Origin of the sequence: Methyloversatilis sp. RAC08 (assembly GCF_001713355.1) — a bacterium.
Taxonomy (GTDB): Bacteria; Pseudomonadota; Gammaproteobacteria; order Burkholderiales; family Rhodocyclaceae; genus Methyloversatilis.
This window is the reverse complement of record NZ_CP016448.1, coordinates 509750-567420: the sequence shown is the minus strand read 5'-3', so window position 1 is coordinate 567420 and position 57671 is coordinate 509750. Positions and strand designations below refer to the sequence as shown.

Genomic DNA, 57671 nt, shown 5'->3' with positions numbered 1-57671 from the left:
GCACATGTTTCTCGTCGAGGTGCCAGCCGCGCGGACGCACCTGGAGCACGGCCACTTCATCGTTCAGCGCGTAGGTCTTGCCGTCCTTCTCGACGCTGATGGTGCGGCGGATGGCGTCGCGCAGATTGATCTGTCCGGTGATCTGGTTGTCCCACGACGGCGAATTCGAATCTTCGAAATCGCTCATGTAGCTGTCGGCGCCGGCATTCAGCGCGTTGATCACCATCTTGCGCTCGGTCGGCCCGGTGATCTCAATGCGTCGGCGCTGGAGCGCCGGGGGCAGCGGTGCAATCTTCCAGTTGCCTTCGCGGATATGCAGCGTGTCGGGCAGGAAGTCCATCGGCATGCCGGCGTCGAGTTCGGCAGCGCGCTTGACACGCGCGGCGAGCGCTTCGCGACGACGAGGCTCGAACTGACGGTGCAGCTTCGCGAGCAGCGCGAGGGCTTCGTGCGTCAGGATTTCGCGGTACTCGGCGCTGACCGGCGCGGTGATGATCACGCCTTCCGGCAGTTCCGCTGTGCGGTCGAGCTTCTGGGTCGATTCAGCAATAGTCATAAGCGTGCGCTCCGATGGCAGTTCGCGAGCCGGTGTGACGTGAGCGGAAGTGCTACGTGCTCCGGACCAGAGGTGGCCGTCCCTCACATCCAGCCGATCAGCGGTGGTGCCGTCGCCGGAAGGATGTGCCGCAGAAGTCGGGTTGCGCCATCTGCAGACGGGAGGACCGAGGTCTAACGTCCGATGCATCAGACCGGCTTGTGCCCGGTGTGAATTGCTGCATCTGCACAAATACTAGACTTTCCTTATGCAATAGTTAAGCTCCGCTTAAGTACATTTATCTTTTACTAAAAGTACAAAATGGACCGCTTCAAAGAGATTGAATCCTTCGTTTCGGTTGCTGCCCAGGGCAGCCTGTCTGCAGTAGCCAAGCTTGAAGGGGTGCAGCCGGCCGTGATCGGAAGGCGAATCGACTCGCTGGAAGAGCGGCTGGGCGTGAAATTGATGCTGCGCACGACCCGCAAGCTCACGCTGACCCATGAGGGCACGGCCTACCTCGAAGATTGCCAGCGCATCCTGAACGAGATGGCCAGCGCCGATGCTGCTGTCGGCGCCGGTGGGGCGCGTGCCACGGGACTGCTGCGCGTCAGCGCACCTGCCGGCTTCGGTCGCCGTCATGTCGCGCCGCTGGTGAAGCGCTTCATGGGCCTCAATCCGGAGGTCAAGATTTCGCTGGATCTGACCGATCGGATGGTCGACCTGGTGAACGAGAACGTGGACTGCGCAGTCCGGATCGGCAGCCTTCCGGATTCCAGCATGATCAGTATCAAATTGGGCGAGACGCGTCGCGTCGTTGTCGCGAGCCCGGAATACCTGCAGCGGTTTGGCAAGCCCGGTCATCCTTACGACCTTCTGCAGCACCGCTGCCTGGGGCTCGGACCGAACCGTGCGCAGTCGCGTGGCTGGAATTTCATGGCTCATGGCGAGCCGCTGACATTGCGCATCACGCATCTGGTCGAATGCAATGACGGGGCCGTGCTGCGCGACTGGGCGGTGAGCGGACTCGGACTGGCCTGGCGTTCGTACTGGGAGGTGCGCGAGGATCTGGCTTCCGGTGCGCTGATGGAGGTGCTGCACGACTTCGCGGCACCGCCGATGGGCATCTTTGCGCTGTTTCCGCAGCGCCGTCATCTGCCGCTGCGTGTCCGGCTGTTCGTGGATCTGCTGAAGCTGACGTATGGCGATCTGGCTTACTGGGAATCCGGCGGGACTCACATGCCCGAATTGCCTCAGTCGGGTGACGAAGAGTAGTCGCGGGTAATCTTCGGTGAAAGCATGCGAAAAAAAAGCCGCCGGATGCAAATCCGGCGGCTTTTTCATTCCGCTTGCGCGGGGGACTAACTCAGTGGAACTGTTCTTCTTCGGTCGAGCCGGTCAGCGCGGTCACCGACGAAGCGCCACCCTGGATCGTGGTGGTCACATCGTCAAAGTAGCCGGTGCCGACTTCCTGCTGGTGCGACACGAAGGTGTAGCCGCGGTCGCGGGCCGCGAATTCCGGCTCCTGCACCTTTTCGACGTAGGCAGACATGCCGCGGGCGACGTAGTCCTGCGCCAGATCGAACATGTGGTACCACATGTTGTGGATGCCGGCGAGCGTGATGAACTGGTACTTGTAGCCCATGGCGCCCAGTTCGCGCTGGAACTTGGCGATGGTCGCATCGTCCAGGTTCTTCTTCCAGTTGAACGACGGCGAGCAGTTGTACGCCAGCAGCTTGCCCGGGAACTTGGCGTGGATCGCATCGGCAAAAGCCTTGGCGAATGCCAGGTCCGGCGTGCCGGTTTCGCACCAGATCAGATCGGCGTAGGGCGCATAGGCCAGACCGCGCGAGATGGCCTGATCCAGACCCTTGTTGGTCTTGTAGAAGCCTTCGGCCGTGCGCTCGCCGGTGACGAAGGGCTTGTCGTTGGCGTCGCAGTCGCTGGTCAGCAGGTCAGCCGCTTCCGCGTCGGTACGGGCCAGAATCAGGGTCGGTACGCCGTAGACGTCGGCAGCCAGACGGGCCGCAATCAGCTTCTGAACGGCTTCCTGCGTCGGCACGAGCACCTTGCCACCCATGTGGCCGCACTTCTTCACGGACGCCAGCTGGTCTTCGAAATGCACGCCACCGGCGCCGGCGCGGATCATCGCCTTCATCAGTTCGTGTGCATTGAGCACGCCGCCGAAACCGGCTTCTGCGTCTGCCACGATGGGCGCGAAGTAGTCGATGTAGCCCTTGTCGCCTTCGTAGATGCCCTTGGCGTGCTGGATTTCATCAGCGCGCTTGAAGCTGTTGTTGATGCGGCTGACGACCGTCGGCACCGAATCAACCGGGTACAGCGACTGGTCCGGGTACATCGCTTCGTACGAATTGTTGTCCGCGGCAACTTGCCAGCCCGACAGGTAGATCGCCTTCACGCCGGCCTTCACCTGCTGCATGGCCTGACCGCCGGTCAGTGCGCCGAGGCAGTTGACGAACGGCTCGTTGTGAACCAGATCCCACAGCTTTTCAGCGCCGCGGCGGGCCAGCGAGTACTCGACCGGGAACGAACCGCGCAGGCGGTAGACGTCGGCTGCGGTGTAGCCGCGCTTGATGCCCTTCCAGCGGGGGTTCTCGTCCCAATCCTTCTGAATCTTGGCGATTTCCTGATCTTTCGTGCTCATTGCTCATCCTCGGAGAAAAAACAAAAAACGGTCGCTCAGCGTGTGCGCGCTGCGCGGCCTGCATCTGAATCTGAAGCGGCTTGACGCCCCTGTCCGGTTGCGTTGTCCGGACATCCTTTCGGCCATCGAGTGCTGGTGCGGGCCGAACCACGAAATCGGCGTTGGCATGAAGTCATGGGTGGTGACATGCAGGCCGGGCATCCGGAAACCGACTGACAGCAGTATCAGGCGACGATCGTGACAAGCGAAGTATAAAGATCCTTGGGCAAAGCAACAAGAGGTCTTCTATAAGATATAAGAAATATTTTTCTTTTTAAAAACAGTTGCTTGGTATTTTAATCGACAACAAGGTGTGAAATAAACCCGGAAAGCGCTCGAATTTTGGTGCGCTGCGATACACGGATTTACTTCAGATCAGTGCGCGCGCACTCACGATGATGCCGTCTCCGTCCGCATACAGATAATGTCCGGGGACGAAGTCGATGCCGCCGAAGCTGACCGTGATGTCGCTCTGGCCTTCATTGCGTTTCACGGTTTTGAGCGGATGGGTGCCGAGCGCCATCACCCCGATGGTCATCTGCGAAATGGCGGCCGAGTCGCGGATGCAGCCATAGACGACGATACCTGCCCAACCGTTTTTCACTGCCAGCGCAGCGATCTGGTCGCCGACCAGCGCCCGGCGCATCGATCCGCCGCCATCGACCACAAGCACCTTGCCGTTGCCAGGTGTCTCGAGTGCCTTGCGCACCAGCCCGTTGTCTTCGAACAGCTTCAAGGTGCTGATCGGACCACCGAAGGCGCTGTGCCCGCCGAAGCTGCGGAACATGGGCGCGCAGATGCGCAGGTCGGCTTCGAATTGGTCGCACAGATCTGCTGTCTGAATCGTCATGCTGTGTCCTTTCCCATTGGAAACACGGTTGAAGTCGGTGCAAGAAAAATGGAGCAAGAAAGCCGGGGCAAAAAAAGAGGCGGCCCGCGGGCCGCCTCTGCTGTAACTCCCGGCACTACGCCGGTGCTACGGCTTCCTCTTCGTCGAATACCAGCTTTACCTTCTTGTCGGCATCGATGTCGATGGTCACCTTGCCGCCATTGGTCAGGCGGCCAAACAGCAACTCGTCGGCCAGTGCCGAGCGGATCGTGTCCTGAATCAGGCGTGCCATCGGGCGCGCACCCATCAGCGGGTCGAATCCGGACTCGGCGAGCCAGGAACGCAGCGTGTCCGAGAAAACCACCTCGACCTTCTTCTCCTGCAGCTGACCTTCCAGTTGCATCAGGAACTTGTCGACCACGCGCAGGATGATTTCGTGATCGAGTGGCTTGAAGGAAATGATGGCATCAAGACGGTTGCGGAACTCTGGCGTAAACAGGCGCTTGATATCGACCATTTCGTCGCCCGGCTTGCGGTCGTCGGTAAAGCCGATCACCGATTTCTGCAGTGTTTCCTGGCCGGCGTTGGTCGTCATGATGATGACCACATTGCGGAAGTCAGCCTGGCGCCCGTTGTTGTCGGTCAGCGTACCGTGGTCCATCACCTGCAGCAGGATGTTGTAGATGTCCGGGTGCGCCTTCTCGATCTCGTCGAGCAGCAGTACGCAATGCGGCTTCTTGGTCACCGCCTCGGTCAGCAGGCCGCCCTGGTCGAAGCCGACATAGCCCGGGGGAGCACCGATCAGCCGGCTGACTGCGTGGCGTTCCATGTATTCGGACATGTCGAAACGCACCAGTTCGATGCCCATGCAGTAGGCCAGCTGACGCGCAACTTCCGTCTTGCCGACGCCGGTCGGGCCGCTGAACAGGAAACTGCCGATCGGCTTCTGCGGATTGCCCAGACCGGATCTCGACATCTTGATCGCGGTCGCCAGTGCGTCGATGGCCTTCTCCTGACCGAACACCACATTCCGCAGATCGCGGTCGAGGTTGCGCAGCGCGGAGCGATCGTCGTTGGACACGTGCTGCGAAGGAACGCGCGCAATCTTCGCGACGATTTCTTCGATCTCGGTCTTGCCGATGACCTTCTTCTGCTTCGACTTGGGCAGCACGCGCTGGGCGGCACCTGCTTCATCGATCACGTCGATCGCCTTGTCGGGCAGGTGACGGTCGTTGATGTACCGGGCCGACAGTTCTGCCGCCGACGACAGTGCCGTCGACGAATACTTGACGCCGTGATGCTGTTCGAAGCGTGATTTCAGGCCCTTCAGGATCGACACGGTTTCCTGGACGCTCGGTTCATTGACGTCGATCTTCTGGAACCGGCGCGATAGGGCGTGATCCTTTTCGAACACGCCGCGGTACTCGGTGTAGGTCGTCGCACCGATGCACTTCAGCTGCCCGGAAGACAGTGCCGGCTTCAACAGGTTGGACGCATCAAGCGTACCGCCGGAGGCTGCGCCTGCACCGATCAGCGTGTGGATCTCGTCGATGAACAGGATCGCGTTCGCGTTGTCGAGCAGCTGCTTCAGCACCGACTTCAGACGCTGTTCGAAGTCGCCGCGGTACTTGGTTCCGGCGAGCAGCGCACCCATGTCGAGCGCATAGATCGTTGCGTCGGCAAGAATGTCGGGAACTCGGCCTTCGATGATGCGGCGCGCGAGACCCTCCGCGATGGCGGTCTTGCCGACGCCGGCTTCGCCCACCAGCAGCGGGTTGTTCTTGCGTCGGCGGCACAGCGTCTGAATGACGCGTTCGAGTTCGTCATCGCGACCGATCAGAGGGTCGATCTTGCCCATCAGCGCCTGTGCGTTCAGGTTCTGCGTGAAGCTGTCGAGCGCACCGCCTGCCTGGCTGCCTTCCGGCTCCTGCTCGGACTGCTCGGCCTCGGGTTTGTTCGCGGCAGCGGGCTGTGCCGACTTGGTGATGCCATGCGAAATGAAATTGACGATATCGAGCCGCGTGACGCCCTGACGCTGCAGGAAGTACACCGCGTGCGAATCCTTCTCGCCGAAGATCGCGACGAGCACGTTGGCGCCGGTGACTTCCTTCTTGCCCGACGACTGTACGTGCAGGATGGCGCGCTGGATCACGCGCTGGAATCCTAGCGTCGGCTGCGTGTCGATTTCTTCGCTGCCATCGACCACGGGCGTGTGCTCGTTGATGAAAGCAGACAACTCCTTGCGCAGGTCGTCAATATTGACGGCACACGCACGTAGCACCTCTGCGGCTGAAGGATTGTCGAGCAGCGCGAGCAGCAGGTGCTCGACCGTGATGAATTCATGGCGCTTCTGCCGTGCTTCGACGAATGCCATGTGAAGACTGACTTCCAACTCCTGCGCGATCATTTCAATTTTCCTCCATGACACACGCCAGCGGATGTTGATGCTGGCGGGCAAAGGTACACACCTGTTCGACCTTGGACGCTGCTACGTCCCTGGGGTAAATGCCGCAAACTCCGGCGCCCTCCGTATGTACCTTGAGCATCACGCGGGTAGCCTGTTCCCTGCTCATGGCAAAAAACCTCTGGAGCACTCCAACCACGAAGTCCATCGGGGTGTAATCGTCATTCAACACCATGACCTTGAAGAGAGGTGGGGGCTCCGCCCTGTTCTTTTCAAGCTCAAGAAGTGTTTCTTCCTGCTTGCGTGTAACCATGGCCTCATTCTAATCACAATCAACCGCTCTGCAACACGGGAATTCTACGGCTTTCAGGGGTCTTTTCCGGGCCGTCGACATCCACCCGATCCGCCCGGCAGGCGCTCATTCCGGACTGAACATGTGACAGGCCTTCATCGCGTAACGGGCTCGTATAGTGGCCATGGTGATGTGCCGTACTGCACAATGGAAACGTCTTGACCGTTCAGGACATCTGGGCTAAATGCCGATTTGTACTTGGTTCAAGCTCTTGCGTGATCGGATTCTCAGTCCGTTGCGGAGTTCCCGCAGGGTCGGTAGTTCCCGGAGTCAGAGCATCAGAACTTGAAGTGCACACACAACGGGGATTTCGGGTCATTCGAGCAGCGGAGAGGAAGACAGCAATGGCAACTGGCACTGTGAAGTGGTTCAACGATTCCAAAGGTTACGGCTTCATCACGCCCGACGACGGCAGCGAAGATCTGTTCGCGCATTTTTCCGCGATTCAGATGGGAGGCTTCAAGACGCTCAAGGAAGGTCAGAAAGTGAGTTTTGAAGTGACGCAAGGCCCGAAAGGCAAACAGGCGGCGAACATCCAGGCGGCTTGATCGCCCGACAGGCAGTACAAAACAAAAAACCCGGTCCAGGACCGGGTTTTTTGTTTTGTACTGCCGCGCACCCGATGCTTCGTTTCGGGCGCGCGGTATGTGCCGGATTACATGCGCGCGATCATTGCACGGCCGAATTCCGAGCAGGACACTTCGTTTGCGCCGTCCATCAGACGGGCAAAGTCGTAAGTCACCTGCCGGTCGCCGATGGCGCGCTCCATTGAAGAGATGATCAGATCAGCCGCTTCGAGCCAGCCCATGTGGCGCAGCATCATCTCTGCGGACAGGATCAGCGAACCCGGATTCACCTTGTCCAGACCCGCGTACTTCGGAGCCGTGCCGTGCGTGGCTTCGAACACGGCGTACTGATCCGAAATGTTGGCGCCCGGCGCAATGCCGATGCCGCCGACCTGTGCTGCCAGCGCGTCGGAAATGTAGTCGCCGTTCAGATTCAGCGTCGCGATCACGTCGTAATCGGCCGGGCGCAGCAGGATCTGCTGCAGGAAGGCGTCGGCGATCGCATCCTTGACGATGATGTCGCGACCGGTCTTCGGGTTCTTGAACTTGCACCACGGGCCGCCATCGATCGGCTCGGCACCGAACTCGTTCTGCGCCAGCCCATAGCCGAAGTCGCGGAAGCCGCCTTCCGTGAACTTCATGATGTTGCCCTTGTGCACGAAGGTGACTGACTTGCGATCGTTGTCCACCGCGTACTGCAACGCCTTGCGGATCAGGCGTTCCGAGCCCTCGCGCGACACCGGCTTGATGCCGATGGCCGATGTTTCCGGGAAGCGGATCTTCTTGACGCCCATTTCGTCGCGCAGGAACTTGATCACCTTACGCGCCCCGTCCGACTCGGCCTGCCACTCGATGCCGGCATAGATGTCTTCAGTATTTTCGCGGAAGATCACCATGTTGATCTGCTCCGGGTGCTTGACCGGGCTCGGCACGCCCTGGAAGTAGCACACCGGGCGCAGGCAGACGTAGAGGTCAAGCTCCTGACGCAGCGCAACGTTCAGCGAGCGGATGCCGCCACCGACCGGCGTCGTCATCGGGCCCTTGATCGACACCACGTATTCCTTCAGCGCTGCCAGCGTGTCTTCGGGCAGCCATACGTCAGGGCCGTACATCCGGGTGGCCTTCTCGCCTGCATACACCTCCATCCAGGTGATCTTGCGCTTGCCGCCGTAGGCCTTCGCCACCGCTGCATCCACGACGTCCTTCATGACCGGCGTGATGTCCACGCCGATGCCGTCGCCTTCGATGAACGGGATGATGGGGTTGTCCGGGACCGGTTTGCCCGCGACGATCTTTGTCCCCTCGGCGGGAATCTTGATGTGAGTTGTACTCATGCCATCCAGCTCCTTGGTGTGTTGTCTGGTTATAGTCCCTGCGGCGGGGTTGCCGCCAGCGGGCCAGCGCGATTATCCCCCAATCGCGATTTGATGCGACACCTGCTGCGACTGCCGGGCGCGATTGTGCGGCGCGGGTGCCCGTCAGGCGGCCTCCCGCAATAGAATCCAGACCTTCACAGACAGGGCGGACAGCACATGAATCTTCCGGCAGGCCAGAACCGGGTCGCCCAGGCCATTGCGCAGGCGCTGATCGACGGCTTCGACAAGCACTATCGCCTTTTCCGCATGGTCAGCGGCAATGCCAAGGAGCGCTTCGAACAGGCGGACTGGCAGGGTCAGCACCGCTGCATCCGCGAGCGCATCCAGTATTACGACGACCGTGTGCGCGAGTGCGTCGATCGGCTGCATAACGAGTTTCATGCCGATTCGCTGGACGACAACACCTGGCAGCAGGCCAAGCTGCTGTACATCGGGCTGCTCGTGAATCACCAGCAGCCCGAACTGGCCGAAACCTTCTTCAATTCGGTCACGACCAAAATCCTGCACCGACAGTATTTCCACAACGACTTCATCTTCGTCCGGCCGGCCATTTCGACCGAACTGATCGAAAGCTCGCCGCCGACCTGGCGCAGTTACTACCCGAACCAGTCAGGCCTGCGGGTGGCGATGAAAACCATCTTCTGCGACTTCGGCTGGAAGCGGCCCTTCACCGACCTCGACCGCGACGTCGATTACGTGATGCGCGCCGTGCAGTCGCATCTGGGCGGCGAATGGCCGCAACGGGAAGCCAACTTCCAGTTGCAGGTGCTCAGTTCGGCCTTCTACCGCAACAAGGCGGCCTATGTGATCGGCAAGGCGATCAACGGCCACCAGGAGTATCCGTTCATGGTGTCGGTGCTGCATGACCGCAAGGGCGGGCTGTTTCTCGACGCCATCCTGCTCGAACCCTGGCGGGTCAGCGTCATGTTCTCGCTGTCGCGTGCCTACTTCATGGCCGACATGCAGGTGCCGTCGGCCAACGTGCATTTCCTGCGCGCGCTGATGCCGAAGAAGCCGCGCTCCGAGATCTACACGATGCTCGGGCTGGGCAAGCAGGGGAAGACGATGTTCTTCCGCGACCTGATCAATCACCTGCGCCACTCGAACGACAACTTCGTCGAGGCACCCGGTATCCGCGGACTGGTCATGCTGGTGTTCATGCTTCCGTCCTACCCTTACGTATTCAAGATCATCAAGGACAAGTTCGGCAGCTCGAAGGACACCGACCGGGCAACGGTGAAGCGCAAGTTCCTGATGGTGAAGCAGGTGGACCGCGTCGGCCGCATGGCTGACACGATCGAGTTTTCCGACATCGCGCTGCCGGCGCATCGCTTCACGCCCGAGTTGCTGGAGCAGCTCGAAGAGCTGGCGCCGTCGATGATCGAACGCGACGGCGACACGCTGGTGATCCGCCACTGCTACATCGAGCGGCGCATGATTCCGCTGAACATCTACCTCGAAACGGCCAGCGAGGAACAGATCGATCATGCGGTGTACGAGTACGGCAATGCAATCCGCGAACTGGCGGTCGCCAACATCTTCCCGGGCGACCTGCTGTGGAAGAACTTCGGCGTCACGCGTTACGGGCGGGTCGTGTTCTACGACTACGACGAAATCGAATTCCTGACCGACTGCAACTTCCGCCGCATACCGCCGCCGCCCAGCTTCGAGCATGAAATGTCGGGCGAGGTCTGGTATTCGGTGGCGCGCAACGACATCTTTCCCGAAGAGTTCGCCACCTTCCTGCTGTCGACGCCCAAGGTGCGCGCCGCTTTCCTGAAGTATCACCGCGACCTGCTCGACGTGAAGTTCTGGCAGGAAACGCAGCAGCGCATCCGCGAAGGTCACATACAGGATTTCTTTCCGTATCCGGAGCAGCTGCGTTTCTCGCGCCGTTTCGGACATGCCGATGTGCCGTCCGGCGTGCCTGCGTGAGCCGTCTGCTGCTGCTGAACAAGCCGTTCGGCGTGATCTGCCAGTTTTCCGCCGACGGTCTGCACCCGACGCTGGCCGACTGGGTTGCCGTACCGGGCGTCTATCCGGCCGGACGGCTGGACACCGACAGCGAAGGCCTGCTGCTGCTGACCGACGACGGCGCGCTACAGCATCGCATCACCGATCCGAAGCACAAGATGGTCAAGCGCTACCGGGTGCAGGTCGAACGGGTGCCGGACGAGGCTGCGCTGGATCGCCTGCGTGCCGGCGTGACGCTGAAGGACGGTCCGACGCGCCCGTGCGCGGTGCGCCGCATCGACGAACCGGCCGGTTTGTGGCCGCGCGACCCGCCGGTGCGCCACCGTGTAGCGGTGCCCACCTGCTGGCTCGAACTCGACATCAGCGAGGGGCGCAACCGCCAGGTTCGCCGGATGACGGCCGCGATCGGCCATCCGACGCTGCGTCTGATCCGTATCGCCATCGGTCCGTGGCAACTTGGCGGCCTGCAACCGGGTCAATGGCAGGAAGCGGAGCACGACAGCCCTGTACCGTCCGCCCTGCGCAAGCCCGTGCGATCAAGCGCAGACTGATGTCGATCAATACTCACCGCATCGATTCCGTCACCATCCATGCCACCTGACCGCCTGCCATGATCCGAAGACTGTTCTGCCTGCTGTGGATTGCACTGAGCGCCGGCACCCAGGCCGCGCCGCCTGCAGTGGATCTGGCGGTCGGCATGTATCGTGTAAAGGTTGAAGTCGCGCGCACGCAGTCGGCGCGCATGACTGGTCTGATGCACCGCACCGAAATGCCGGCCGATGCGGGCATGCTGTTCGTGTTCCCGCAGGTGCAGACGCACTGCATGTGGATGCGCAACACGCTGATTCCGCTCAGCGTCGCCTTCATCGACGCGCAGGGCGTGGTCATCAATATCGCCGACATGACGCCGCACGACGAAACATCGCACTGCGCGACCCGGCCGGCGCGCTACGCGCTGGAAACCAATGCGGGCTGGTTTGCGTCACGCAAGCTGACTGCTGGCGCAAAGGTCGCCGGGCTCGAACGCATTCCCGCACCCGAATGAAGGAGACTTTGATGGATCCGACCCAGCACCGCATCGACTACACCCTCGACAGTCTTGACGAGACGGCCGCATCCGATGATCCGATCGTGCAGTTCCGCAGCTGGTTCGAAGACGCCGGTCGCGTGGTCGAGCGCGATCCGAATGCGATGACGCTGGCCACTGTCGGGGCCGACGGTCGCCCGAGTGCCCGCATCGTGCTGCTGCGCGGCTATGGCGACGACGGCTTCGTCTTCTTCACGAACTACGACAGTCGCAAGGGCGATGAGCTTGCCGGTAATCCGCACGCCAGCCTGCTGCTGTTCTGGGCGGCGCTGGAGCGGCAGATCCGTATCGAAGGCACGGTGAGCCGGGTCAGCGCGGAGGAATCGGACGCCTACTTCTCGCTGCGCCCGCTCGGCAACCGGCTCGGCGCATGGGCGTCACCACAGAGCCGCGAGATACCCAGTCGCGAGTCGCTGGCCGAGCGGGTCCGGCAGTTCGAGGCAAAGTTCGGTGCGGCGCCGCCGCGCCCTGAGAACTGGGGTGGTTACCGCCTGCAGCCCGATGCGATCGAGTTCTGGCAGGGCCGGTCGGATCGTCTGCATGACCGCCTGCTGTACCGGCGCAGCCAGCCTGGAATGGCGTGGTCGCGCGTCAGGCTCGCGCCGTAAGGATATTCCGCGGACAAACCGGCCGTCGTGAAATCTCAGCCCGACTTGCCGAGCGCGGCATGCAGACCGCGGGTGGATGCGTCGGCATCCGCCGGGAGGTTGCCGCCGGCAAGGGCGCGCGCCATCTGCTTGCCGTACTCCACGCCGTACTGATCGAAGCTGTTGATGCCCAGCAGCCAGCCCTGCACGAACACCTTGTGTTCATACATCGCAAGCAGCTGGCCGAGCGTGCGCGGGTTGAATGGCGGCATCAGCAGTGTGGTGCTGGGTTGGTTGCCCGGGCAGGCGACATGCGGTGACAGCCGGGTGGCTTCCTGCTCCGACAGCCCGCTGCGCCGCAGTTCATCAAGCGCCTCGTCGCGCGTCTTGCCGCGCATCAGTGCTGCACTTTGCGCGAGCGCGTTCAGCTGCACCATGCGGGTACGCTCGTCGGGTGCGTGGCGCGGCACGATGAAGTGCATGGGCATCATGCGCGTGCCCTGATAGAACTGCTGGTGATAGGCGTGCTGACCGACTATGCCCGAGCCACCCCACACGATCGGCGCACTCGGCGCCCGGCTCAGCTCCCCGGTCGATGTGCAACGCTTGCCATTGCTTTCCATCTCCAGTTGCTGCAGGTAGGTCGGCAGGCTGCGCAGCAGATGGCTGTAGGGCAGCACGGCAAGTGTTTCCAGCCCCATTCCGCTGGCGTTCCAGAAATCGATCAGGCCCATCATGACAGGCAGGTTGCTGCTCATCGGCGCCTGGGTGAAGTGCTCGTCCATGGAGCGCGCGCCATCAAGCATTTCGCGGAAGGCCGGCATGCCGATCGCGCAGGCCAGCGGCAGCGCGATCGACGACCATACCGAGTAGCGGCCGCCGACCCATTCCGGCAGAAACAGGCAGCGTTCGGCCGGTACCCCGAGTTCCTGCGCCGCCGCAGGACGGTTGGTCACGGCAAACAGATGCTGGCCTACCCCCGCGCTCCCGAGCCCGTCGGCCAGCCACTTCATTGCAACCTTCGCGTTGGCCAGCGTTTCCTGCGTGGTGAAGCTTTTCGACGACAGCACAAACGCGGTGTGCGCCGGTTTGCACTCGCGCAATGCCATGTCGAGCGCCACCGGATCGAGGTTGGCCACCAGCTTGACCACCGGGCCGTCGCACTGCGGTTCGAGTGCTTCCATCGCGAGCCGCGGACCGAGGTCCGAGCCGCCGATGCCCAGATTGATCACGTGAGTGATGGTCTGGCCGGTTGCGCCGAGCAATTCCCGCCGACGGATCAGACCCACCCAGTGTTCGAGCGCGCCGAGGCAGTCGCGCACCAGTTCGGCGTGAGCGCCGTCGCGCGCGCGCAGCGCCATGTGCAGCGCGGCGCGGCGCTCGGTGAAATTCACCTGGTCTCCGGCGGCCAGCGCGCGGATGCCGCGCGGAAGGTCGAGCGCATGCACCAGTTCCATCAGCAGCGACAGGGTTTCGTCGTCGACGCGCTGCTTCGAGTAATCCATCAGCCAGCCGTCGTGCGCCAGCGAATAGCGCGCGAAGCGCTCACTGTCCTGTTCGAAGAAATTCCGCAGGTGCACGCGCGACAGCTGGATCGCCTTGGACCTCAGCGCAGGCCATGCGGATGTCTGCATCAGCAGGTTCATGTGTTCCGCTTTCTTCTCTTCTATCGGTGAATGCGTCGGTTCAGCTTCGCCTGTACAGCATGAATCGCTCGTGCCGGTCGCCCGGTCGCCGGCCTTCCCACACGATCGACCAGCTTGCGTCGAGCACGGGGCGCAGGCCGCCCCGGCCATGGTACGCAAGCAGGGTGTCACATTGTCGGCCGGCTTTGCTCATCGCATTGACCGGCTTCAGACCGGCGAAATAATAGAACGCAGCCCGGTGGCTGTCCTGCAGACCGCTGAACGCAATGCACCCGCCGTTTGCCGGCAACGCCCTTGCGATCTGGCCGGCGACGTCGCGATAGCTGCGACCGTAGTCGATCCACGGCAACCACAGGCTGCTCAGCAGGAACCATATCAGCAATACGCCGCATCCCCAGGTGACCGCTCCGCGCGTCGGCGTTCTGGGGGAGCGCCACAGCATCCACAGCCAGGCCAGCGACACGATGGTGGCGAGAATGAACGGCCCCCACGACAGCGCCATGACGAAACCCGGTTCGAGCTTCGAAAAGGTACGCGCGAAACGTTCAGGCCAGCCGGTCAGCATGGCGACCCAGCCCAGCCAGATGACGAAGCCGAGCAGCGAAAAGGTCATCACGCCGAACCAGTCCAGTGCGTTCGCCGCGCCGCGGCGCAGGGCCGGCAGGCCCGCACTGCCCAGAACGACCAGCGGTGCCAGCAGTGGCAGTGCGCGCTGGTTGCGCACGATGCCATCGCCGCTGACCTGCACGAACAGCAGCACGAACAGCAGCAGCGGCAGCGAGAACACCGGCGACCGCCACTGATGCCGTCGCTTCCACAGCGCCCAGCCGGCCAGCGGCAGTGCCGGCCAGGCAAACCAGGCGAGCACCTTGATCCATTCCGCGGCATCGGCGGCGATCCGGGGGCCGTCGGGAATCAGGCGGTCGACATCGTGCTGCCAGACGCGGGCTGCATGAGCCGGGTCGAGCAGCAGCACCCAACTGGCCGCGAGCAGCGCACCGATCGCCATCGCCAGCGGCAGCGCGACCATGCGTGACGGGGAGCCGGCGACACTGCGCCACACGGGCAGCAGCGGCATCGCCGCTGCTGCAATCAGCAGGATGGCGGCCAGCCACAGCCCGGTACCCAGTCCGGCGATGGCAAGGGCGAGCACCAGTGCGGCACCGCCATGCCAGGGTTTGCGCGCCACCAGCGCCAGCGCCCACATGCCGATGCCGAGCGCTGCCAGCATGGTGGTGGCCGGTTGCGCATCGTGCAGATGCACCACGACGCCGATGTTGGCGAGCGCCAGAAGGGGTGCGATGCGTGCCGCCGGCGGCCCGTAAAGTTCGCGTGCAGCTCCGGCGCTGCCCCAGACCCAAAGCGCAGCGAAGAAGGCGCTGGCCACGCGCGCGCTGTCTGCGAAGCTCGAGCCGAGCCAGCTGCCGATCTGCCCGGTGATGGCCGCCACCCAGTGGAACAGCGGCGGGCTGTCCAGCCAGACCTGTCCGGCCAGCCGCGGCAGCAGCCAGTGGCCTTCGCGCGCGAAGGCCAGCGCGATGCCGATGTGCAATGCGTCGTCGCCCTTCCACGGGTCGCGGCCGAACAGTCCGGTGAACAGGTAGACCAGCACGACAGCCAGGACGAAGGCGGTTTGCGGCGGATCACCGATCAGGAAGTTTCGCGGGGTCTGGCGCAGCAACGGCGGGAGCGTCATCGGAACGATCAGTCAGGGTGGCGGGCGGATTTTAGGGGCAGTCGGGCCGGCCGTGTTTGCCACCATGCGGTGTGCGGGCGCTTGACTGGATCCGGCGTGCGGATCGGGAGGCCTGCTCGAAAAGCGCACCCGGAAATGAAAAAAGGCAGCCATTGGCTGCCTTTCAGCATACGTGCGGCCTGATCAGCTGCGCGGCACGTTGGCGTATTTCTGGCGGAAGCGCTCGACGCGACCTGCGGTGTCGATGATCTTCTGCTTGCCGGTGTAGAACGGGTGGCACTGCGAACACACTTCAACGTGCAGCGGCTTGCCGAGCGTCGAGCGCGTTTCGAAGGTATTGCCGCACGAGCAGGTGACGGCAACGGCAACGTAATTCGGGTGGATATCTTGTTTCATGCCTGTACTTTCACTGATGCAGTGCCGCCGGTCGGCCGCAACTGCTGGACATCGAACCCCGGGTCGGCTGCGCCATGTTCGGCCAATGCAGACGGTGCCCAAGGAGGAAAAACCAGCATTATGGATGGGAATTCATTCCGGTTCAAGCGCTCGAGCACTGGTTGTCCGATCGGCCGGTGCCTCGGGCGTGACGGTGACGCACACCTCGATGGTGTGCTCGCCACCGCCGAGGATGACACCGCGCATCGGTGTGACGTCGCTGAAGTCACGACCCCAGCCGACGGTGATGTGCTGATCGTCAGGCTGCACGCAGTTGGTCGGGTCGAAGTCGATCCAGCCGGTGCCCGGACAGAACACGGACACCCAGGCGTGCGATGCGTCGGCACCGATGAGCCGCGGCTTGCCCGGTGGCGGGCGGGTCAGCAGATAGCCGCTGACATAGCGCGCCGGCAGACCGAGTGCGCGCAGGCAACCGATCATGAAATGCGCAAAGTCCTGACACACGCCGCGCCTTTCCTTCAGCAGCGTTTCCAGCGGCGTGCTGACCGTCGTCGCTTCCGGATCGAATTCGAAGTCGCGGTGAATCCGTTGCATCAGCGCGCTGGCCGCCTCGAACAGCGGCCGGCCCCGATGAAAATCGAGCCTCCCATAGCGGGCGAGGACGGCCAGAGGTTCGATGTGCGGGCTGGCATACAGGAACTGGCAAGGTTCGAGCAGCGGTGCCGGACCGACCTGATGCAGGCGATCCCGCACTCGTTCCCACGAAGGTGACGCCGGACTGTCGGCCGCTTCGCGACCGGTCACTTCGACGGTTGAATCGGCCACCACGACCAGTTCGTCGTGTGCGGCGCTGACCGTGAAACTGTCCACCAGATTGCCGAAGTAGTCCCGCCGGGCGCGCCTCTCGGTGGGCACCGGATCAATGTCGACGGCGTGCTCGAGCGTGATCTGGCGTGGTGTCTCGCGCGGCGTCAGATGCAGCATCTGGCGCGACAGCGACACCGGACGCGCGTAGGCGTAGCGCGTTTCGTGCAGCACGTTGTAGCGGAGGCGCGCCATGATCAGCTGTTGCTGCCCGGCCACGGCGTCGCCGCGTGGCTGAAGAAGCGGCGCCCGAGCTGTTCCGACAGGGTGTAGGCCGCCGTACCCAGCGCTTCGAGGACCGCGAGCAGGCGTGGCGAGCCGGCGCGGAAATCGGTGTCGGCACGCAGCGCGAGCATGTCGGCCACGGCATCCGACAGCGCCGCCGATTCGATGGTGCCGAAATGCGCGGCCAGGCGCGCCAGATAGTCGGTCAGCCCGAGTGCCTGATAGGCGATGGAACGCGGATTGGTTTCGTCGGCGACCAGCAGGTCGATGACCGGCAGCCACTGCGGCCGCGTCATGTAGCGCGAGCGATAGGTGATCGTGCTGTCGGCCAGTTCGAGCAACCAGTCGGGCGTGTCTCCGCCATCGGCAAGCGCCTCGCGCAGCACCCGGCTCATGAACTGCAGACGTTCGATGCGCCGGCCGACCGACAGGAAGCGCCAGCCCTGGTCGCGCGTCATCCCGTCGAGCGCAAAGCCGGACAACGTCATCATCGCCAGCACGCTGCGGTCCAGTCGCTCGAGCACTTCGCCCAGTTCGGTCGGTACGTCGGTCAGGTCATCGGCCAGCCGGCTGATGATGCGCCAGTTGTCGATCGACAGCCGTTCGCGCAGGCTGAAGGCCACATTCGACAGCTGATGCAGGCCGGATGCCAGCGATCCGGGCTGCGCGGCATCGAGTGCTGCCGCGCGCAGCGCCGCCTCGAGCTCGCCGATCGACGCGTCTTCGAGTTCTTTCGGCAGGATGCCCATCTGCTGGCACAGCCGGGTCAGCGCATGGTCCGCGATGTCGCCATGTTCGATGTGCTGTGCAATCAGTGCGCGCAACAGGCGCGCCGTGTTGTCGCAGCGTTCGCAGTAGCGGCCGAACCAGAACAGATTCTCGACCACGCGACTGGACAGCTTGGTGCCCGCACGCACCAGCTCCGACGGACCGACCGACCGGCGCAGCAGGCTGAAGGTATTCACCGTGCCGTGGGTCAGCACCCAGGTGTCCTTGCTCGACCCGCCGCGCTGCATCGCGATCACGCGTGCGTCGCGTTCCGAGGCGACGCGGGTCAGGCCGCCCGGCATCACGACGTAGCCGTCCGGCGACGCACAGGCAAACACGCGCAGACCGACCGCACGTGCGGCGAGCCGGCGCGGATGCTGGGTGTCCCAGACCGGGGCCTGCGACAGCTGCACCAGCTCCTGCGCAACGTAGTGGTGCGGTCGCGCGCGCATGCGGGCGATCAGCGCGGCGCGTTCGCGCTTGTCCAGATCCTGGCCGAAAACCGACTGGATGCGCAACTGCGGAAAGGCGGGCTTGATCACCAGCTTGTCCAGCTTTTCGATCGCGTCCTCGAGCGCCGCTTCCTCACCGCACCACCAGGTGGCGAGCGACGGCATGGCCAGCTCCTCGCCCAGCAGGCGCCGGCACAGACGTGGCAGAAAACCGAGCAGGGCGCCCGATTCGAGCAGGTTGGAGCCGAGCGAATTGGCAATCAGCACATTGCCCTGACGGGCCGCTTCGACCAGACCCGGTACGCCGATCGCCGATTCGCCATCAAGCTCCAGCGGGTCGCAGAAGTCATCGTCGAGCCGTCGCAGGATCACGTGCACCCGACGCAGGCCGGACAGGTTCTTCAGCCAGACGCAGCCGTCGCGCACCATCAGGTCGGAGCCCTCGACCAGCGGAAAACCCAGGTAGCGCGCCAGGTAGGCGTGCTCGAAATAGGTTTCGTTGTACGGCCCCGGCGTCAGCAGCACGATCAGCGGCGGACCATCGCTCTGCGGCGCGTGCTGTGCCAGCGTGTCGCGCAGCGTGGCGAAGAAGCTCGCCAGGTGCTCGACGCGCAGGTCGCGGAACTGTTCCGAAAAGATGCGTGAAATGACGAGGCGGTTTTCCAGCGAATAGCCGGCGCCCGACGGCGCCTGCGTGCGGTCGTTCAGCACCCACCAGCGGCCATCCGGCGAGCGCGCCAGATCGGCGGCGTACAGGTGCAGGTGGATGTTACCCGGCACCGCCATGCCGTGACACGGCCGCAGGAATCCCGAGTGGCCGTAGATCAGCGCCGGCGGCAGCAGCCCTTCTTCCAGCATCTGCTGCGGACCGTACACGTCGAGCAGGATGCGGTTCAGCAATTCGGCGCGCTGCGCGATGGCGCCGGATATCTGCTCCCACTCGTCCGGCGGGATGATCAGCGGCAGGGCGTCAAGCTCCCACGGCCGTTCGACGCCGCGCGGGTCGGCATACACGTTGTACGTGACGCCGTTCTCGCGGATCTGCCGGCGCATGGAGCTGAGCCGTTCCTGCATCTGTTCCGGACGGGCGCGCACGAGTGTGTCGAACAGGCTGCGCCAGTGCGGACGAAGGGCCCACGGTCCGGACAGCAGTTCGTCGTAGCGCGTCTCGGTTTGCGGGTAGTGGGCGAGCAGTTGGCGGGGCATGGGCAGAGCGCGTGTGCGTGCGCGGCAGTCATCACTCGCCGTCGCACTTATTCTGTTTCAATCGCACCCTAGCACAGAGCGTGTGCGCACCGCCTTCGGTGAAGGCCGGCAGGATCGGCGCATCGCCTTTCGCGTCCGGTGCCGGTGCGCCGCAAACGCCGGTCACGATTCGATGTCGACACCAGAGAAAGACCGGATATCACAGGAACGGGAGATTGCAAAAGTGCGTGACATTGCAGTGGTGGGCGCCGGCATGGCCGGTTGCACGCTGGCGCGCCGGCTGGTCGACGCCGGCCTGAACGTGCAGGTGTTCGACAAGGGACGCGCAGCCGGCGGACGCATGGCAACGCGGCGTGCCGACCGGCTTCAGTTCGACCACGGTGTGCAGTACATGACGGTGCGCGGCGAGGCCATGGCGGCGCAGCTTGCCGACTGGCGGCGAGCCGGCGTCGCGGCTGCGTGGGCGCCGGTCGGCCTGGACACATCTCCGCGCTGGGTCGGCGTGCCCGGCATGAATGCCATTGCGCCTCGCATGTTGTGGGGCGCCGAGGTGCATATGGAAACCGCGATCACCGGCTTCGGTCGCGATCATCTTGGCTGGTGGCTGGAAACCGCGCAAGGCCGCCTGCCGGCGTGCTTCGATGCAGTGCTGGTGACGCTGCCCGCACCGCAGGCCGCGGTGCTGTTCGGGCGTTGTACAGACGTCGACGTCGCAGCCTTTGCCGACGCAATGCCATGCATTCGGTATGCACCGTGCTGGGCCCTGATGCTTTCGTTCGACACGCGACTCGATGCGGCCGATTGCCTGCGCCCGGCAGCGGGTGGCGTGCTCGGCTGGGCGGCGCGCGACAGCAGCAAACCCCAGCGCGACGGTGCGCCCGACTGCTGGGTGATCCACGCGGCTCCGACATGGTCGCAACAGCACCTTGAACTGACCGTCGAGCAGATCCAGCCACTGCTGCTCGAAGCCTTCCTGTCGGCGGTCGGGGCGACCACGGCACCATCACTGTGCCGTGCGCATCGATGGCGTTTTGCAAGGGTGGTGGAGGCGTTGGGACGTGAATGCGTGTGGGACGCGGACAGCAAGTTAGGCTATGCGTCCGACGGTTGCCTCGGTGAACGGGTCGAGGACGCCTTCGACAGTGCCAATGCGCTGGCCGACCGGGTGTTGCAGGGCGGTGGTCCAGCCCCCAAGGCTGAAGGCGGATAAAGTGTCCTATGCAAGTCCATGTGTTTAAAGAAAAAACAGGATGTCCAGATTCTGGACAACGGGGCAAATGTTTCCTCCGCGCGCTCTAAAGTGCGCTGACGTCCTCCCGTAAGTCCGCTTCGTACCTGGCAACAGCGCCTCGTACCGGGACTTACAGGGAGACAGAAAATGAAGCTTTTCGGACGCAGGTCAGTTGCCGGGCAGGGCGGCGTCAACACCATGCAGACTCGGGTCGCGGAGCTTGAGTCCCGGCTTGCCGCGGTCGTCGGTTCGCCATCCTTCATCAGCGGTTACGTGGCGCCCGATGTCGATATCGAGCAGGTGGCGCGCAGCGTGCGCGCGCGTTTCCCGGGCGTCGCGCTGACCTTGAGCACGACGGCGGGCGAACTGTGCAGCACGGGCAACGGATCGCTCTACTGCGATGCGACCGATGGTCGAGACCGTGTCGTGCTGCAGTGCTTCGATCGCAGCGTGATCGGCGAAGCGCGGGTGGTCGCCATTCCGCTGTCCAGCGAAGACCTTCGAAGGAGCGTTCAGGTGATGGATTACCGCGAGCGCATCGATCGTCTGGTGCGCAGCATCCAGGCCACGCAGGTCGATCTCGACATCGACCACCGCGACACCTTCGCCTACGTGCTGTTCGACGGACTGTCGAATTCCGAATCCTTCTTCATGGAGGCGCTGTACGAGTCCGGGCGCTTTCCCTGCCTGTTCGTCGGCGGCTCGGCCGGCGGCAAACTGGATTTCCGCGATACCTGGCTGCACGACGGCTCGCGCCGGCTCAACAACCATGTGCTGGTCGCTTTCCTGAAGATGGCGCCGCAAGTGCGGTTCGGCGTGTTCAAGAGCCAGAATTTCGAGCCGGCCGGCACCCGCTTCCAGATCTTCAGTGCCTCGGTCGAGCGCCGCCAGGTCAACCTGGTGATCAATGACGAAGGGCGCGTGGTGTCTCTGATCGAGGCGCTGTGCAAGACCTTCGGCTGCGACCGCCAACTGCTGTCGGCCAGGCTCGACAGCCATTCGTTCGCCATCCGGGTCAATAACGAGCTGTTCGTGCGCTCGGTGGCACGGCTCGATTTCGACAATGACCGTGTCGATTTCTATTGCGACGTGGCGCCTGGCGAAGAACTGGTGCTGGTGCGCCGCACCCCCTTCGCCAGCACGACCGAACGCGATTACCGCGCCTTCATGGCGAACAAGCCGGGCGAACCGCTGGCCGGCATGTTCAACGACTGCGTGCTGCGCCGCCTCTACAACAGCGCAGAGCTGGCAGGGCTGGCGCGAATCTTCGGCGGCGGCAACATCGCCGGCTTTTCGACCTTCGGCGAAATCCTCGGCCTGAACCTGAACCAGACGCTGACCGCCGTGTTCTTCTTCCGCACGCAGCCGGCCGACACCTTCCGCGACGAATACGTGGACAACTTCGTCTCCCACTACGGCGAGTTCAAGGCCTTCTTCCTGCGCCGGCACAACGCCAAGCTGGCCGGCATGTCGCGCGTGATGGTGCAGCAGATTTCCGACTACCGTTCCGGCAACTTCGGCAGCCGGCTCGATCCGGCAAATGTCGATGTCAGCATGGTGCCGGTGGTGCGCGACCTCAACCAACTGGGCGAAATCATGCTCGCCGCCGAACAGACACGCGACGCAACGGCCCGGCAGCTCGAATCCTGTTCGACCGATCTGTATGCGTCGGTCGGCGATCTGACCACCCGGCTGTCGGATCAGCAGGGGGTGATCAGGCAGGCGGTGGAAACGGTGGACACCCTGGCCGGACAGGCGAGCGAAGTCGGCAGCAGCGCGCGCGACCTGTCGCAGGCCAGCGAGCGCATCCAGCGCGTGGTCGAAATGATCCAGCAGATCGCCGACCAGACCAACCTGCTGGCGCTCAACGCGGCGATCGAGGCGGCACGAGCCGGCGAAGCCGGCCGCGGCTTCGCGGTGGTGGCCGACGAGGTGCGCATGCTGGCCGAGAAGTCGCGCAACAGCGCGGGCGACATCGGCAAGGACATTTCCGCGCTGGCGCTCGAGATCGTGCGGGTGGCGCAGATGATCGAAAACCAGTCGAAGGCGGTGTCGAGCCTGACCGGAGTGCTGGAAACGATAGAGTCCTACAGCACCGGAACCGCGACCGTGGCCGGACACACGCGGGGCGTGGCCGATGTGCTGCAGGGGCTGACCGGTGCGCAGACGTCGATCCGTGCGTGAGCGGCGCGACGCGGAACGCCGGCCCCACGAATGAACCTGAAAACCTCAGTGGGTTCGTCCGTCCCGACCTGCGGTGTGGTGGCGGGGCTTCGTAGGTTGGGGTGAGCGCAGCGATGCCCAACATCGTCTGTTGCGCCCGCACGGTGCCTTCTTTTTGGGGTGTCGTTGGGCATCGCTGCGCTCACCCCAACCTACCGGCAGTGCGGTCCTCTCGCCTTGCCGGACACCCTGCAACTCTGCACGCAATGCCGATCGACCGAGGTTTTCAGGATCAAGAAAGCGACCGCCCTACGTTGTGCGGGACGGTCGCCTTGGGGGTGAATGCCGGAAGGTGCGCGACCGTTTCGGGGCCGGCACGTCGACTCAGTGGGGTGCCATCAGTGCAGCGCCTGTTCCAGGTGTTTCACCAGTTCGCGCAATTCCTTCGACGTCAAATGCAGCCTGCTTGCGGCATCGCCGACCGACTGCACGCTGGCGGTGGTCTGTTCGACAGAACCCGAAATGCGCTCCATGCTGGATGCCACCTCGTGCGACGCGAGCGACTGCTGGCGCAGCATCTGCGTGATTTCTTCCGAGTAATTGGCCGCTTCGCGGCTGGCGTCCCAGATGGCCTGCAGGCCGGTGCTGCTGGCTTCGATGTCGCCGGTCGAGCGGGCGACCTCACCGGCCGTCGCGCTCATGGTGTCGACGGCGGAACTGGCCAGCTGGATGATGTCGGTCACGGCCAGTGCGATGTCCTTGGTGCTGGTACGCGTGCGTTCAGCCAGTTTGCGCACCTCGTCGGCGACCACCGCAAAGCCGCGGCCCTGTTCGCCGGCGCGTGCCGCCTCGATCGCGGCATTGAGCGCCAGCAGATTGGTCTGTTCGGCAATGTCGTTGATCACCTGCGACACGGCGCTGATCTTCTCGACCGAGGCATTCACTTCGGAAATGCGCGTCTGCGACTGGGTCACCACGCCGACGACGCGATGGCTGCTGGCAATGCCCGCCTCCATCGTCTGCATGGCGTCGTGGGCGCTGGCTTCGGTACGCCGCACGGCTTCGAGGCTGCGGTCGGTATTGCTCGACACCTCGTTGATCGACACGCTCATTTCTTCCATCGCCGCGGCGACCTGCATGACGTTTTCGCCCTGGGCGCCGGTCGAGGTGACGAGTGCGCGCATCGCGTTGTCGAGTTCCTGCGACCGTTCATCGACCTCGCGTGCGCTGATCAGCACGTCGGCGAACATCGCGCGCAGATGGATGCGCATCACTTCCATGCCGACGAACAGTTCGCGCAACGGTCCTTTCGGTGCATCGATCCGGGTTGCCAGCTTGCCTTCGTCGAGTGCAACGATGGTCGCCTGCAAGGTGTTCAGCCGTGACACGACGCCACTGCTCAGATACCACGCGCCGCCCAGTGCGGTCACCGCCGCAAGCGCCGCCATCAGCATGCCCCACAGGCCGCCCAGTGCAGCGCCACCGATAGCCAGCAGACTGCTGATGCCGGCGCTGAGCCAGATGCGGGCGGCGAGACCGAGCTTTTCCTTGTGACGGGGGGTGGTCGGGAATTTCGCGCTCTTTTCGCGCACCGCGCGGTACAGCGCTTCCGCGCTGGCCACCTCTTCGCGCTTCGGAATGTTGCGCACCGACTGGTAGCCGACGGTACGGCCGTCCAGCGTCATCGGCGTGACGAAAGCCTCGACCCAGTAGTGATCGCCATTCCTTGCGCGGTTCTTCACCAGGCCGCGCCATGGCTGGCCGGCCTTGACCGTGGCCCACATATCCTCGAACGCTTCCGGCGGCATGTCAGGATGACGCACCACATTGTGGCTCTCGCCGATCAGCTCTTCCCGGGTGAAGCCGCTGATGGCGACAAATGATTCATTGGCGTAGGTGATGCGGCCCTTCAGATCGGTCTTGGTGACGATCGGCTTTCCGGGTTCAAGGAAAACTTCTTTCTGACTGACCGGCATATTTATCTTCACGACTTCTCTCCTTAGTGTGAACCTCGGCTGTGCCGGAACCCCGGATGCTGACTCTCCGTGTCGTTGCTCCGCACATTTTTTGCCGCTGTGTGAATTACGGCTCGCACGAAGCAATCTGCAGAAAACCTTTCCGGCCCACATGAAAGGTTGATCCAGATCACCCCGGAGCGAAGAACCGTGCGGGTGCGATTGCGGATGCGAGTTCATTCTCGACAGGCATCGGGTCGCCGCACAGTCGAGCCGTGAGAACTTCGGCGCCCAGTGGCGACCACACCAGTCCGCGCGAACCCAGCCCGGTGAAGGCGTACAGACCGGGCTGGCCGGGCAGGGCGCCGATCAGCGGCATGCGGTCGGGCGTGGCGGTGCGGAAAGCGACCCGACCGGTGAGCTTGCGCACGTCGGGCATCAGCACCGTGTCCGGCAGCAGCCGCTCTAGCCGTGCCAGATTGCCGGCATGGCTGTCGCCGCGCACGCTGACGTCTTCGTCGCCGACGTCGAAGCTGGCGCCCAGGTTCAGGTCGCCATCCGGTGTCGGGCACAGATAACCGTCGCAGCACAACGTGACATGCAGCTGCGGCAGCAGCGCGCGCGGCAGGCGGGTGACCTGGCCGCGGATGCGGATCAGCGGCAGCGCCAGCGGCGACAGCGCAGCCGCGTCCGACGCATTGGCCAGCACCACCGCGTCGGCGCTGACCAGCGTGCGATCGCCGGCGCTGACCTGCCAGGTGGCACCGTCGTGTGCAAGACCGATGGCCTCGCTCGAAAACAGCCGGGTCAGCGCGTCGCCGGCGCGTTCCAGATTGGCTTCGCACAGGCTGGGCGGATTGACCCACGCGCCGCGCGGAAACCACCAGCCGCCGCGCGGAACCGTGTAGCCGACGCGCCGCGTCATTTCCCAGTCGGACAGGTGACGGACGAGCGCATCCGGAAGGGCGTGCGACGCCCACAGCGCGTGCTGCATCTGTTCCTGTTCGGCATCCTGCGCGATCTGCATGACGCCGGTCGGGCCCCATTTCAGCGGGCGCCCCTCGCCGTCGAGCCGCCGCAGATGGTTGGACGCATGCAGGAAGGCGGCACGCGAAAAGCGCGCGGCGAAGCTGTCGTCGCGCGCCACCATGGGTCGCAGCACGCCGGCCGAATTGCCCGAGGCCTCCTGCGCCGGTTCGGCGTGGCGCTCGATCAGCACCACTTCGATGCCGCGCGCTGCCAGCCGCTCGGCCAGCGCGCAGCCGGCCAGCCCGGCGCCGATCACCGCCACGCGCCGGGGCGTGCCGGCTTGCGGTCGGTGGCGCAGCGCGGCCGCCTGCGCCTGCGGATGCAGCGCGCCGGTCAGCATGTCCCGCTTGGGCTTCAGTCCGAGCCGCTTTTCGGTGACGAAACTGTGCTCGGCCAGCGCCCGCCGCAGCGCCGCCGATACGGTCCAGGTCGCCAGCGTCACGTCGTCCGCGCTCAAACGCTTCAGGTGCCGACAGATGCGCTCGGACCACATGTCCGGGTTGCGCGCCGGCGAAAAACCGTCGAGATACAGGGCGTTGGCACGCAGCGCAAGTTGCGGCAGCAGTGCGTCGGCCTCGCCGAAAGCCAGCGTCAGCACGACGCGTCCGCCGTCGAACTCGATGCGATGCACGCCTGCCACCGCCAGCGGCCAGCGTTCGACCAGGCGCTGCGCCATGTCGCTCATGTCCTGCGGCAGCGCGCGCTGGTAGTAGGTCGCGAGATCGTACTGGGCGACCGGATGCTTCTCGATCGATACGAAGTGCAGCCGGGTGCAGCGTGACGGGTCGTCGCGCCAGGCGCGCCAGGTGGCGAGAAAATTGAGCCCGAGGCCGAATCCCGTCTCCAGCACGACGAAGCGTTCGCGTCCTGCCCAGCGCTCCGGAAGACCGTTGCCGCCCAGGAACACGAACTGTGCCTGGGCCAGCGGCCCTTCGCAGGAGTGATAGCGGTCGTCGAACAGCGACGAGCGCGGCGTGCCTTCATCGTCGAAGGTCAGCGTGGCGGGCTGCAGCGGTTCAAGCGGGCGGGACATTCAGGACCTTTTTTGCCGAATGCGGCAGCGGCACATGTGATGAATGCAGATGCGCCGGAGTTCCGGTGGCGGCCTGTGGGAGCTGCGATCCACTGCTGGCCCTGCATGGCCAGCCGGCTCCGCGGGCGGCGAGCAGTGCTCGCCGAAACCCCCGCTCCGTTCCACGGCTGGCCTTGCATGGCCAGCCGGCTCCGCGGGCGGCGAGCAGTGCTCGCCGAAACCCCCGCTCCGCCCTCGCTGCGATCCGCACGCTGCAATTCGAACATCGCTGCACTGATCGCGGCGAGGCCGCCGCTCCCACAAGGGTCACTCCCACAGGGTCCGCATACCGCCGCAGCCCATGCAGCTATTCCCTGCGCATCTGCGGGAACAGGATGACATCGCGGATATTGGATGAATCGGTCAGCAGCATGACCAGACGATCGATGCCGATGCCGCAGCCACCGGTCGGCGGCAGGCCGTGCTCGAGTGCGCGGATGTAGTCGGCGTCGAAAAACATCGCCTCCTCGTCACCGGCGTCCTTGGCTTTCGCCTGGTCGAGAAAGCGCGCCGCCTGGTCTTCCGGGTCGTTCAGCTCGGAAAAACCGTTGGCGATTTCGCGGCCGACGATGAACAGTTCGAAGCGCTCGGTGATGTCAGGCTGGGTATCTGAGCGGCGCGCCAGCGGGCTCACTTCGGCCGGGTAATCGATGATGTAGGTCGGCTCCCACAGCTGCGCCTCGGCGCAGGCTTCGAACAGCTGCAGTTGCAGCGAACCGAGGCCGCCCGGCTTGACCGATTCGCCGTGCGTGTTGATCGCCTTCTTCACGAAGGCTTCGTCGGCCAGATCGGCGTCGGAATACTGCGGGTTGTACTTCTGGATCGCCTGCACGATGGTCAAGCGGTGGAAGGGCTGGCCGAGATCGAGTTCGCGGCCCTGGTACATGAACTTCGTTGTACCCAGCGCCTGTTCGGCGCAATGGCGCAGCAGGTATTCGGTGAAATCCATCAGATGCCGGTAATCGGCATAGGCCTGATAGAACTCCATCATCGTGAATTCGGGGTTGTGGCGCGGGCTGATGCCTTCGTTGCGGAAGTTGCGGTTCACCTCGAACACCTTCTCGAAACCGCCGACCACCAGGCGCTTCAGGTACAGCTCGGGCGCGATGCGCAGGAACAGCTCCATGTCGAGCGCGTTGTGGTGGGTCTTGAACGGCTTGGCCGCCGCGCCGCCGGGGATCGGATGCATCATCGGCGTTTCGACTTCGAGAAAACCCTGGCGCGTCATTTCGGCGCGCAGCGAACTCATCAGGCGGCTGCGCGCTATGAAGGTGTTGCGCGACGCGTCGTTGGTGATCAGGTCGAGATAGCGGAAGCGGTACTTGGTTTCCTGATCGGCCAGCCCGTGGAATTTCTCCGGCAGCGGGCGCAGCGCCTTCGACAGCAGGCGCACGCTGTCGCACTTGATCGTCAGCTCACCCGTGCGGGTGCGGAACAGTACGCCGGAACAGCCGACGATGTCGCCCAGATCCCAGTGCTTGAACGCGCCATGCACCTCTTCGCCGACGCCGTCATTCGTGATGTACAGCTGGATGCGACCCGACATGTCCTGCAAGGTCGCGAAACTGGCCTTGCCCATGACCCGCTTGAGCATCATGCGGCCGGCCAGCTGCACGTGTTCCGGCGCCGCTTCGAGCGCTTCGCCGCTGGTCGAGGCGTGCTGCGCGGTGAGCTCGCCCGCGTAGTGGGTGCGGCTGAAATCGTTCGGATAGGCCGCGCCGCCTTCGCGCCACTGGCGCAGTTTTTCGCGCCGCTCCGCGATGATGTGGTTTTCTTCGTCGGGCGGCAGTGCAGCGGAATCGGTCATGGCGGGCTCGGATGGATGAAGCCTGCACGCATTCGCGCGCAAGCCAAAACCGCGGATTTTCGCCGATTGCAGGTGGCCGGCACAAGTGCGGTCTTCAGCGGACGGCCCGGGTCGCCTGATCAGGAGCAGTGTCCCTGTGGGAATGGCTGCTGGTGATAGCGACGACCTGTGGGAGCGGCGGCCTCGCCGCGATCGAGCAGCGATGGTCGATGATCAGCGTGCGTATCGCGGCGAGGCCGCCGCTCCCACAGCCTGCTCCCACAGCCTGCTCCCACAGCCTGCTCCCACAGCCTGCTCCCACAGCCCGCTCCCGCGCCGCAGTCAGGCCGACGTGAGCTTGAGCCCCAGAATGCCGGCGACGATGAGTGCGACGCAGGCCAGACGCGCTGCATTGGCCGGATCACCGAACAGCACGATGCCCAGGATGACGGTGCCGACTGCGCCGATGCCGGTCCACACCGCATAGGCGGTGCCGACCGGCAGCGTGCGCATGGCCAGCCCGAGCAGTACCACGCTGATCAGCATGGCAGCCGCCGTGCCGACCGATGGCCACAGCTTGCTGAAACCGTCGGTGTATTTCAGACCGATCGCCCAGGCGACCTCGAACAGACCTGCGATGAACAGGATGACCCACGACATGATGACTGCTCCGGACATCCGGGGCCGTCCCCGGAAGAATGAAGGCGACCGGGTCGTCCCGGCGCTTTGTTGCATGGGGTGAATAATGGTTTCATTCGATGCGCGGGTCAAGCCGCGTCGTCCGCGCCCACCCGCTGTATCGAATGCAGTGATCCCCGGGTGGTGTCAGCGTCTGTCCAGCCAGACCGGCGCACCTGACTTGAACCGGCCTTCGAGCCGGGTCGGCGACACCCGGGTGAGCTGCAGCCGCAGGTCCTTGCACAGCGGCAAGGCCTGGCTCGCCTTGACCCACAGCGACAACGCACCCGCCGCATCGCCCTCGATCAGCACCGGAAAGGCGCGGTTGAAGCAGGGGTTCTGCCGGCCGGCGCTGCCCTTGGGCTTGCCGGTCCAGGTCGCACCACCTTCGGTCACGACGAATTCCGCTTCGCGGTCGATGCCTTCGTCGGTCTTGTAGTCACCCGTCCAGCGGCCGGTCAGCGAGGCGTCGTCGGCGCTGGCGTGCGAACAGAGCACGGCGCCCAGCGCGGCGGCGAGCAGAAGGCGGGTCATGGTCAGGTTCCGGTTCGGGTGGGGGCTGGCTGCAATGTCATGTGCACGGTTCAGCCACGCGTGAGTGCCTCGCTCAGCTGATGCACGGCCATCGCGTAGAAGCTCGACTTGTTGTAGCGGGTGATGACGTAGAAATTCCTGAAGCCCAGCCAGTATTCGGTCGGCGCATCCGGCGTGATCAGATCGACCACGGCCGCCGGCTTGGCAATCAGTTCGCGGCCGAGCGGTCGGATGCCGCTGGCCAGCAGGCGGTCGGTGTCGATTACCGGCTCGATGCCCGATTCGATCAGCGGCGCAACCGTGCTGCTATCGACCAGGATGCGCTGCACCACCGGTTCGCCCGGCTCCCAGCCATGTTCCTTCAGGTAGGCGGCGACGCTGCCGATGGCGTCGATCGGGCTGTCGATCAGGTCGACCCGGCCGTCGTTGTCGAAATCGACCGCATAACGTCGCCAGCTGCTGGGCAGGAACTGCGGGTAGCCGAGTGCGCCGGCGTAGGAGCCGCGATAGCTGGCCACGTCGCGCTGCTGGTCGCGCGCCAGCAGGAACAGTTCGCCCAGTTCGCGCCGGAACAGTTCGGCGCGCGGCGGATAGTCGAAGGCCAGCGTGGCCAGTGCGCCGATGACCGGGAAGTTGCCGGTATGGCGGCCATAGATCGTTTCGACCCCGATGATGGCGGTGACCACGTGCGGCGGCACACCGTACTGCTGTTCCGCACGTGCCAGCGTTGCGGCGTATTCGTCCATGAAGGCACGCCCTTCGCGGATGCGCAGCGGTTCGACAAAGCGACCGCGATAGCGCTGCCAGGAGCGCACGCCCGGCTTCGTCGGCGGGCGGATCAGTTCGATCACCTTCGGTTGTGGCTGCACCGGCGCGAACTGGGTCAGCAGCCAGCCTTCGTCGAAGCCATGGGCGCCGGCCAGTTCGGCGCAGAAGGTGCGCACGTCGTCACGGCCGGCAAAGCCGGCCGTGACCGGTGCCTGCGCCGGCAAACGGCCGGCGGCAATCAGTGCGGCGCTGCCAAGGACGAAATGGCGGCGTGAGAAGGCGTCTGGAATGAAACGTGAAGTCATCGGCGGGGCGGTGTGCATTGGCGGCGCAGCGCGCTGGCGCAGGCCTTGAGTTCGCGGGCCGCAGCGGCGGGCGGGGCCGCGCCGTAGCGGGCATCGGCATAAAGTCTACACGCTTGGGCGAGCGTGGGTGCCAGATCGGGTCGCAGCCGGCCGACGCGTGCCGCGTAGTCGAGCGGCCCTTCCCACGTGTCGCGGCCCAGGCCGGCCGGACGCAATGCACGGTCGACCGCGTTCCAGGCGCGCGCCAGCGCATCGGCCGACACACTGCGCCGCATCGCCCACAGTGTGAGCGCCAGGGCAAACAGCGCGCACAGCGACGCGAGCCATATCGTCATCAGCCGCCAGTCAGGCTGCGCCATGCCGAGCCGGCTCAGCAGCTCGCGCTGCTTCTGCTGGTCATACGACAGCACCCACTGGTTCCATGCATTGTTGGCGGCCTCCCACTGGTGGCGCAGCGAGCGCAACCAGCCGAGGTCGACGCGCGCGACGAAGGGCACCGGTTCTCCGGCCGGCAGGTCGGCCAGACCGCGTTCGACGCGCGACGGCAGGATGGCCGCGGTCGGATCGACGCGGCGCCAGCCTTCGCCCTTGAGCCATACTTCGGCCCATGCGTGGGCATCGGACTGGCGCACCACGACATAGTCGTCGACCTCATTGCGCTCGCCGCCTTGATAGCCGGTCACCACGCGCGCCGGCAGCCCGGCAGCGCGCATCAGGAACACGAAGGCACCGGCGTAGTGTTCGCAGAAACCGCGCCGGGTGTCGAACAGGAAGGCATCGATGCCGTCCTCGCCGAGCAGCGGCGGCGTCAGCGTATAGACGAAGGCTTCGCGCCGGAACAGCCGCAGGCCGGCCTCCACCGTGTCGGCCGGCGAGGCGGCGCGCAGCGTCTGCGCCAGTTGCCGCGCGCGCGGGTTGCCGTCGCGCGGCAACTGGCGGGCCGCGTCGAGATGACCGCTCCATTCCTCGATGCCCGGCCGCGCGCCGAGCACCGATTCGAAGCGGTCGCGCCGCCGGGTGCGCACCCCGTCGCGACCGAGCACCTGCCAATCGTCGCTCACCCGCACTCCGGCCGGCAGGGTGGTGACGGTTTCGAGTGCGAACAGCCAGTTCCGGTTGTGTGGCTCCAGCGTGACTTCATAGCCCAGCGGACGCCCGGGTACCGGATGCGGTACCCCGTCGCCGATGCGCTGCGCGCTACTGCCCTGCCGCCAGGTGCGCCCGTCGAAGGCGCTCAGCACCGGGCCGCGCCAGTAAAGATCGCGTGCCGGCGGCGCATCGCCTTCGAAGCGCACGCGAAAAGCGATGGCGCCGGACAGGCTCAGCTGTGAAATCGAGCCGGGCGCCATGGAGTCGGACAGGCCGGACGTTCCGCTGTACGCGTCGAGTGGCAGACCCCACAGCGGGCCCGGCACGCGCGGGAACAGCACGAACAGCACCAGCATGAAGGGCAGCGCCTGCGCCAGCAGCCATACGGCGTGGCGCAGCAATGCGCGTGGCGCGGCAGGCGGGCCGGTCAGTGCGATCAGCGCCGCGGTGATGACAGTCATCGACACGCCGAGCGCGGCTGCCATGGCCGGTGTCTGCGAATACAGGAAGGCGGTCAGCAGCATGAAATAGCCGAGCAGCACGACAGTGTGGCCGTCGCGCGTGCTGCGCAGTTCGTGCAGCTTGAGCACCAGCATCAGCGTCAGCAGCGCCACGCCGGGTTCGCGACCGAACAGGCGGCCGAACGTGAGTGACACGCCGGCGCAGCAGGCGACCACTACCAGCAGCTTGACCAGGCCGCTGGCGCCCGGCCAGCCGAGCTTCCACTGCGCCAGCCGCCAGGTGAACAGCAGGGCAGCGACCGCGATCAGCCAGCCCGGCAGGTGCGAGCCGTGCGGCACCAGTGCGCAGGCGGCGACCGCCATCAGCCAGGCGACGCGTGACTGATCGAGGGGTTCGACCACCACCTTGGGCGGGGTCGTGCGACGCCACTTCATGTAGGCAGTCCGTGCAGTGCCAGCGCACGCAGCGCGCGCGCGCGATGTGCCGGCCCGCTGGCCGGCGCGATGCGCGTACCCGGCAGCGCCAGACCGTAGTGCAGGCCGGCGGCGTCGGCGTCGATCACCCAGCCGGTCAGCCGCGACAGCTGCTGTTCGAGCGACAACGTGGCGGGCAACTGCGCGAGGTCCAGCCAGAGGTCGCCGCCGTCGCTGCCTTCGAACTGTTTGGTCAGCAGCGGCGCATCAGGCGTGCGCGCCGAAGTTTTCCACGCCACGTGGCGCGGCGAATCGGCGGCGCGGTGGTCGCGCAGGCTGGCAAATTCCTCGCTGCCGTCGCCGCTCGGGCGCAGACCCGCCTCACCGGCCGCCGTCGCGGGCAGCGGCGGCCGGCCGCTTTCCGGCTGCGGCAGCACCAGACAACGCTGTGCCGGCTTGGCGTAAGACCAGGCGCGGATCAGGCCCAGCGGGTAGCGGGTGTTCAGCGTGACGCGACCCGGCGACAGCCAGCCGCGCCGTGTCGTCGGCACGTGCAGCAGCACGGCGCGGCTCTGCTTCGGTGCCAGATCTATCGTCACCGGATCGGCACCGGGCATGGCCAGCTGCAGTGCCGGCCGTGGCCGGCTGGCATCGTTGTCCAGCCACAGCGGGAAGCCCGCGTGCTGGCCGGCGAACACCGGCTCGGGCACGGTTTCGCGCAGCTTCAGCGCGTACAGGTTGCGGAAGGCGTGCAGCAGCGCGACCTGGCCCAGGCCGGCCAGCATGAACACCAGTGCGAAGCCCAGACTGAGCGTGTAGTTGATTGCGGTCAGCAGCATGGCGAGCAGCGCGCAGCCGAAGGCCAGACCGGGCCCTGTCGGCAGTACGAAGATGCGGCGCCGGTCCAGGGTCAGCGGCAGCGCGGGCGAGCCGCCCAGGGTGGCCAGCCAGCGGCGGATCGCTTCCCGCATCAGATCGGCAGCGCGACCGCCTGCAGCAGATGGCGGGCGGCATCGTCGTGACTGGCTGGCTGTTCTAGCATCGGCAGGCGATGCAGCGCGACCGCCGGCAGCACCGCCTGCACGTCTTCCGGCAGCACATGACTGCGTGCATCGAGCAGCGCGCGGGCGCGCGCCGCGGCCAGCAGCGCCAGCCCGGCGCGCGGACTCAGACCGAGCCGGTAGGCGCCGCCGGTGCGCGTGTAGGCGATCAGCGCCTGCACGTAATCGATCAGTGCATCGCTGACATGAATGGCCTCGGCCTGCGTGCGCCAGGCCGTCAGCGTTGCCGCGTCGGCCACCGGCGCCAAATCGGCCAGCAGGCTGCGCCGGTCGCGGCCGGTCAGCAGGGCGCGTTCGGCCGCCGGGTCCGGATAGCCCATGGTGATGCGCATCATGAAGCGGTCGAGCTGCGATTCGGGCAGCGGATAGGTGCCGATCTGGCTGGCCGGGTTCTGCGTGGCGATGACGAAGAACGGTTCGGGCAACGGGCGCGTCTCGCCTTCGACGCTGACCTGGTGCTCTTCCATCGCCTCGAGCAGTGCGCTCTGGGTGCGCGGTGTCGCGCGATTCACCTCGTCGGCGAGCAGCACCTGGGTGAATACCGGGCCGGGGTGGAAGCGGAAGGCGCCGGTTTCGCGTTCGAATACCGATACGCCGAGAATGTCGGCCGGCAGCAGGTCGCTGGTGAATTGCACGCGGCGGAAGTCCAGCCCGAGCAGACGCGCCATCACGTGGGCGAGTGTCGTCTTGCCGGTGCCGGGTACATCCTCGATCAGCAGGTGACCGCCGGCGATCAGGCAGGTCAGCGCCAGCTCGAGCCGGCTGCGCTTGCCGAGAATGAGGGTGGACGCGGCGACGACGACGGCTCGGGGATCGGACATGGCTTGAGGTGGGTTAAGGTGTGGCGGGATAATGCAGGGCAAGATTGAATTCACGCGGTGTGACACGGCACGCAGAGGCACGGTTGCATTGCACGCTGCAATAATGGAGGAGGCGCGGTGACCACCGCATACATTACACATCCCGAGTGCGCGCTGCATGACATGGGTTCGCACCATCCCGAATGCCCGGACCGGCTGTGCGCGATACAGGACCGCCTGATCGCCAGCGGGCTCGACATCTGTCTGGCCCACCACGACGCGCCGCTGGCCGGCGTCGAAGCGCTCGAACGGGCGCATTCGGCGGCCCACGTGCGACAGGTGTTCGATCAGGCACCGACCAGCGGCATCGTGCATCTCGACCCGGACACCGCCATGTGCCCCGGTACGCTGCGTGCCGCGTTGCGTGCCGCCGGCGCCGGCATCCATGCGACCGATCTGGTGCTGTCGGGTCAGGCCAGCAATGCCTTCTGCGCCGTGCGCCCGCCCGGTCACCACGCCGAATTCGGACGCGCGATGGGCTTCTGCTTCTTCAACAACATCGCCGTCGCCGCCCGCCATGCGCTTGAAGTGCACGGGCTGGAGCGGGTCGCCATCATCGATTTCGACGTGCATCACGGCAACGGCACCGAAAACATCGTTGCCGGCGACGAACGCATGCTGATGGTGAGCATCTTCCAGCACCCGTTCTACCCCTATTCGGGCGACAAACCACTCGCCGGCAATCTGTGCAATGTGCCGCTGCCCGCCGGTACCCGGGGTGAGGGCTTCCGCGAGGCGGTCAGCACGCGCTGGCTGCCGCGGCTGCAGGAATTCGCACCGCAGATGCTGTTCATTTCGGCCGGCTTCGATGCCCACTACGAGGACGACATGGCCTCGCTCGGTCTGGTCGAGGCGGATTACGCGTGGGTGACCACGCAACTGCTTAAATTCGCGCAGGCGCACTGCCAGGGTCGCGTCGTGTCGATGCTCGAAGGCGGCTACGCGCTGTCGGCGCTGGGCCGCAGCGTGACCGAGCACTTGAGGGCGCTGGCGGAGCTCGGGTGAATGCAGAGGCAGGATTCAAGATGCAAGATGAAAGTCGCGCCGGCCTTGCATCTTGAAACTTGACTCTGCCTTGTTACAGACTGACGCACCGCGCGTGTTGGGCTTGCCGGCGGCCTCCGGTAGAATGCCGCGTTTCCTGCTGAAGCTGCTTCACTCATGATTACCGGATCGCTCGTCGCCATCGTCACGCCCATGCATGAAGATGGCAGCCTGGACTACCCGCGATTGCGCGGCCTGATCGACTTCCACATCGCAGAAGGCACCGACGGCATCGTGATCGTCGGCACCAGCGGCGAATCGCCGACGGTGGATGTCGACGAACACTGCGAACTGATCCGCGTCACCGTCGAACAGGCTGCCGGCCGTATCCCGGTGATCGCCGGTACCGGGGCCAACTCGACCGCCGAGGCGATCGAACTGGCGCAGCGCGCGAAGGCAGTGGGCGTGGATGCCTGCCTGACCGTCGTGCCCTACTACAACAAGCCGACGCAGGAAGGGCTGTACCGCCACTTCCGCGCGCAGGCCGAAGCGGTCGATGTGCCCTTCATCCTGTACAACGTGCCCGGTCGCACCGTGGCCGATCTGGCGAACGACACCACACTGCGGCTGGCCGAAATCCCGAACATCGTCGGCATCAAGGACGCCACCGGCAACCTCGACCGCGGCGTCGAACTGATCAACCGCGCACCGCAGGGTTTTGCGCTGTACAGCGGCGACGATGCCTCCACCTGCGCCTTCATCCTGATGGGCGGTCACGGCTGCATTTCGGTCACCGCCAACGTGGCGCCGCGTCTGATGCATGAAATGAACGCCGCAGCCCTGGCGGCCGACGCCGTCAAGGCGCGCGCACTCAACGCAAAGCTCACCGGTCTGCATCGCCAGCTGTTCTGCGAAGCCAATCCGATCCCGGTGAAGTGGGCCGTCCACCAATTGGGTCTGATCGGCCCGTCGCTTCGCCTGCCGCTGACCGAACTGGCACCGCAATTCCACCAGCAGGTTCGCGCCGCGATGCAGCAGGCCGGCGTGCTGAACTGAGGCTTTACCGATGATTCACATGAAGTCCGGTGCCTTGCGCACCCTGCTGGTCCTCGTGCTGGCCTTGTTTGCGGCTTCGTGCTCGATGGTCCGCGAATACACCGAATCGACCAAGGTCGACTACAAGGCGGCCGCCAAGAAGCGCGGTCCGCGCCTCGACCTGCCGCCCGACCTCACGCTGCCGGCCTCCAGTGATCGCTATGCCGTGCCCGATTCAGCGGGCCGCGACGTGGCCACTTTGTCCGCCTATAACGCAGATCGCGCCGGGCCGGCGGCGCAGGCCCAGCAGCAGGGCGGTGCCGTGCTGCCGCAGGTCGACAAGATGCGTATCGAGCGCTCGGGCAATCAGCGCTGGCTGGTCGTCGCCGGGAGCCCTGAACAGATGTGGCCGCAGGTGAAGGAGTTCTGGCAGGAAACCGGTTTCCTGATCGACATCGAACAGCCCGAAGCGGGCGTCATGGAAACCGACTGGAACGAGAACCGCGCCAAGCTTCCGAACGACATCATCCGCAACACCATCGGCAGGGTGTTCGACAACCTGTATTCGACGCCGGAACGCGACAAGTACCGCACCCGTCTCGAACCCGGTGCGGAACCGGGTACCACCGAAATCTACGTCAGCCATCGCGGTGTGATGGAGGTGTACATCAACGAGCGCGGCGACAGCACCGTGTGGCAACCGCGCCCGGCCGACCCGGAACTGGAAGCGGAAATGCTGCGCCGTTTGATGGTGCGTCTGGGCGCCGACACCGAACGGGCCAAGACGCTGGTGGCGGCCCCGCCGGTGGCTGAGCGTGCGCAGCTGGTGACGGCGGACAAGGGCGGCACGCTGCAGATCTACGAAGGTTTCGACCGCGCCTGGCGCCGGGTCGGCCTCGCACTCGATCGTGTCGGCTTCACCGTCGAGGACCGCGACCGTTCGCAGGGCGTGTATTTCGTGCGCTACGTCGATCCTGAAGTCGACGCGACGGCCGGCGAGAAGAAGGGGGGCGTGCTGTCCAAGCTGCTGTTCTTCATGCCGGACGACAAGCCGGATCCGAAAGCCGGCCAAAACCAGTACCGCATTCACATCAAGGGCGAAGGCAAGCAGAGCAACGTCCAGGTGTTGACGCCGGAAGGCGGCGTGGACGAAAGCAAGACCGCAAAGCGCATCCTGTCGTTGCTGCACGAGCAACTCAAGTAGGCGGCGGGCCCCGAACCGCCCCTGTGGAAGCGGCGGCGGTTTTGTGGGAGCGGTGACGGTTTTGTGGGAGCGACGATCCACTGCTGGCCCTGCATGGCCAGCCGGCTCTGCGGGCGGCGAGCAGTGCTCGCCGAAACCCCCGCGCCGCCCTCGCCGCGATCGGCGCGTTGATCAACGATCATCGCGGCATCAATCGCGGCGAGGCCGCCGCTCCCACAAGGCCGCCGCTCCCACAAGGCCGCCGCTCCCACAAGGCTGCCGACTCCCACAGGCAGCCCTCGGGCTCAGCCCGCCATCTGCGTGCTTTCATGCGGCAGATCAAACCGCGCAGCGGCGTCAGCAAGGCTGACCACTTCACCGATCACCACGATGGCGGGGCTGCCGAGACCGGCGGCTGAAACCTCGGCCGCCAGCGTCGCGACGGTCGCCACCACGCTGCGCTGATCACCGCGGGTGCCGTTCTGGATGGCGCAGGCGGGCGTGCCGGTCGGCAGACCGCCATCGATCAGCGCCCGCGTGATGCTGTCCAGCGTGCGCATACCCATATAGATCACCAGCGTGGTGCCGCAGCGCGCCAGCGCCGCCCAGTCCGGTTCGCGTCCGGGCTGGCCGTCGGCCCGGGCATGGCCGGTCACGAAGGTGACGCCGCAGGCGAGGTCGCGATGCGTGACCGGTACGCCGAGCGAAGCGGGTACCGCGATGCCTGACGACAGACCGCTGACGACTTCGCAGGCGATGCCGGCGCGCGCCATGGCCTGCTTTTCCTCGCCGCCGCGGCCGAACACGAAGGGGTCGCCACCCTTGACCCGGCCGACCGTCAGGCCGGCGCGCGCGCAGCGCCGCATCAAACGCTCGATGAAGGCCTGCGGCGTGCTGCGGCAGCCGCCACGCTTGCCGACGCGCACGATGCGCGCATCCGCCCGTGCATGCGCGAGCACCGCCGGATCGACCAGGTCATCGACCAGCAGCACGTCGCACAGGCTGAGCACGCGCACGGCTTTCAGCGTGAGCAACTCCGGGTCGCCCGGTCCGGCGCCGATCAGATACACCTTGCCGGTCGCACGCGATGAAAGATCAGGGTGTGGGTTCATGGCTCGACATAAGCAAACGCGGGGCCATGTGGGTCCGGGCAGACGCCGCCGCGCGCAGCGTGGGCGCCGTTGCGTGCAGGGTTGGTGAATGCACCGCCGCTGTGCGCGCAGTGCTACATTCCGGGGCGGAAAAAAGAGGCGTACGCATGCAATCCGACGACGACATCGAGAAAGATGGACGACCTGCAGGCCGACCGCGCGGAGACGCGAAGGAACGTATTTTCGAAGCGGCGGAGAAACTGTTCACCGAGCAGGGCTATGCCGCGACATCCATGCGCATGATTGCGCAGGCCGCCAGCGTGCCGCTGGCATCCATCAATTACCATTTCAATTCCAAGCGCGATCTGATGGAGGCGATCTATCGGCGCGTGCTCGGTGCCGACGGCCGACGCTCGGACTATCTCGACAAACTGGAGCGCGAAGCGGGCGGCACGCCGCTGACCGTGCTGCAGATCGTGCAGACATTCATCGAATCCATCCTGCGCCTGTCGCGCAAGGACACGGTGTCAGGCGCCGTATTCAAGCAACTGATCGGCCGCGCCTATTTCGAGCCCGGCGATGACTGCATTCCGGCCGAGTACGTGCAGATCATGGACCGCTATCGGGTCGCGCTGCAGCGCGCGCTGCCCGATCTGCCGGAAGACGAGGTGATCCGGCGCATGTACTTCTTCGTCGGCATCGTGGCCTACGTGATGGCCGGTCGCGATGTGATGCAACTGTTGGGTCACTGCGCGCCCGCCACCCCGCAAGACCCCGAATCGCTGCTGCGTTCGCTGCTGCCCTTCATCGTCGGCGGCATGCAGGCACCTGCGCAGGGCATCTGAGTCCAGCGGGTTCGCGAAAATTCGATCGGTCTGCAGCCTCGTCCTGGCTGATCGGCGCGGGCCGGCCTTCGGCGTGCGGCCATTTGCAAGGTCGACGCGCGGACATTCGCCGGGAGCGTTGGAAAACCCTCCAGTCCTGTCTGAGCAGCAGCAACCGATAAAGGGCTTCGGCCCCCCTGTCTGATCGCGCACGTGCCGTTCGTCGAGATCGGAATGAAAATTTTTTTCATTCATCCATTTAAACATACAAGGATGTATGTTTATAATTCCCGCCATAACAGGGCTGCCGCACGCATGGCCCGATATTTTTTGCGCGGCAATGCCGCGTCAGCTTCCGGGATGGATCATGAATAAAGCGATGGATGTCGTTCAGCGCGCGGGCGCGCTGTCCGTGATGGTGCTTGCGTTCACACTGTCGGCTTGCAGCAGCGAGGATGGCAAGCCGGCAAATGGCGGCATGCCGCCGCCCGCCGTCAAGGTCATCGAGGTGGCGCCGCGCGAGGTGCCGGTCCGTTTCGAGTATGTCGGCCAGGTGGCCGGCTCGCGCGAGATCGAGGTGCGGGCGCGCGTCACCGGCATCGTCGAAAAGCGTCTGTACGAGGAAGGTCAGCGCATCAAGGAAGGGCAGGTGATGTACCGGCTCGACGCCGCGCCCTACCGCGCCCGGGTCGCCGCCGCCGAAGCGCAGCTCGATCAGGCGAAGGCTCAGCTGGCGCAGGCCGATCGCGAGTACGCGCGCATCAAGCCGCTGGCCGATGCGGAAGCGGCCAGCCGCAAGGAATCGGACGACGCGCTGTCGCAGCGCGATCTGGCACGCGCCGCGGTCAAGTCGGCCGAGGCGCAGGTGCAGACTGCGCGCATCGATCTGGGGTACACCGACGTGCGCGCGCCGCTGGGCGGTCTGGCTGGCCGTGCGCTGAAGGTCGAAGGCAGTCTGGCGGTCGCCGGTTCCGACAGCCTGATGACCACGCTCGCCCAGATCGATCCGGCCTATGTCAACTTCGGCGTCGGCGAAGCGGAATACCTGCGCACGCGCGACGAGATCGCGCGCGGCCTGCTGCGCCTCGACAACGCCGGCTTCGTCGTGAAGATCCGTACCTCAGACGGCGTGGAATTCCCGCGCACCGGGCGGCTCGGCTTCGAGGACTACAAGGCCGACACCAGCACCGGCGCCTTTGCCCTGCGCGCCACCTTCGAAAACCGCGACGGCAAGCTGTCTCCGGGCCAGTTCGTGCGCGTTGCGCTGTCCGGCGCCACCCGCCCGGACGCGCTGGCCGTGCCGCAGCGTGCGGTGCTCGACAGCCCGAACGGGAAGTTCGTCTATGTCATCGAGGACGCCGACGGCAAGCTGCTGGCGCAGCCGCGACCGGTCAAACTCGGTGAATGGGCGCAACTCGACGGTGAGCTCGAGAACGCGTGGGTGATCCGCGAAGGTCTGAAATCGGGCGAGCGCATCATCGTCGACGGCATGGCGCGCATCTTCGTGCCCGGCTCGCCGGTGCAGATCGACAACGGTCAGGCGCCCGCAGCAGCCCCTGCCGCGCCGCAATAAGGAGCGCGCACATGTTTTCGCGCTTCTTCATCGACCGGCCGATCTTCGCCTTCGTCATTTCCATCCTGCTGGTGCTGGCGGGCCTGGCCGCCATGCGCGCCTTGCCGATCGCGCAGTATCCGGAAATCGCGCCGCCGGTGGTCACCGTGCGCGCCATCTATCCGGGTGCGTCGGCGGAAACCATCGCGCAGACGGTTGCCGCGCCGCTGGAAAACGTCATCACCGGCGTGGAAGGCATGATGTACATGCAGTCCACTTCGACCTCGAATGGCGTGGTCGAGATACAGGTCACCTTCGAAATCGGCGCCGACCCGGACAAGGCGGCGGTGAACGTGAACAACCGGGTCAAGCAGGCCGACGCCCGGTTGCCGGAAGAGGTGCGCCGGCAGGGCGTGACGGTGGAGAAGGGCTCGTCCGCCTTCCTGCTGGTGCTGGCCTTCTACTCGCCGGACGACAAGTACGACGACCTGTATACGTCCAATTACGTGACGCTGAACGTGCTGGACAACATCAAGAAGATCCCCGGCACGACCAATGTGCAGATCTTCGGCGCCAAGGACTACGCGATGCGCATCTGGGTGCGCCCGGACCGCATGACCCAGCTCGGCGTCACGGTGACCGAAATCGCCGCCGCGCTGCGCGACCAGAACGCGCAGTTCGCGGCCGGCAAGATCGGCCAGTCGCCGACCGGCGGCGGCCAGGACATGGTTTACACGATTACCACCAAGGGCCGGCTGTCCACGGTCGAGGAATTCGAGAACATCATCCTGCGCTCGAATGCCGACGGCTCGAAGCTGCGCCTGCGCGACGTTGCGCGGATCGAACTCGGTTCGAAGGACAACGACTTCAACGGCACCTACAACGGCAAGGCTGCGGTGCTGATGGGTGTATTCCTGCAGCCGGGCGCGAATGCGCTCGACGTCGCCAAGGTGACCAAGGCGGCCATCACCGAAATGGCCGAGCGCTTTCCGCAGGGCATGACCTACGCCATTCCGTACGACACGACGCGCTTCGTCGAGGTGTCGATCACCGAAGTGGTGAAGACGCTGGGCGAGGCGATGATCCTGGTGTTCGTCGTGGTGTTCGTGTTCCTGCAGAACTGGCGCGCCACGCTGATTCCGCTGCTGGCGGTGCCGGTGTCGCTGCTCGGCACCTTCGCCGGTCTGCACCTGCTCGGCTATTCGATCAACACGCTGACCCTGTTCGGCATGGTGCTGGCCATCGGCATCGTCGTGGACGACGCCATCGTGGTGCTGGAAAACGTCGAACGCATCATGCACGAGCAGCAGATGGTGGCGCGCGACGCCGCCATCCAGGCGATGCAGGAAGTGACCGGACCGGTGGTGGCCATCGTGCTGGTGTTGACCGCCGTATTCGTGCCGATCGCCTTCCTCGGCGGCCTGACCGGCGAGCTGTACCGGCAGTTCGCGGTGACCATTTCGATTGCGGTCGTGCTGTCCGGCATCGTCGCGCTGACCATGACGCCCGCGCTGTGCGTGGCGCTGCTGAAGAACGAGCACAAGAACCAGGCGCGTATCTTCCTGTGGTTCAACGACTGGTTCACCCGCGTGACGCACCGCTACACCGGTGCCGTCACCTGGATGATCAAGCGCTCGGCGGTCGGCGTGCTGCTGTTCGCCGGAATGGTCGTCATCACCATCGGGCTGTGGAGCAAGACGCCCGGCTCGCTGGTGCCGGACGAAGACCAGGGCTATTTCATCGTGGCCGTGTTCCTGCCCGATGGCGCCACGCTGGAGCGCACCGACAAGGTGGTGGCCGAAGTGATGAAGGCGGTCCAGTCGAATGACGCGAACGAACACGTGATGGCGTTCTCCGGCATGGACTTCATCGGCGGCGGCTTCAAGAACAGCGCGGCGACCATCTTCGTCAGCCAGAAGCACTGGAACGAACGCAAGATGAGCACGCAGCAGCTGGTCGGCGAGGTGTTCGCCAAGACCGGCGGCATCAAGGAGGCGCTGGTGCTGGCCTTCAATCCGCCGGCCATCTTCGGCCTGGGCAATACCGGGGGCTTCGAGTTCTACCTGCAGAACCGCGGCGATGGCGGCACCAAACGGCTGGTCGAGAACATGAATGCGCTGATAGGTTCGTCACACCAGACGCCGGTGCTGGCCGGCGGACTGCAGACGCTGTGGCGGCCGAATGCGCCGCAGCTGTTCGTGGACGTCGACCGCGAGCGCGCCAAGGCGCTGGGCATTCCGCTGACCGAAGCCTTCAACACGCTGGCCGGCACGCTGGGTACCTTCTACGTGAACGACTTCAACAAGTTCGGCCGCGTGTGGCAGGTGCTGATGTCGGCCGAAAGCCAGTACCGTCGTTCGCCGGAAGACATCGGCCGGCTGTACGTGAAGAACGCCGCGGGCGACATGGTGCCGGTATCCGCCTTTGCCAAGGTCGAATACAGCTCGGGCCCGGACACGGTGAATCGCTACAACAACCTGCCTGCGGTGCGGCTGATGGGGCAGGCGGCACCCGGCTATTCGTCCGGTCAGGCGATCGCCGAGGTCGAACGGCTGGCGCGTTCGCTGCCGGGCGACACCAGCTTCGAATGGACCGGCGCCGCCTTCCAGGAGAAGCGCGTATCGAGCGCGGCATCGATCGCGCTCATCATGGCCGCCGTCATGGTGTTCCTCATCCTGGCCGCGCTGTACGAGAAGTGGTCGCTGCCGTTTTCGGTGCTGCTGGCCATGCCGTTCGGCATCTTCGGCGCGCTGACCGCGGTGTGGCTGCGCGGCATGACCAATGACGTGTATTTCCAGATCGGTCTGGTGACGCTGCTCGGCCTGTCGGCCAAGAACGCCATCCTGATCGTCGAATACGCGGTGCTCAAGCACCAGGAAGGCTATGCGGTGGCCGCGGCAGCGATCGAGGCGGCGCGCCTGCGTCTTCGCCCCATCATCATGACCTCGCTCGCTTTCATCCTCGGCGTGCTGCCGCTGGCCATTTCGACCGGGGCCGGCGCGGGCGCGCGGGTGTCGGTCGGCACCGGCGTCATCGGCGGCATGATCGCCGCCACCTTCCTCGCGATCTTCTTCGTGCCGCTGTTCTACAAGATCATCGTCGACCGCCGGCTGTCCACACCGCCGGAAGAAGTCGAACCCCCGAAGCCGGAGAATCCCTATGCGCCTCATTGAACCCGTGCGTCGCGGCGCGCTGGGCGCGCTGCTTGCGGCGAGCCTGCTGTCCGCCTGCTCGCTGATGCCCAAACCGGCGCCCGAACTGGACCTGCCGTCGGTCAGCGCCACGACGCCGGTCGAGCTCGACCGCTGGTGGGAAAGCTTTCGTGACCCGGTGCTCGACGGTCTGATCGCCGAAGCTCTGGCGCGCAATGACGACATGGTGATCGCCGCCCAGCGCGTGCAGGCTTCGCAGGCCACGCTCGATCTGGTGCGAATCAACCGCCTGCCCGATGCAAACCTGTCGCTGTCCGGCTCGCGCCAGCAGTTCAGCAACGAGCGGCCGATCCCGAACCGGCCGCGCCAGTACAACACGGTCATCGGCGGCTTCAACGCGTCGTACGAACTCGACCTGTTCGGCCGACTGTCCGGCCAGCGCGACGTGGCGCGCCAGCAACTCGCATCGAGTCGCTATGCGCTGGAAGCGCTGCGCGCCTCGATCAGCGCCCAGGTGGCACGCGCCTACTTCAGTCTGCGCGCACTCGATGCCGACGAGGCACTGCTGACGCAGACGCTGACCACCCGCGAATCCGCGCTGTCGCTGCGCGACAAGCAGTTCGCCGGTGGGGCGATCAGCCGCTATGACCTGGAACTGGCGCGCTCCGAACGGGCCGGTGTGGCCGCGTCGCTGGCGACCACGCGCAGCGCGCGCGAACAGGCGGAAACCGCGCTGTCGGTGCTGCTCGGTCGCTCACCGCGCGAACTGGTCGAGAAGATGCCGGATCGCGGCCTCGCGCTGTCGACGCTCGCCGTGCAGCCGGAGATTCCGTCGGGCCTGACGTCCGATCTGCTGGCACGTCGTGCCGACGTCCGCGCTGCCGAAGCCAATCTCGCCGCCGCTAGCCTGAGCGTCGAAGTGGCGCGCACGCAGTGGATGCCCACCATTTCGCTGACCGCTGCACTGGGTGGCGAAAGCGCCACGCTGGGCAACCTCGTGTCGGCGTCCGCCCGCACCTGGAGTGTCGGCGCCGCGATCGCACAGCCGCTGGTCGGCCTGTTGAGCACGCGCGCGCTGGTTGCGCAGTCGGAAGCCGAACGTGCGCAGATCGCGCAGACCTATCAGCAGGCCGCGCGTCAGGCCTATGCCGATGCGCTCGGCGCGCTGTCCGCGGCACGCGGCGCGCGCGAGGCGATGGACGAGACGGTGAAACTGGCCGACGCCACGCGTGGCGCGCGCGATCTGGCCGAACTGTCATTCAACGCCGGCAACGCCAGCCGCCTCGTGCTGCTCGACGCCGAACGCGAACGCCTGTCGGCCGAGCGTCAGCTGATCGCCAGCCGCCTCGACCGCGTCACCGCGCTGGTCAATACCTATCAGGCACTCGGTGGCGGCTGGAGCGGCCGCATCGAAACCGGCGGCCCGGCCGAAACACTCGAGAACACGCCGACCGCAGCGCGCTGAAAGCGGCGGTCTGTGGGAGCGGTTCCGGTGGGCGTGGCGCCCATGCGGCGCCGCCTGCAGGTGCAGCGACGGTTTCCCCGGAGCTGCATCGGTTTGTGCGAGCTGCGGCGGTTTTGTGCGAGCTACGGCGGTTTTGTGTAAGCGGCGGTGGTTTTGTGGGAGCGGCGGCCTCGCCGCGATCAGTGCCGCAATGGTCGTAGCGCGAAGTGCGATGGTCGCTGCGCGTCGTGCGTATCGCGGCGAGGCCGCCGCTCCCACAGGGACAGCTCCCACAGGGACAGCTCCCACAGGGACAGCTCCCACAGGGACAGCTCCCACAGGGACAGCTCCCACAGGGACAGCTCCCACAGGGACAGCTCCCACAGGGACAGCTCCCACAGGGACAGCTCCCACAGGGACAGCTCCCACAGGGACAGCTCCCACAGGGACAGCTCCCACAGGGACAGCTCCCGCAGGGCAGATGCCGCTGCGGCGTTTCTGCCCGACCTGCGGAATCCTTCGCTCACGCCCTCTGCGATACCGGCGCAGGCGCGCCCACGGTCGCATCGACGGCCGCCAGAAACTCCTGCCCCCAGCGATGCACATCGTTGTACTGCACGATGGCCAGCAGTTCGCGCAGACGTGATTCGGCTTCGGCGCGGTGCATGTTCAGCGCGTAGTAGCACTTCTCGCGCAGATCGTTGATGTCGTGCGGATTGGTCAGCACAGCGCCGTGCAGTTCGGCGGCGGCGCCGGCGAATTCGGACAGCACCAGCACGCCGCCGCCCTGCATCAGTCCCTGCACCGCGACGAATTCCTTGGCAACCAGATTGAGGCCATCGCGCAGCGGCGTGATCCACATGACATCGGCCACCGCGTAGTAGGCGATCAGTTCCTCGAACGGAATGGCGCGGAAGAAGAACTGCACCGGTGTCCAGCCCACCCTCGAATAGCGGCCGTTGATGCGGCCGACCGCCTGCTCGATCTGTGTCTGCAGCGCGCGGTAGATGGTCATTTCGCTCGCGGCCGGCACGCACACGGTGATCAGCGTGACCTTCTGGCGCATTTCCGGATAGCGCTCCAGCAGCTGTTCGAAGGCGAGCAGTTTTTCCAGCGTGCCCTTCGTGTAGTCGAGCCGTTCGACCGACAGGATGGCCCGGCGACCGTCCAGTTCGTGACGCAGGCTGTCCACGCGCCGGGCGGTTGCCGGGTCGGCGAGCAGGCGTCCGACACGCTGCACGTCCAGTCCGACCGGATGGGCGCCGATGCCGATCCGGCGGCCATGCACCTCGATTGCCGTCGTCATTTCGTCCAGCCCGACTGCGCAGCCATAGGTCAGGAAGCGCGGTGCGCAATTGCGCGACTCGAGCACTTTCAGCGGCGCCACGCCACGCGCCACGTCGACGAAATTCTCGGCCTGACGTGGAATGTGGAAGCCGATGTAGTCGCATTGCAGCAGGCTGCCGACGATGTCGCGCCGCCACGGCATAACGTTGAACACGTCGGCCGACGGAAAGTAGGTGTGGTGGAAGAAGGCAATCTTCAGGTCGGGCCGCATCTCGCGCAGCGCCGCCGGCACCATCCACAGGTTGTAGTCGTGCAGCCAGACGGTCGCACCGGGTGCCGCCTCGGCTGCGCTGCGTTCGGCGAACAGCCGGTTCACCTTCAGGAACACCTGCCAGTGGTCTTCGCGGAATTGCGCGCGCTCCCAGAAGGTGTGCAGCGTCGGCCAGAACGCCTCCTTCGAAAAGCGCTTGTAGAAGATGTCGACGTCGGTCTTGTCCAGCGCGACGCGGGCGCAGGTCAGATTGGGATAGCGCTGGCGATCGACCGTGGTGTGCACTTCGAAATCGGTCGATTCCGCATTGAGTGTTGACCAGGCGACCCACGAGCCCTGCCGGCCTTCCGCAAAGAAGCTGAGCAGCGTCGGGATGATGCCGTTGGGCGAACTCGGGCGGCGCTGCTTCACGCTGTCCGCTTCGACGTATTCCTCGTACGGCAGCCGGTGATAGACGATGACCAGCTCGGCGTCGCCGGCGCCGGTGACCGGACCGACCGGATCGAAGCGCATCATGCGGAAGCTGCGCAGTGCGTCGATGATGCCGCCGCAGCCGATGCGCGATGCATGCAGGATGCGCGAGCGGTCGGTCGTCGCCGCCAGCAGCGCCGGTTCCGATTCACCGACGCACACGCCGCGGAAGCCCTGCTCGAACATCGACAGGTCGTTCAGCGTATCGCCGGCCACCAGCACGTGTTCGGGGTCGATGCCCAGATGGCGCACCAGCTTGCGCAGTGTGCTGCCCTTGTTCACGCCGGGCGGCAGGATGTCGAGATAGCGGTCGGCCGAATACAGCACGTCGCAGCCGAGTGCCGCCGCCGCGGCGTGGATGTCTTCGGTCACCGCATCGCCATCACAGAAATAGGAGCAGCGCCGCTGCTGCGGGACTTCCTGCCGCTGCAGCCGCTCGAAGCCGGCCAGCGCTTCGGTCACGGCGAGCTCACCCGGCCATACGACATCGATCGTCGACTGCAGCGGCTGCACCGCCTGCCGTGTGCCGCCGTCGACTACGGTCGCGCCGACGTCGGCGATGATGTAGTGCGGCACCGGTATCGTCGGGTCGGACAGGATGGGCAGCACGGCTTCGAGGCCGCGTCCGGTCACGAACACGAGTGTCACTTCGGGGTCGGTTGCGATGCGCTGGTACAGGCGCAGGCGCGCTTCGGGGTCGCCGGCGAGGAAGGTGCCGTCCAGATCGGTGGCGAGGAGCATGATGAAGTCCTTTCAGGGCAGGTTGCGGGTTCGGGTCAGCGGGTCTCCGTGCTGGGTCGAGTGGAAGGAAGGTCGTCGGGGTGTGCGCCCTCGACCATGTCGAAGGCGGTCGATGCGGTGCGCACCATGGGCTGGAAGCGGGTCTGATGGGCAATGTCCGGCGTGAGTCGGCGCAACAGCGACGAGGCGGCGATCGCCAGCGCGCCCTGGGTCGCGGCAAACCACAGCGGCAGCGCCGCGTCGCCGGCCAGTGCCATGGCGAACCCGGCGAGCAGCGGGCCGGCGGCTGCACCGGCGCCGTGTATCAGCAGCAGGCTGCTGCTGCCCGAAAGCACTTCGTGCGGCTGCAGCCGGTCGATCATTCGGGCGACCGCCATCGGATAGAGCGAGAAGGCGAAGCCGCCATAGACGAAGCCGGCGAGGCTGAGCGCCAGCGTCCCCCGACTGCCCGCGAGCATCAGGCCGATGGCGCACAGCGTGGCGCCCAGCGACACCAGTGCGATCGCGCGTCCGCGGTCCATGCGGTCGGACATCAGACCGATAGGCCACTGGAACAGCGCACCCCCCAGGATGGTGGCGGTCATGAAGGCCGCGATGCCCTGATGCCCGATGCCGTGGCCGTCCGCCCACACCGCGCCCAGACCCCAGAAGGCACCCATCGCGAGGCCTGACGCAAAGGCCGCAGAAAGCGCGATCGGCGCCTTGGCGTACAGGCTTTTCAGGTCGACCGAAGCGCTGTGGTCGAGCAACGGCTGGTTCAGCCGGGTCGCGGCCACCGGCATCACGGCCGCCGACACCAGCAGCGCCGCCAGGCCGAACAGAACGTGACCGCTGGCCGGCCCCAGATGCAGCAATTGCTGCGACAGTGCCAGTGCGCCCAGATTGACGCCCATGTAGACCGAAAACACGCGCGCGCGCTGCGCCGGCGCTGACTGGCTGTTCAGCCAGCTTTCGACGATGGTGTACAGCCCGACCATGGAAATACCGGTCAGCAGCCGGACCAGCGCCCACACCCAGGGCACGACCAGCATTTCGTGCAGCAGCACGGCGCAGGCCACCGCCGACGTGAAGAAGGCGAACGCGCGGACGTGCCCTACACGACGGATCATGCGCGGCGCGACATGGGTGCCGATCAGGAAGCCGGCAAAGAACATCGACCCGAGCAGTCCCATGAAGGGGCTGCCGAAGCCTTCGATGCCGCCGCGCACGGCAAGCAGGGTGGTCAGCAGGCCGCTGCCCAGCAACAGCAGGGCAACGCCGGACAGAAGTGCCGCAAGTGGCAGCAGATGGACAAGCAAGGCTTCGCTCTCCCGAAAGACGGAGTGGAAGCGACCTGACGCAGGGTGTGAAACCGGACAGCGGGACGGGGTGTCCCGCGGAAAAACGCAGGGCCGCGCGGTGGAACTGCTGGCTGAGCCTGTGAACGACTCGCCTAGTTTACCAGACGCAATTTCGTCGCCTGCGGAACCCCATGTGCCGGGCGCCGCTCAACACCGCGTCGCGGCATCGACACATGGCGCTATCGGGCGACCCGGTGACGAGCGCTCATCGCCGTTCACAGTCCATTCACAAGTCCGCCCGGCGCGCCGCGACGTGATTAACATGCGCAGCCGACAATGGCATCGCGTCGAGCCCGGGGCATTCGATTTCCCGCGGCTTGCGCCCTGCGCCACCGATTTCACTTCGACCGATATTCCATGACGACTACGCCCCCCGTTATTCGCAAGCCACGCTGGCCCTGGATCCTGATGTTGCTGGTACTGGCCGGTCTGACGGCCGGCTGGTTTCTTGCGCGGGAGCGCACCGGTGCGCCTGCCGAAGGCGGCGGACCGCCGGGCGCCCGGCCGGCCGGTCCGGCATCCGGCGCACCCGGTGCTGCAGGTCGTCGCTTCGGTGGCGAATCAAGGGTCGGTACCGCACTGGCCACGCTGGCGGATCTGCCGGTGACGGTGAGTGCGCTCGGTACGGTGACGCCGATCGAAAGTGTCGTGGTGCGCAGCCGGGTCGAAGGCGAGCTGCGCTCGCTCCATTTCACCGAAGGCCAGCGGGTGAAGAAAGGTGATCTGCTGGCCTTGATCGATCCGCGTGCCTTCGAAGTCGAACTGGCGCAGACGCAGGCAGCGAAGCTGCGCAACCAGGCGCTGCTGACCAATGCGCGGGAAGACCTGAACCGCTACGAAACGCTGCTGAAGCAGGATTCGATCGCGACCCAGCAGGTGACCAACCAGCAGGCGCTGGTGCGCGAGTACGAAGCCGCGATCAAGGCAGACGACGCAAGCATCGCGGCGGCGCAGCTGTCGCTGAGCTATGCGCGCATCACGGCGCCGATCAGCGGGCGCGTCGGATTGCGCCAGGCGACGCCGGGCAACATCGTGCGCGCGTCGGATACCGAAGGCCTGCTGACCATCACGCAGGAAGCGCCGATTTCGGTCGTGTTTTCGCTGCCGGCGCCGGAACTGCCGGCGGTGCGCGCCGCCATTGCGCAGCGCGGCGGTCTGGCGGTCGAAGCGTGGGACCGCGAGAACCGCAAGGTGCTCACCACCGGCACGCTGCGCATCCTCGACAACCAGATCGATGTCGCCACCGGCACCGTCAAGGCGAAGGCGATGTTCGAAAACCGGGACGACGTGCTGTTTCCGAACCAGTTCGTCAATGTGCGCGTACGCGTCGACACGGTGTCCGCTGCCGTCGTGGTACCCGTCACCGCGATTCAGCGCAGCGCCAGCGGCACCTTCGTGTACGTCGTCGGTGACGACCTGACGGTGGCGATGCGGCCGGTGAAGACCGGCACGCTGGCCGGCGAACTGCAGCAGGTGACCGAAGGCGTGCAGCCCGGTGAGCGCGTCGTCACCGATGGCGTCGATCGCCTGCGCGAAGGCGACAAGGTGAAGATCGACGACGCGCCGGCCGCCGGCGCCCGTGCCGGCAAGCCGGACGCGGCGCAGCCGGGGCGTCGCGACGCCGCGCCGGCGCGCTGACCGGTCACGTCCATGAATCCGTCCAGACTGTTCATCCTGCGTCCGGTGGCGACCTCGCTGCTGATGATCGCGCTGCTGGTGACCGGCTTCATCGCCTACCGGCTGCTGCCGGTGTCGGCACTGCCGCAGGTCGACTACCCGACGATGCAGGTGGTCACCTTCTACCCGGGGGCCAGCCCCGAGCTCACCACTTCGCTGATCACCTCGCCGCTGGAGCGCCAGTTCGGCCAGATGCCGGGGCTGGTGCAGATGAATTCCGTCAGTTCGGCCGGCGCATCGGTGGTGACGCTGCGCTTCGGTCTGAACATTTCGCTGGATACCGCGCAGCAGGAGGTGCAGGCGGCGATCAATGCCGCGGCGACGCTGCTGCCGCAGGAACTGCCGGCACCACCGGTCTACAGCAAGGTCAATCCGGCCGATGCGCCGGTGATGACGCTGGCCATCAGTTCCAATGCGCTGCCGCTCCATCTGCTCGAAGAGGCCGTCAGCACGCGCCTGGCGCAGAAGATTTCGCAGCAGTCGGGCGTCGGGCTGGTCAGCATTTCAGGCGGCCAGCGGCGCGCCGTTCGGGTCCGCGTGAATCCGTCGGCGGTCGCTTCATACGGCCTCAGTCTTGAGCAACTGCGCGCCGCCGTCGTCAGCACCAGTTCCAGCCAGGCCAAGGGCAGTTTCGACGGGCCGACCCGCGCCACCACGCTGGATGCCAACGACCAGCTGCGGTCGGCGGCCGAATACCGGAAGAGTGTGATTGCGTGGAAGAACGGCGCGCCGATCCGGCTCGAGGACGTCGCCGAGGTGGTCGATGGACCGGAAAACCGGCTGCTGGCCGCCTGGGCCAACCAGACGCCGTCGCTCATCCTGAACATCCAGCGCCAGCCGGGGGCCAACGTGATCGACGTGGTGTCGCGCATCCAGGCGCTGCTGCCGGAGCTGCAGGCCTCGCTGCCCGACGCGGTCGATGTGGCCGTGCTGACCGACCGCACCGAATCGATCCGCACCTCGGTGCGCGACGTGCAGATCGAACTGGTGATGGCCGTCGCACTCGTCGTGCTGGTCATCTTCCTGTTCCTGCGCAATGTGCGCGCCACGGTCATTCCGGCAGTGGCGGTGCCGCTGTCGCTGGTCGGCACCTTCGCCTTCATGTACATGGCCGGCTTTTCGGTGAACAACCTCACACTGATGGCGCTGACCATCGCCGCCGGCTTCGTCGTCGACGACGCCATCGTGATGACAGAGAACATCGCGCGTCACCTCGAACAGGGCAAGACGCCGATGCAGGCTGCACTCGACGGCGCGAAGCAGATCGGCTTCACCATCATTTCGCTCACCGTGTCGCTGGTGGCGGTGCTGATTCCGCTGCTGTTCATGCAGGACGTGGTCGGCCGGCTGTTCCGCGAATTCGCGCTCACGCTGACCATCGCCATCCTGCTGTCGGCCGTGGTGTCGCTGACGCTGACGCCGATGATGGCGGCGCGCCTTCTGAAGCCCGAACCGGCGCAGCAAGCCGATGAGGGCTGGTATGCGCGCCTGCTGGCCGGCTATTCGCGCACGCTGCGCTGGGTGCTTGATCATCAGCCGCTGACGCTGGCCGTCACCGTGGCCACCTTCGTGCTGACAGCGCTGCTCTACCTCGCGGTGCCGAAGGGCTTTTTCCCGGTGCAGGACACCGGATTGATCCAGGGCATATCGGAAGCCGAACCGACGGTGTCGTTCTCGGCCATGAGCGCGCGCCAGCAGGCGCTGGCCGAAGTGCTGCTGCGCGACCCGAATGTGGAGAACCTCAGTTCCTTCATCGGCGTCGATGGTCAGAACCCGACGCTGAACACCGGCCGCATGCAGATCCGTCTCAAACCGCTGGCTGACCGCGAGGCACGCGCGCCCGAAATCGCCCGCCGTCTGGAAGAGCGGGCGCGCGAAGTGCCCGGCATCACGCTGCACCTGCAGCCGGTGCAGGATCTGACGATCGAGGACCGGGTCAGTCGCGCGCAGTATCCGTTCGTCGTGCAGGCCACCAATCAGGACGACCTGCTCGAATGGGTGCCGAAGCTGGTCGCCGCGCTGCAGCAGTCGGACAAGCTGTCTGCCGTCACCACCGATCTGACGACCGGCGGCCTGCAGGCCTATGTGAACATCGACCGCGCTGCCGCCGCCCGTGTCGGCGTGACCGTGGCCGACATCGATGCCGCGCTGTACAACGCCTTCGGCCAGCGCCTGATTTCGACCATCTTCACGCAGTCGAGCCAGTACCGCGTGGTGCTGGAAGTGCAGCCGCAGTTCCAGCAGGGCCCGGAAGCGATATCGCAGATCCATGTGATGTCGGCCACCGGCGAGCAGATTCCGCTGGGCAGTCTGGTGCGCGTCGAAGAGCGGCCAGCCCGCCTGTCGATCGGTCGACAGGGCCAGTTTCCGGCCGCCACGGTGTCATTCAACCTGCCCGACGGCGTGTCGCTGGGGGAGGCGGTCGACGCCATCGACGCCACGCGCCGTACGCTCGCGATGCCGGCCACATTGAGCGTGACCTACGAGGGCTCGGCCGAAGCCTTCCGCGCTTCGCTCAGCGATACGCTGTGGCTCATCCTCGCCGCGGTGGCCACCATGTACATCGTGCTCGGCGTGCTGTACGAAAGCTTCATCCACCCGCTGACCATCCTGAGCACGCTGCCGTCGGCCGCCATCGGCGCGCTGCTGGCGCTGCTCGGCACCGGCCACGCGCTCGACATGATTGCGGTGATCGGCATCATCCTGCTGATCGGCATCGTCAAGAAGAACGCCATCATGATGATCGATTTCGCGCTCGACGCCGAACGCACGCAGGGCATGGCGCCGCGCGACGCGATCTACCAAGCCTGCCTGCTGCGCCTGCGCCCCATCCTGATGACCACGATGGCGGCTCTGCTCGGTGCGCTGCCCCTGATGCTCGGCGGCGGCATGGGTTCCGAACTGCGCCACCCGCTGGGTCTGACCATGGTCGGCGGACTGCTGGTGAGTCAGGTGCTGACGCTGTACACCACGCCGGTCATCTATCTTGCATTCGGCCGGCTGTTCGCGACACGCGGCCCTGCGGCGCAGGAGCATCGGGCGTGAGTGGCTGGGCCTGGTCGGTCTATCGGCCGGTGGCGACCACGCTGCTGACGGCGGCGATCGCGCTGTCCGGCGCGCTGGCCTTCGTGCTGCTGCCGGTGGCCGCACTGCCGCAGGTCGACTTCCCGACCATATCGGTCAGTGCGTCGCTGCCCGGCGCCAGTCCGGAAGTGATGGCGGCGACCGTGGCGACACCGCTGGAACGCACCATGGGCCGCATTGCCGGCGTCACCGAAATGACGTCGAGCAGTTCGCAGGGCAACACCCGGGTGACGCTGCAGTTCGAACTTGAGCGCGATGTCGAGGGCGCAGCGCGCGACGTGCAGGCGGCGATCAATGCTGCGCGCGCCAGCCTGCCGACCAGCCTGCCGTCCAATCCGAGCTATCGCAAGGTCAATCCGGCCGACGCGCCGATCATGATTCTCGCGATCACCTCCGACACGGTGCCGATTCCGCGTCTGTACGACATTGCCTCGACCGTGCTGGCGCAGAAGATGGCGCAGATTCCGGGTGTCGGTGAAGTGACCGTGGGTGGCGGTGCGCCACCGGCGGTGCGTGTGCAGGTCAATCCCGATGCGCTGCATCAGCACGGCCTGACGCTGGAAGACGTGCGCGCGCGCATCAACGAAAGCAATGTCTATCGTCCCAAGGGTTTTGTCGAATCAGGCGACCGCTACTGGCAGATCGACGCCAATGACCAGGTGCGTCGCGCAGCCGATTATGTGCCGCTGATCCTGCGTCACACCTCGGGCGCCACGCTGCGCCTGGGCGATGTCGCGACGGTGACCGAATCGGTGCAGGACGTGCGCAACCTCGGCCTGACCAATGGCAAGCCCACGGTACTGCTGGTCGTCACCAAGCGGCCGGGCAGCAATGTGATCGAGACGGTCGAGCGGGTGCATGCGCTGATGCCTGAACTGGCGGCCAGCCTGCCGGCCTCGGCCCGTCTCGAAATCGTGTCGGACAGTTCGACCACGATACGCAGCGCCTTGCGCGAGGTCGAGATCGCGCTGGCGATCGCGGTCGGCATGGTCATCCTGGTGGTGTTCCTGTTCCTGCGCAACGCACGCGCCACGCTGATCCCGGCCATCGTCGTGCCGGTGTCGCTGGCCGGCAGTCTGGCGGTGATGTACCTGCTCGGCTTCAGCCTGAACAACCTGTCGCTGATGGCGCTGACCATCGCCACCGGCTTCGTGGTGGACGATGCGGTGGTGGTGATCGAGAACATTGCGCGCCACATCGAGCGTGGCATGAAACCCTTCGAAGCGGCGGTGAAGGGCGTGCGCGAGGTCGGCTTCACGGTGGTCGCGATCAGCCTGTCGCTGGTGGCGGTATTCATCCCCATCCTGCTGATGGGCGGCATCGTCGGCCGGCTGTTCCGCGAATTCGCGCTCACGCTGTCGGTCGCCGTGCTGGTGTCCATGGTGGTGTCGCTGACCGCGGCGCCGATGCTGGCGGCGCGCCTGCTGCGCCACCGGCCGGTCGAACAGGAAGCACGCTGGCAGCGCGCGCTGGCGCGCGTGTTCGACGACATCCAGCTTGCCTATTCGCACAGTCTCGACTGGGCGCTGCGCCACACGCGCATCGTCATGCTGATCTTCGCCGGCGCGATCGCGCTCAACCTGTGGCTGTTCGTCATCGTGCCCAAGGGCTTCTTTCCGAATCAGGACACCGGCCGCCTGTTCGGCAGCCTGCGCGGCGACCAGACCACGTCCTTCCAGGTGATGGCGAAGAAGATGGAGCAGGCGGTCGAGGTGGTGCGCGCCGATCCGGCGGTGGCCAATGTCAGCGCTTTCACCGGCGGCGGGCGCGGTGGCGGTGCGAACAACGCCAGTTTCTTCGTCAATCTGAAGCCGCTGTCCGAGCGCGATGCAACGGCCGATCAGGTGATCGGCCGGCTGCGCGGCAAGCTGGGGCGCATCGAAGGTGTGTCGCTGTTTCTCGTCGCGGCGCAGGATCTGCGCATCGGCGGCCTGCGCTCGTCCTCGCAATACCAGTTCACGTTGACCGCCGACAGCCTGCGCGTGCTGCGCGAATGGGAGCCGAAGGTGCGCTTTGCCATGCGCGACCTGCCTCAGCTGGTCGATGTATCGACCGACCAGGAGGACCGCGCCTCGCAAACCCTGCTGGTGTACGACCGCGACACGCTGGCGCGGCTGGGCATCACGCCGGGCGGCGTGAACCAGGTGCTCAACGACGCCTTTGCGCAGCGCCAGATCAGCACGCTGTACGAACCGTTGAATCAGTACAAGGTGGTGCTCGAGGTCGATCCGGCGCGCGCGCAGGACATTTCGGCGCTCGATGCGGTGCGCGTCGCCGGCGCCGACGGCCAGCTGGTGCCGCTGGACAGTTTCGCGCGGGTGACCCAGGGCACCATGCCGCTGTCGATTTCGCATCTGGGCGGCAAGGTGTCGACGACCATCTCCTTCGGTACCGCCGAGGGCGTGACGCTGGCGCAGGGCATGGAAGCCATCCGCACCGCAATGCGGAAGATCGGCGTGCCAGCC

The 57671-nt window shown here is 65.5% G+C and carries 42 protein-coding genes and 1 pseudogene (2 of these 43 running past the window's edge); 19 read left to right on the top strand and 24 right to left on the bottom strand.

Annotated features, from left to right (window positions below; translation table 11 throughout):
* Positions 1-556, bottom strand: partial view of a malate synthase A gene (aceB, locus tag BSY238_RS02540; protein ID WP_069037766.1) — the 5' portion only. 1070 nt of this gene lie to the left of the window's left edge; the window shows 556 of its 1626 coding nt (coding positions 1-556); it begins with the start codon at positions 554-556; its stop codon lies beyond the left edge, outside the window.
* A gap of 300 nt (positions 557-856) precedes the next feature.
* Here aceB and BSY238_RS02535 point away from each other — a divergent pair, with 300 nt between their 5' ends.
* The gene (locus tag BSY238_RS02535) at positions 857-1807 is read left to right on the top strand and encodes a LysR family transcriptional regulator (protein WP_069037765.1); all 951 of its coding nucleotides are present in this window, start codon (positions 857-859) and stop codon (positions 1805-1807) included.
* Between the two features lie 91 nt (positions 1808-1898).
* Here the strand turns inward: BSY238_RS02535 and aceA are convergent, their stop codons facing one another.
* From aceA to clpS, 4 genes are all read right to left on the bottom strand, one after another.
* Positions 1899-3197, bottom strand: coding sequence for an isocitrate lyase (gene aceA / locus BSY238_RS02530; RefSeq protein ID WP_069037764.1), 1299 nt, complete (start codon positions 3195-3197; stop codon positions 1899-1901).
* 409 nt (positions 3198-3606) lie between these two features.
* On the bottom strand, positions 3607-4086 hold the full coding sequence (rraA, locus tag BSY238_RS02525; RefSeq protein WP_069037763.1) for a ribonuclease E activity regulator RraA: 480 nt from the start codon (positions 4084-4086) through the stop codon (positions 3607-3609).
* Positions 4087-4201: 115 nt separating this feature from the next.
* Complete coding sequence (clpA, locus tag BSY238_RS02520) at positions 4202-6472, bottom strand: ATP-dependent Clp protease ATP-binding subunit ClpA (protein WP_069037762.1); 2271 nt, start codon at positions 6470-6472, stop codon at positions 4202-4204.
* A gap of 1 nt (position 6473) precedes the next feature.
* Positions 6474-6782, bottom strand: coding sequence for an ATP-dependent Clp protease adapter ClpS (gene clpS / locus BSY238_RS02515; protein ID WP_069037761.1), 309 nt, complete (start codon positions 6780-6782; stop codon positions 6474-6476).
* Between the two features lie 383 nt (positions 6783-7165).
* On the opposite strand from clpS, the gene cspE reads away from it, so the two are divergent.
* Positions 7166-7369, top strand: coding sequence for a transcription antiterminator/RNA stability regulator CspE (gene cspE, locus BSY238_RS02510; protein ID WP_069037760.1), 204 nt, complete (start codon positions 7166-7168; stop codon positions 7367-7369).
* Between the two features lie 107 nt (positions 7370-7476).
* Here cspE and icd read toward each other — a convergent pair whose 3' ends face one another.
* Complete coding sequence (icd, locus tag BSY238_RS02505; RefSeq protein ID WP_069037759.1) at positions 7477-8721, bottom strand: NADP-dependent isocitrate dehydrogenase; 1245 nt, start codon at positions 8719-8721, stop codon at positions 7477-7479.
* Between the two features lie 198 nt (positions 8722-8919).
* On the opposite strand from icd, the gene aceK reads away from it, so the two are divergent.
* The 4 genes from aceK to pdxH are packed head-to-tail and all read left to right on the top strand — an operon-like array spanning position 8920 to position 12432.
* On the top strand, positions 8920-10698 hold the full coding sequence (gene aceK / locus BSY238_RS02500; RefSeq protein WP_069037758.1) for a bifunctional isocitrate dehydrogenase kinase/phosphatase: 1779 nt from the start codon (positions 8920-8922) through the stop codon (positions 10696-10698).
* Positions 10695-11288 carry a pseudouridine synthase gene (locus tag BSY238_RS02495; protein WP_069037757.1) on the top strand — a complete coding sequence of 198 codons (594 nt, stop codon included), beginning with the start codon at positions 10695-10697 and terminating at the stop codon, positions 11286-11288. Before aceK ends, BSY238_RS02495 begins: the two co-directional genes overlap by 4 nt.
* Before the next feature lie 59 nt (positions 11289-11347).
* A complete protein-coding gene (locus BSY238_RS02490; RefSeq protein WP_069037756.1) occupies positions 11348-11782 on the top strand; it encodes a DUF192 domain-containing protein in 435 nt (144 codons plus the stop codon).
* An 11-nt stretch (positions 11783-11793) separates the two neighbouring features.
* Entirely contained in the window at positions 11794-12432 is a 639-nt protein-coding gene (pdxH, locus tag BSY238_RS02485) for a pyridoxamine 5'-phosphate oxidase (protein WP_069037755.1), read from the top strand.
* Between the two features lie 35 nt (positions 12433-12467).
* Here the strand turns inward: pdxH and pgi are convergent, their stop codons facing one another.
* The 5 genes from pgi to BSY238_RS02460 all read right to left on the bottom strand — a co-directional run bounded on the left by pgi (position 12468) and on the right by BSY238_RS02460 (position 19664).
* Positions 12468-14057, bottom strand: a complete 1590-nt coding sequence (gene pgi, locus BSY238_RS02480; protein ID WP_069037754.1) for a glucose-6-phosphate isomerase — start codon at positions 14055-14057, stop codon at positions 12468-12470.
* Positions 14058-14097: 40 nt separating this feature from the next.
* Entirely contained in the window at positions 14098-15753 is a 1656-nt protein-coding gene (locus BSY238_RS02475) for a hypothetical protein (protein WP_069037753.1), read from the bottom strand.
* Between the two features lie 183 nt (positions 15754-15936).
* Positions 15937-16149, bottom strand: a complete 213-nt coding sequence (gene rpmE, locus BSY238_RS02470; protein WP_069037752.1) for a 50S ribosomal protein L31 — start codon at positions 16147-16149, stop codon at positions 15937-15939.
* Positions 16150-16281: 132 nt separating this feature from the next.
* Complete coding sequence (locus tag BSY238_RS02465; protein WP_069040398.1) at positions 16282-17208, bottom strand: transglutaminase family protein; 927 nt, start codon at positions 17206-17208, stop codon at positions 16282-16284.
* Positions 17209-17210: 2 nt separating this feature from the next.
* Positions 17211-19664, bottom strand: a complete 2454-nt coding sequence (locus BSY238_RS02460) for a circularly permuted type 2 ATP-grasp protein (RefSeq protein WP_069037751.1) — start codon at positions 19662-19664, stop codon at positions 17211-17213.
* Positions 19665-19887: 223 nt separating this feature from the next.
* On the opposite strand from BSY238_RS02460, the gene BSY238_RS02455 reads away from it, so the two are divergent.
* From BSY238_RS02455 to BSY238_RS19030, 3 genes and pseudogenes are all read left to right on the top strand, one after another.
* Complete coding sequence (locus BSY238_RS02455; RefSeq protein WP_083224107.1) at positions 19888-20874, top strand: NAD(P)/FAD-dependent oxidoreductase; 987 nt, start codon at positions 19888-19890, stop codon at positions 20872-20874.
* A gap of 168 nt (positions 20875-21042) precedes the next feature.
* Positions 21043-22146, top strand: a pseudogene (locus BSY238_RS19035) (FIST signal transduction protein); the annotation flags it as partial.
* A gap of 216 nt (positions 22147-22362) precedes the next feature.
* A complete protein-coding gene (locus BSY238_RS19030) occupies positions 22363-23079 on the top strand; it encodes a methyl-accepting chemotaxis protein (protein WP_442922965.1) in 717 nt (238 codons plus the stop codon).
* A 377-nt stretch (positions 23080-23456) separates the two neighbouring features.
* On the opposite strand, the gene BSY238_RS02445 is transcribed toward BSY238_RS19030, so the two are convergent.
* The 9 genes from BSY238_RS02445 to BSY238_RS02405 form a co-directional block, all read right to left on the bottom strand.
* Positions 23457-25046 carry a methyl-accepting chemotaxis protein gene (locus tag BSY238_RS02445; RefSeq protein ID WP_069037749.1) on the bottom strand — a complete coding sequence of 530 codons (1590 nt, stop codon included), beginning with the start codon at positions 25044-25046 and terminating at the stop codon, positions 23457-23459.
* A 157-nt stretch (positions 25047-25203) separates the two neighbouring features.
* Entirely contained in the window at positions 25204-27075 is a 1872-nt protein-coding gene (gene mnmC, locus BSY238_RS02440) for a bifunctional tRNA (5-methylaminomethyl-2-thiouridine)(34)-methyltransferase MnmD/FAD-dependent 5-carboxymethylaminomethyl-2-thiouridine(34) oxidoreductase MnmC (protein WP_069037748.1), read from the bottom strand.
* A gap of 346 nt (positions 27076-27421) precedes the next feature.
* A complete protein-coding gene (lysS, locus tag BSY238_RS02435; protein ID WP_069037747.1) occupies positions 27422-28921 on the bottom strand; it encodes a lysine--tRNA ligase in 1500 nt (499 codons plus the stop codon).
* 321 nt (positions 28922-29242) lie between these two features.
* Entirely contained in the window at positions 29243-29560 is a 318-nt protein-coding gene (sugE, locus tag BSY238_RS02430; protein WP_069040396.1) for a quaternary ammonium compound efflux SMR transporter SugE, read from the bottom strand.
* 165 nt (positions 29561-29725) lie between these two features.
* Complete coding sequence (locus BSY238_RS02425) at positions 29726-30112, bottom strand: hypothetical protein (protein WP_069037746.1); 387 nt, start codon at positions 30110-30112, stop codon at positions 29726-29728.
* A 50-nt stretch (positions 30113-30162) separates the two neighbouring features.
* Positions 30163-31185, bottom strand: coding sequence for a lytic murein transglycosylase B (gene mltB, locus BSY238_RS02420; RefSeq protein WP_069040395.1), 1023 nt, complete (start codon positions 31183-31185; stop codon positions 30163-30165).
* A complete protein-coding gene (locus BSY238_RS02415) occupies positions 31182-33170 on the bottom strand; it encodes a transglutaminase TgpA family protein (RefSeq protein ID WP_069037745.1) in 1989 nt (662 codons plus the stop codon). Before BSY238_RS02415 ends, mltB begins: the two co-directional genes overlap by 4 nt.
* Positions 33167-34120: a DUF58 domain-containing protein gene (locus BSY238_RS02410; protein WP_069037744.1), complete on the bottom strand. Its 954-nt coding sequence runs from the start codon at positions 34118-34120 to the stop codon at positions 33167-33169. Before BSY238_RS02410 ends, BSY238_RS02415 begins: the two co-directional genes overlap by 4 nt.
* Complete coding sequence (locus BSY238_RS02405) at positions 34120-35031, bottom strand: AAA family ATPase (protein ID WP_069037743.1); 912 nt, start codon at positions 35029-35031, stop codon at positions 34120-34122. The genes BSY238_RS02410 and BSY238_RS02405 overlap by 1 nt, the downstream gene beginning before the upstream one ends.
* Positions 35032-35193: 162 nt before the next feature.
* Here BSY238_RS02405 and BSY238_RS02400 point away from each other — a divergent pair, with 162 nt between their 5' ends.
* The 3 genes from BSY238_RS02400 to bamC all read left to right on the top strand — a co-directional run bounded on the left by BSY238_RS02400 (position 35194) and on the right by bamC (position 38293).
* The gene (locus BSY238_RS02400; RefSeq protein WP_069037742.1) at positions 35194-36075 is read left to right on the top strand and encodes a histone deacetylase family protein; all 882 of its coding nucleotides are present in this window, start codon (positions 35194-35196) and stop codon (positions 36073-36075) included.
* A 156-nt stretch (positions 36076-36231) separates the two neighbouring features.
* Complete coding sequence (gene dapA / locus BSY238_RS02395) at positions 36232-37110, top strand: 4-hydroxy-tetrahydrodipicolinate synthase (RefSeq protein WP_069037741.1); 879 nt, start codon at positions 36232-36234, stop codon at positions 37108-37110.
* 10 nt (positions 37111-37120) lie between these two features.
* Positions 37121-38293 carry an outer membrane protein assembly factor BamC gene (gene bamC, locus BSY238_RS02390; protein ID WP_069037740.1) on the top strand — a complete coding sequence of 391 codons (1173 nt, stop codon included), beginning with the start codon at positions 37121-37123 and terminating at the stop codon, positions 38291-38293.
* 284 nt (positions 38294-38577) lie between these two features.
* Here bamC and cobA read toward each other — a convergent pair whose 3' ends face one another.
* On the bottom strand, positions 38578-39384 hold the full coding sequence (cobA, locus tag BSY238_RS02385; protein ID WP_069037739.1) for a uroporphyrinogen-III C-methyltransferase: 807 nt from the start codon (positions 39382-39384) through the stop codon (positions 38578-38580).
* A gap of 146 nt (positions 39385-39530) precedes the next feature.
* Between cobA and BSY238_RS02380 the strand changes: the two genes are divergently transcribed.
* The 4 genes from BSY238_RS02380 to BSY238_RS02365 all read left to right on the top strand — a co-directional run bounded on the left by BSY238_RS02380 (position 39531) and on the right by BSY238_RS02365 (position 46356).
* Positions 39531-40208 (top strand): TetR/AcrR family transcriptional regulator, encoded by a 678-nt coding sequence (locus BSY238_RS02380; RefSeq protein ID WP_069037738.1) that lies wholly within the window; start codon positions 39531-39533, stop codon positions 40206-40208.
* Between the two features lie 346 nt (positions 40209-40554).
* Positions 40555-41760 carry an efflux RND transporter periplasmic adaptor subunit gene (locus tag BSY238_RS02375; RefSeq protein WP_069037737.1) on the top strand — a complete coding sequence of 402 codons (1206 nt, stop codon included), beginning with the start codon at positions 40555-40557 and terminating at the stop codon, positions 41758-41760.
* Between the two features lie 11 nt (positions 41761-41771).
* Complete coding sequence (locus BSY238_RS02370; protein WP_069037736.1) at positions 41772-44912, top strand: efflux RND transporter permease subunit; 3141 nt, start codon at positions 41772-41774, stop codon at positions 44910-44912.
* Positions 44899-46356 (top strand): efflux transporter outer membrane subunit, encoded by a 1458-nt coding sequence (locus BSY238_RS02365; RefSeq protein WP_083223888.1) that lies wholly within the window; start codon positions 44899-44901, stop codon positions 46354-46356. The genes BSY238_RS02370 and BSY238_RS02365 overlap by 14 nt, the downstream gene beginning before the upstream one ends.
* Positions 46357-46535: 179 nt before the next feature.
* Here the strand turns inward: BSY238_RS02365 and BSY238_RS18495 are convergent, their stop codons facing one another.
* Genes BSY238_RS18495 through BSY238_RS02350 form a run of 3 tightly spaced genes read right to left on the bottom strand, consistent with a single transcriptional unit; the run spans position 46536 to position 50403 of the window.
* The gene (locus BSY238_RS18495; RefSeq protein WP_069037734.1) at positions 46536-46862 is read right to left on the bottom strand and encodes a hypothetical protein; all 327 of its coding nucleotides are present in this window, start codon (positions 46860-46862) and stop codon (positions 46536-46538) included.
* Entirely contained in the window at positions 46859-49105 is a 2247-nt protein-coding gene (ggpS, locus tag BSY238_RS02355; protein ID WP_069037733.1) for a glucosylglycerol-phosphate synthase, read from the bottom strand. Before ggpS ends, BSY238_RS18495 begins: the two co-directional genes overlap by 4 nt.
* A gap of 35 nt (positions 49106-49140) precedes the next feature.
* Complete coding sequence (locus tag BSY238_RS02350) at positions 49141-50403, bottom strand: MFS transporter (protein ID WP_083223887.1); 1263 nt, start codon at positions 50401-50403, stop codon at positions 49141-49143.
* A 399-nt stretch (positions 50404-50802) separates the two neighbouring features.
* On the opposite strand from BSY238_RS02350, the gene BSY238_RS02345 reads away from it, so the two are divergent.
* The 3 genes in view from BSY238_RS02345 to BSY238_RS02335 are tightly spaced (at most 12 nt apart) and all read left to right on the top strand, a layout consistent with a single transcriptional unit that may run on beyond the window.
* Positions 50803-52083 carry an MdtA/MuxA family multidrug efflux RND transporter periplasmic adaptor subunit gene (locus BSY238_RS02345; RefSeq protein WP_069037732.1) on the top strand — a complete coding sequence of 427 codons (1281 nt, stop codon included), beginning with the start codon at positions 50803-50805 and terminating at the stop codon, positions 52081-52083.
* A gap of 12 nt (positions 52084-52095) precedes the next feature.
* The gene (locus tag BSY238_RS02340) at positions 52096-55167 is read left to right on the top strand and encodes a multidrug efflux RND transporter permease subunit (RefSeq protein ID WP_069037731.1); all 3072 of its coding nucleotides are present in this window, start codon (positions 52096-52098) and stop codon (positions 55165-55167) included.
* A protein-coding gene (locus BSY238_RS02335; protein ID WP_069037730.1) for a multidrug efflux RND transporter permease subunit crosses the window boundary here: on the top strand, positions 55164-57671 show its 5' portion. 591 nt of this gene lie beyond the right edge of the window; the window shows 2508 of its 3099 coding nt (coding positions 1-2508); its start codon is at positions 55164-55166; the stop codon falls past the right edge of the window. The genes BSY238_RS02340 and BSY238_RS02335 overlap by 4 nt, the downstream gene beginning before the upstream one ends.

Bases quoted from the DNA above. Each gene is read 5' to 3' on its own strand.
- BSY238_RS02535 (WP_069037765.1), top strand. From the start codon at position 857: ATGGACCGCTTCAAAGAGATTGAATCCTTCGTTTCGGTTGCTGCCCAG.
- aceA (WP_069037764.1), bottom strand. From the start codon at position 3,197: ATGAGCACGAAAGATCAGGAAATCGCCAAGATTCAGAAGGATTGGGAC.
- rraA (WP_069037763.1), bottom strand. From the start codon at position 4,086: ATGACGATTCAGACAGCAGATCTGTGCGACCAATTCGAAGCCGACCTG.
- clpA (WP_069037762.1), bottom strand. From the start codon at position 6,472: ATGATCGCGCAGGAGTTGGAAGTCAGTCTTCACATGGCATTCGTCGAA.
- clpS (WP_069037761.1), bottom strand. From the start codon at position 6,782: ATGGTTACACGCAAGCAGGAAGAAACACTTCTTGAGCTTGAAAAGAAC.
- cspE (WP_069037760.1), top strand. From the start codon at position 7,166: ATGGCAACTGGCACTGTGAAGTGGTTCAACGATTCCAAAGGTTACGGC.
- icd (WP_069037759.1), bottom strand. From the start codon at position 8,721: ATGAGTACAACTCACATCAAGATTCCCGCCGAGGGGACAAAGATCGTC.
- aceK (WP_069037758.1), top strand. From the start codon at position 8,920: ATGAATCTTCCGGCAGGCCAGAACCGGGTCGCCCAGGCCATTGCGCAG.
- BSY238_RS02490 (WP_069037756.1), top strand. From the start codon at position 11,348: ATGATCCGAAGACTGTTCTGCCTGCTGTGGATTGCACTGAGCGCCGGC.
- pdxH (WP_069037755.1), top strand. From the start codon at position 11,794: ATGGATCCGACCCAGCACCGCATCGACTACACCCTCGACAGTCTTGAC.
- pgi (WP_069037754.1), bottom strand. From the start codon at position 14,057: ATGAACCTGCTGATGCAGACATCCGCATGGCCTGCGCTGAGGTCCAAG.
- BSY238_RS02475 (WP_069037753.1), bottom strand. From the start codon at position 15,753: ATGACGCTCCCGCCGTTGCTGCGCCAGACCCCGCGAAACTTCCTGATC.
- rpmE (WP_069037752.1), bottom strand. From the start codon at position 16,149: ATGAAACAAGATATCCACCCGAATTACGTTGCCGTTGCCGTCACCTGC.
- BSY238_RS02465 (WP_069040398.1), bottom strand. From the start codon at position 17,208: ATGGCGCGCCTCCGCTACAACGTGCTGCACGAAACGCGCTACGCCTAC.
- BSY238_RS02460 (WP_069037751.1), bottom strand. From the start codon at position 19,664: ATGCCCCGCCAACTGCTCGCCCACTACCCGCAAACCGAGACGCGCTAC.
- BSY238_RS19030 (WP_442922965.1), top strand. From the start codon at position 22,363: ATGTCGCGCGTGATGGTGCAGCAGATTTCCGACTACCGTTCCGGCAAC.
- mnmC (WP_069037748.1), bottom strand. From the start codon at position 27,075: ATGTCCCGCCCGCTTGAACCGCTGCAGCCCGCCACGCTGACCTTCGAC.
- lysS (WP_069037747.1), bottom strand. From the start codon at position 28,921: ATGACCGATTCCGCTGCACTGCCGCCCGACGAAGAAAACCACATCATC.
- sugE (WP_069040396.1), bottom strand. From the start codon at position 29,560: ATGTCGTGGGTCATCCTGTTCATCGCAGGTCTGTTCGAGGTCGCCTGG.
- BSY238_RS02425 (WP_069037746.1), bottom strand. From the start codon at position 30,112: ATGACCCGCCTTCTGCTCGCCGCCGCGCTGGGCGCCGTGCTCTGTTCG.
- mltB (WP_069040395.1), bottom strand. From the start codon at position 31,185: ATGACTTCACGTTTCATTCCAGACGCCTTCTCACGCCGCCATTTCGTC.
- BSY238_RS02415 (WP_069037745.1), bottom strand. From the start codon at position 33,170: ATGAAGTGGCGTCGCACGACCCCGCCCAAGGTGGTGGTCGAACCCCTC.
- BSY238_RS02410 (WP_069037744.1), bottom strand. From the start codon at position 34,120: ATGCGGGAAGCGATCCGCCGCTGGCTGGCCACCCTGGGCGGCTCGCCC.
- BSY238_RS02405 (WP_069037743.1), bottom strand. From the start codon at position 35,031: ATGTCCGATCCCCGAGCCGTCGTCGTCGCCGCGTCCACCCTCATTCTC.
- BSY238_RS02400 (WP_069037742.1), top strand. From the start codon at position 35,194: ATGGGTTCGCACCATCCCGAATGCCCGGACCGGCTGTGCGCGATACAG.
- dapA (WP_069037741.1), top strand. From the start codon at position 36,232: ATGATTACCGGATCGCTCGTCGCCATCGTCACGCCCATGCATGAAGAT.
- bamC (WP_069037740.1), top strand. From the start codon at position 37,121: ATGATTCACATGAAGTCCGGTGCCTTGCGCACCCTGCTGGTCCTCGTG.
- cobA (WP_069037739.1), bottom strand. From the start codon at position 39,384: ATGAACCCACACCCTGATCTTTCATCGCGTGCGACCGGCAAGGTGTAT.
- BSY238_RS02380 (WP_069037738.1), top strand. From the start codon at position 39,531: ATGCAATCCGACGACGACATCGAGAAAGATGGACGACCTGCAGGCCGA.
- BSY238_RS02375 (WP_069037737.1), top strand. From the start codon at position 40,555: ATGAATAAAGCGATGGATGTCGTTCAGCGCGCGGGCGCGCTGTCCGTG.
- BSY238_RS02370 (WP_069037736.1), top strand. From the start codon at position 41,772: ATGTTTTCGCGCTTCTTCATCGACCGGCCGATCTTCGCCTTCGTCATT.
- BSY238_RS02365 (WP_083223888.1), top strand. From the start codon at position 44,899: ATGCGCCTCATTGAACCCGTGCGTCGCGGCGCGCTGGGCGCGCTGCTT.
- ggpS (WP_069037733.1), bottom strand. From the start codon at position 49,105: ATGCTCCTCGCCACCGATCTGGACGGCACCTTCCTCGCCGGCGACCCC.
- BSY238_RS02345 (WP_069037732.1), top strand. From the start codon at position 50,803: ATGACGACTACGCCCCCCGTTATTCGCAAGCCACGCTGGCCCTGGATC.
- BSY238_RS02340 (WP_069037731.1), top strand. From the start codon at position 52,096: ATGAATCCGTCCAGACTGTTCATCCTGCGTCCGGTGGCGACCTCGCTG.